This is a genomic window from Aurantiacibacter sp. MUD61, from assembly GCF_027912455.1.
In the GTDB taxonomy this organism is placed as follows: Bacteria; Pseudomonadota; Alphaproteobacteria; order Sphingomonadales; family Sphingomonadaceae; genus Alteraurantiacibacter.
Genome location: NZ_CP115446.1, coordinates 394246 through 450315 on the forward strand (window position 1 = coordinate 394246; position 56070 = coordinate 450315).

A 56070-nucleotide genomic window follows, 5' to 3' on the forward strand; every position below is an offset into this window, starting at 1 on the left:
AGTGACTCCCACTTCTTCACCAGCGATGGCTCTGACCTTGAGCAGGTGTTCGAGGCGATCGGCCAGGGCATCGGCAATCTGAGGCTGACCCGGTGATGGCGATGCTCAACCGACTGCGCACACTGGGCCGGGACGAGGAAGGCGTGACCATCGTCGAGTTCGCGATGGTCGCTCCGGCGCTGATCCTCATCCTGCTGGCAGGCTTCGACTTTGGTCACCGCGCCTATGTCACCTCGGTCCTGCAGGGCGCGCTGACGGACGCGGCGAGGCAGGCATCGGTTGAGAACCCCAACGTCTCCGGCTCCGGCACGACGCTGGAGGAGCGGGTGGAGAACGCCATCATCGCGCAAGTCGGCCAGATTGCAACGCCGGGGTATACGCTCGACGTAACGCAGAGCAATTTCTACGAGTTCTCCGGCATCGGCAATCCCGAGAAGATCGTGCGCGATAACGACTCCGATGGCGTTTACGACGAGGATGACGGTGACTGCTTCTCCGACCTGAATGAGAACGGCCAGTACGACACCGACACCGGCCGCCAGGGCCGCGGCGGCGCCAATGACGTGGTGTTCTATGAAGCCACATTGCAGATGGACGCTATCGTCCCCCTCGCCAACTTCATCGGCGGAAGCGCGCAGCACACCATCCTTGTCGACACCGCCATACGCAACCAGCCATGGGGCACGCAGGCCACTCCGCCGACCATCTGCGGAACGGTGGCACCATGAGGGTCTTCCGTATCGCTCCCCGCGTCCGCATCAAGGGCGGCAAGCTTGTCCGCATCGTGCGTGACGAAGACGGTGTTGCGCTGATCGAATTCGCCTTTGCCGCGCCTGTCCTGCTCCTGCTCATCCTCGGCGGGCTGGAGCTCGCCAATTACGCGCTCGCGCAATTGCGCGTGAACCAGATCGCCATGACCGTGGCCGACAATGCAGGCCGCGTGACAACCGGCATCGACGAGGCCAATGTGCAGGAGGTCTTCGCCGGCGCCGGAGTGATCGGCGAACCCATAGATTTCGAGGCCAATGGCCGCGTCATGCTTTCCTCGCTGCAGCACAATGGCCATGACGACAGCAATGAAGGCCAGATGATCAACTGGCAGCGCTGCTGGGGCGATCTCGAGACCGACCCTATCTACGGCGTCGAAGGCGACGGACGTAACGACAATTCGCTCGAACAGGGCATGGGATCGGGCTCTAACCGCATCCTCTCTGCCCCCGGCACGGCGGTGATGGTGGTCGAAGTGGTGTACCAGTACCAGCCGCTGATCGACACCGGCTTCATGGTAATCAACGACACGATCCGCCACGAAAGCGCCTTCAACGTGCGTAACCGCCAGAACAACGACCTGACCAACAGCCAGGGCCTGACCGCAACGACATGCCAGATCTACGGCACCAACAATGGTGGCGGATCGGGCAATGGTGGCGGTAACGGCGGCGGTTCGGGCGGCGGCGGTAACGGCAACGGTGGCGGCAATGGCAACGGAGGCGGAAACGGTAACGGTGGCGGAAACGGCAACGGTGGCGGAAACGGTAACGGTGGCGGAAACGGCAACGGAGGCGGCAATGGCAACGGAGGCGGGAACGGTAACGGCAACGGCAATGGCGGCGGTAACGGCAATGGGAACGGCGGCTGATTCCATCGCCCGCCCGCTCAGGGTGTGACAGGTGTGACAGTGTCCTGAGGCAAAATCTGCCGCTCACATTACACCTCGAAAAACCGCAGAAAACTCACCTTTTCGCGCGCCAAAACCCATGTGCTCCAACCAGTCACAACTCCCATCCTGTAGGAAAGTCTTTCTGCCTTTTGCTCTGGCTATCAACAGCTTGACGTGTAAGCTCCCCGCAGCCGCTCACCATGGGCGGCGACACAAAGGGGGAATACATGTCACACTGGCAGATGGGCACAGAGCCCGACAGCAAAGGCAATCGCGACCTGACGATCGACATCCAGACGGATGATTCAGTCGGCACGCTGAAAGGCACGGTGACCTTTCAGGACAGGCCGTATTCGGTGACAGGCCATTGGGCAGCGGAAGGCTCTGTCCCGGGGCGCAACTATTCCTGCCTCGCCATGTGCGGACCGGATCATGATCCCGCTCCCGAAATGCTGACACTCTCGGGTACGCTTGTGGGCAAGGGCTATGCCCCGGACTCCATCCAGGCCAATGTCACCCGCACCGATTCCAAAACCGGCCTGCAATATGGCTATGGCGGCAAATTGCTGCCGATGTAGCACCGGCCTCGCTCGCCGTGTGAAACTCAGGCAAAGCAAAGCCTTGCAATCCCGGGGGCATGCGGTGAACAGGCACCATGCGAATGGCGAAATTCCTGCGGCGAGCGATTGCCTGGACGTTGCTCGGCGTTGCGGCCGTGCTCGCCCGGGAGCACCGCGATACGCTGCTGCGTGAAATCGTCGCTCCGCTGCCCGGCGCGGCAGATTCGCGGCTGGCTTTCGAGGGATGGCTGGAGGAGGACCCGGCGCGCGGCGAGGAATTTGCGCGCTTCACTGCCTTTCTCGCTGAGGAGGGCGTGGCCGATGTAGTCGAGCCTTGGCAGCTCATGCGCATCGACAGCTATTACGCGCGTGAATGCGAGGTGGAGCCCTTCACCATTCCGCCAGAGGAGCTGTGGCCCAATGTCCTCCCGGCCCTGCGGCTGGTGAGGGACGAGGTCGTGCCCACGGTAGGCCCGGTCAGCGTCCTGTCATCCTACCGCACGCCCGAACTCAACGCCTGCGCCCGCGGGGCGAGCCGTTCCAACCATCTCGAATTCTCCGCCCTCGATCTCGCAACGGAGCCGCGCCGGAGGGGCGAAGACCTCTACCGCGAATTATGCGCCATGCACGATGCGGCCGGCCCGGAAAGCCGCATGGGCCTCGGCGCCTATTACGATCCGGCTGACGAGGGTTTTGCGGGAGGCAGGTTTCACGTGGACGGCGAAGGCTATCGCAGCTGGGGGCGGAGCTACACCTCGGCGACCAGTCCTTGCAGGGTGTTTTAGAAGGCGGCGAAGTCAGGCGGTCTCATCGCCCGAACCGGTGCGCGATCCTCCGCCCCCCGCCATCAAATCGCGCTGCGCCTTCATTTCGGCCCGCATTTCGGTCGCCTGCAGATGCAGCGCCTTGGAAGAAATGCCGATCTCGCGGCTCGACTGGAAGAAGCCCAACACCAGCCAGAAGAAGGCAAGCGGACTGAAGACGCCGCCCAGAAAATCGCCCAGCTCATTCAGCGCAAGATTGGCCGGGTTCTGCCCCTGCACGATCAGGTAGATCACTAGCCCGCCAAGATAGGCGCCGGTAAGGACGAAGCCGATGCGCGGCAAATGGCGCCGCCGCTTCTCCTCATCCTCCAGCAGGCGAGTGACGAGAGGCATGCCGTTTTCGTCGTGCTCGCCCATCAGTCTCTGTTGCGCCGATCATCGGGCTCCCTGGCGACGCCTTTGAACGGCTCGCCATCGGATTTCACGTCGAGGAATTCGCCCGCATCCTCGCCATCGGACCGGTCGCGCTTCACCCACTTGCCGGTATCCGGATTCCAAACCTGCGTCCGATCGTCGACAGAGCCGATACGGTGGCCCTCCCCGGTATTCTTAGCCATGTCGTTTCTCCTTGGGACATCAACGGGCGGGGATTCCCGGTGGTTCCGGGGCCGGGCCGGGATTCACGCCCGTGCGGCACGCGCTGGTGTGCATCCCGGCAGCCCGCTACGCCCGGAGCATGAACCAACGCGTCACCATACTTGTCGATGCCGATGCCTGCCCTGTGAAGGAGGAAATCTACCACGTGGCCGAGCGGCACAAGGCCCATGTCCGTGTGGTCAGCAACAGCCCCTTCCGCGTGCCGACGAGCGAGCGGGTCAAGCGCGTGATGGTGGGCGATGGCTTCGACGCGGCGGACGACTGGATCGCGCAAGAAGCGGGCGAGCGCAGCGTGGTGATCACCGCCGACATCCTGCTGGCCGAACGCTGCCTGAAAGCGGGCGCGACAGTGCTGCGACACGACGGCCGCGCATTCGACGCCGCCAGCATCGGCAGCGCGATTGCCACACGCGCGATCATGCAGGACCTGCGCGCCGGGATGGACGGCCCGCTCGGCGCAGCCGGAGGCGGCCCGCCACCGTTCACCAAGGCGGATCGGTCGAATTTCCTGCAAGCGCTGGACCGGGAACTGGTAAAACTGTCACGCGGCTGAAGTGCGGATGGCGGGGAGCCAGTCCGGTTTCGCTATCTATTCCCTGCAATCGGTCCATAGTGCGTCCGGGGCATTCCGCTCCGATTGGAAAAGACCATGGCCAAAGGCCAGCAGAAGAAGAGTCGAGAGAACCGCAAACCCAAGCAGGAGAAGGTAAAGACCAACGCCTCCAACCCCAGCGTGAAGCCGGGCGCGATCAAGGGACTGGAGAATATGCGGAACAGTTGAGGGCCTAGCCCTCCTCGCGCTCGACCAGCGGCTTGCCCTTCCTGGCCTTGTGGTCAGCCAGCAGCCGGTCGATCTCGGCAATCCGCAACCGCTGCGGCGTATCGCGCTTCAGCCCCTTGAGGCGGCATTCGCCCCACAGCTTGCGACGTTCGGATTCGAGGTTTTTCAGGTAAAGATCGGCCATGGCGGCGCTATGGGCGCGTTTGAGCGCGGTGGCTAGTCACCCCGTCCCAGCGCCTTGTCCGCGAGCACGGTGTCCATATACTCGCGCACTTCGACGATCTTGCCGTCCGCCATGCGGAAGACGAAGCAATAGTCATTGTCGTAGCGGTTGCCCTCGACCGTCTGAGCATCCCCCTTCGCCAGCACGACGACATGGTCGCCATCGGCCAGGATCAGCTCGGGAATGTTGAGGTAGGGCCCCGCAAAGCGCGCAAACAACGGCCCCACCAGATCCCGCTCGACCGCCGCAAGCCCCTTCGCGTGCTTCGACCACGCCGAAGATCCCATCACCCGCCACTCGATGTCCTCATCGAACAACGGCATGAATTGCGACGGGTCCCCGTGGCGGAGACCTTCGAAAGCCTTGGTGATGAGGGCGCGGTTGGTTTCTGTGGGTTGGGTCATATGATCTTGGCCGAGATTTGAGTAACGGCAACAAAATTCTTAAGCCTTCAGCAAATCGCAGAAACGAATTGCAGATATCGCACAGTCGTTAAGTTAATCTGGGTGTCTTGAAAGAATGCGCTTTGAATTGCTCATGAAGATAATCGAGGCCAACTTGTACGGCGCGCTGGGTTGCAAGTCTTCTCATGTCCCCTTTGCTCGACTTGTCTTGCGACTCTTTTCCGGCGGCCAGATCGCTTATACCTCTAACCGCTACCGCATGTGTACCTTGGCTAATCCGGCTTATGTCTTGGAACGCCGAGAAAAAGCCAAATGATTCCATGTCTACCGCCAAGAGCTTCGAGTTGTCCCAGCGACACCGCTCGTTAAACTCCGACGGATTGTTCAGATGATAAAAATCCATATCCCAGCAATCATTTTTCTCAAGCAAGTAGTTTAAATACTCAGACGAATCTAAGACCATGTTTGAGCCGAGAATAGACCCGGAATGCAGAGAAAAATCGCGCGCGCACTTTTCTCCAAACTCTTCCTCTCTTCTCATCATAAACTTGTCGATGCTGAATTCTTCGCTATCACGATTGATAGACTGCCTCACATAACGGTAAAAACTTCCCGAAAACCGAGTGTCTCTTCCGTCCAAAAGTTGTTTTTCACCGTCTCTATGCTGGCTCACTTGATCAGTGAAATTTGGATCACAAACTTTGCTAGCATCCGTTGGCATCAAAGTTTTGATGACTGAGTTGTCACAGTCTTTTATCTTGTCTGGCGCGTAGTACTTTACGTGGGCAGAAATGACCACGTCACCTAGCTTCACGCTCTTGTGATCTAACGAGCCAGATATTCCAATGAGCAATGCGTATGCCGGCGCGCTCCCCTGAGCCACAGAGGAGCCGACAAATGCCGCAGATCGAGTATTTCCCATCCCATGAATTAGATAAACGGTTCCTTCGCGACCTTTGCCATGGCCATTACCGAGTTTGTAAAGAAATCTTGTCCGCTTGGCATCGATATCGGACTTAGAGCCTTTAAAGGTCCCATTGGCCTTTAACACATCCAGAGCTGCTCCCAATTCTTCTGGAAGAGCGACAAAAATCGCAAAATCAGACACAAACCCTCCGCTTTATGAAAACTGTATTATATTCAATTCGTCACAAGCGAGTTGAAAGTCAGCATCTTTGGATAGATGGGACACCCAATTGTCTGGTAAATCTGAGACAAAGTATTCGACTTCTAAGCACCCGAACTTCAAGAAAGACAGCTCGACCTCACTGAAAAACTTTCGCCGCAAAAAGCTTTGCAGCAAGAGCGGTTTCACCAAATGCTCTTCACGGACACTCAAGACTTCGTCGCCCTCTGCGTTTTTTTCGTACCTGAATGGAGTCACATTCATTACGAAACGACAAAGTTTATCAGAATCTTGACGGTACTTTTTGCTATTGCGAGATATTTGGATTTTATGGGGCCGGGACAGGTATGCAAACAACAAGACCTGAGCGAATTCTCGAGTGCTTACATTCTCTGCGCTAGCAAAGGCTTTGAAGCGTCGCGTGATAGCTCGGCCACCCGCTTTCTCATTCTTTCGAAACCGCTGAGAATTGCGAAACGCAACCTCAAAATCTTGCTGATCCAGCAGCATCGCCCCTCCCGAAAACCGCTAAAGATTTCATGAGAAGCTGATGATTCAAAATCATCAGCACGTCAAATCTGACAGACCTTTCTTCATGATTTTTCCTCATCTGAGTCAAATCGGCAACACACAACAACTGAGCATTTGCATGAAAATGTCGCTTAAGCTTGGGTGGTGAGACTTAGGTGATGCTGCACTGGATTGACGGCGACTCCTTCATACCAGCCATGGCTTATGCAGCTATTACCCCTCCGGCACATACAAATCCCCACCCTCACGGTAGCGGCGGGACATTTCCTCCATCCCCTCTTCCGCGTTTTCGCGCGCTTCGGGCGGGGTTTCGCTCTTCACGTTTTCGCTCGCCAGGTAGCTCTCGCTGTTCTGCTTCGCGGCGAAGTCGCGCACTTCCTGGGTGATCTTCATCGAGCAGAATTTGGGGCCGCACATCGAGCAGAAGTGGGCGGTTTTCGCGCCTTCTGCGGGGAGGGTCTGGTCGTGATATTGCTCGGCGGTGTCGGGGTCCAAGCTGAGGTTGAACTGGTCGCGCCAGCGGAATTCGAAGCGGGCTTTCGACAGCGCGTCGTCCCGCACCTTGGCCGCCGGGTGGCCCTTGGCGAGGTCGGCGGCGTGGGCGGCGAGTTTGTAGGTCACCACGCCCACTTTCACATCGTCGCGGTTGGGCAAGCCAAGGTGTTCCTTGGGCGTCACGTAGCAGAGCATCGCCGTGCCGTACCAACCGATCTGCGCCGCGCCGATGCCGCTGGTGATGTGGTCGTAACCCGGCGCGATATCGGTGACGAGCGGCCCGAGCGTGTAGAACGGCGCCTCGCCGCACGCCTCCAGCTGCTTGTCCATGTTCTCCTTGATCTTGTGCATCGGCACGTGGCCGGGGCCTTCGATCATCACCTGCACGTCCTGCTCCCAGGCGCGCTTGGTGAGTTCGCCCAGCGTGTAAAGCTCGGCGAACTGGGCTTCGTCATTGGCGTCGGCGATGGAGCCGGGGCGCAGGCCGTCGCCCAGCGAATAGGCGATGTCGTAGGCCTTCATGATCTCGGTGATCTCGTCGAACTTCTCGTAGAGGAAGCTCTCCTTGTGATGCGCGAGGCACCATTTCGCCATGATCGAGCCGCCGCGGCTGACGATGCCGGTGACGCGCTTGGCGGTCATCGGGACATAGGGCAGGCGCACGCCCGCGTGGATGGTGAAATAGTCGACGCCCTGTTCCGCCTGCTCGATCAGCGTGTCGCGGAAGATGTCCCATGTGAGGTCCTCGGCAATGCCGCCGACCTTTTCCAGCGCCTGGTAGATCGGCACGGTGCCGATGGGGACGGGGCTGTTGCGGATGATCCATTCGCGCGTGTCGTGGATGTTGCGGCCGGTGGAGAGGTCCATGACGGTGTCCGCGCCCCAGCGGATCGACCAGACCATCTTGTCGACTTCATTCGCCACATCCGATGCCACGGCAGAGTTGCCGATATTGGCATTGATCTTGACGAGGAAGTTGCGCCCGATCGCCATCGGTTCGCACTCGGGGTGGTTCACGTTGGAGGGAATGATCGCCCTGCCCCTCGCCACTTCGTCGCGGACGAATTCGGGCGTGACGTAATCGGGGATCTCGGCGCCCCATGACTGGCCACCATCGCGGTCGACGTCCTTCAGCGCCGCGCGGCCGAGGTTTTCACGCTCGGCGACATATTCCATTTCCGGCGTGATGATGCCTTGGCGGGCGTAGTGCATCTGGCTGAGGTTCTTGCCCGGCTTGGCGCGATAGACCGTCTTCGCGACATTGGGGAAGGCAGGCACGCCGCCCGAACGATCCGGGCCGAGCTGGCCGTTGTCTTCCGGCTTGATTTCGCGCGCATCATATTCCTCGATATCGCCGCGTTCGAGCTGCCATTCGCGCCGCAGCTTGGCGAGGCCAGCGCGGATATCGATGGTGGCATCGGGATCGGTGTAGGGGCCGGAGGTGTCGTACACCCGAACCGGCGGCTCGCCAGCGCTAGGCTCGAGGTCGATCTCGCGCATGGCGACCTTACGGTCTCCGACATGGATCTTGCGCGATCCGCGGATCGGTCCGGTGGTGACGCCGATGTCGAATTTGCTGTTGATGTCGGCCATGTCTGCACTCTCCTCAAGGCGGAGAGCAGGCTTCGGTTGCCGTCAGCCCACTCCCTCCGCCGATGCTAATCGGTTCAGGTTCAACGGGTCGACGGACTTGAACCGCCCTCTCAGCCTCATGGCTCCCCGGGGATGGCATTGGTGTAGGCGCGTTTGGCGTTCCGGGCAAGGCGATGCGGATGGTGGCGAACTTGACGCGATATTTCGCCGAGTTAACATGAGTTTACACAGGCACGCTAAAGCACGTGAAAAGGGGGATAGATGAGCGACGAACCGAAGGCCGTGGCGCCATACAAAATGGGCGAGGAAACCTACGCGGACCTCGCCGCGCTGGCCGCAGGCATGGCCGAGAACCACGAACTTGCGAGCGAACATTTGGAACGCGGCTATATCCAGAAATGGATCGAGGAAGACCTTCGCGAGTACGATGCGCGGATCGCGCTGGATAAACTTCTCGAGGAGAATTTCACAGATCTCGCCCTGTTTGAATTCGCACTGCGATATGCGCCCGACTGGACGCCGGTCATCGAAGGATTCCGGGTCGAGGCGGAGTTTCTGGACGAATATTTCCCGCAGCTTCTCAAAGACGATTACGTCGTCTCCACGAACGAGCTCGTCCAGTTTGCAGCAAGGCTCTACAGCTGGGGCGTGCTTACCGATGAACGCGTTTCCAAAGGTAATGCCGAACGATGGGCGGCCATCGACGCGGCATGGCGTCGCGAGTTTCACGAATCGATGCTGACCCATGGCGAAACGCTACTCTACCGTTCCTTGTGGAAGGCACCCGGCAATTCGCTGGAGGGCTTCCTGATGCCCGACCGCTATCTGGAACTGGTGATGGCGCGGGCTGCTGCCGATGCGCCCGATCACGACCCGGAGGAATTCGAGACGTTGAAGTCGATGATGGCTTCGAAGGAAAAGCTCGCCCTGCTGGCCGAATTGTGGGCGTCGGACGATCCGGTGGCGCACCAATCCCCGCGGCTCAAGGTCGAGGACGGCCTCTATTACAACGCGGCGAAGGAACGCGCGTGGTTCGTCGATATGGTCGAAAGCGATGCCGTACGTACGCCGGGGCGTGAAGCGGAACTGCACACGGCGGCGAAAATTGCGGCGCGGCAACAGAACGATGTCGAGCATGCAGAAACGATGGCGCTCGCACAGTCAGCAACGGCAGCTGGCGGAGACAGCAATTTCTTCACCCGGCTTGGCGAGAAGGTTTCGGAACTCGATCCGAAAATTCGCGCAGGCCTGTTCGCTGCGATGGTTTTCATACCCATGATATTCTACGACAGTCGCGGCGACGGAGCGACGTGGTGGTTGCTGACCTGGGCGGGACTTGCCGCCACCATCGGAATGGGTTCGATGCGCCCGCTTCCGGTGAAGCCTACCCACAAGTGGATCGACGTGCTGGGCGCCGGCGGCATCGCTCTTGTCCTCTTCGCTTATTTTGAAGGCGACATTCAGGCATCGTCCTTCGTATTCGAAGCCATCTTGGCGTCAGCGGCAGGAGCGGCAGGCTTTTTCTGGAGCCAGTTGGGCGCTTTCCGCGCAAATTTGCTGGCACGCGAGGTGAAGAAAACGCAAAGCTCGGCCGATCCCAACGACACACAACGTATCACGCCTGATGCTCTGGCAACGGTCTTCTTCCCCGAGCGCATTCTCGACATTCCGTTTGCGCAGCGAACCCCGAAACAGCGCGAATTTGCCGCGGCCCTGCAAACGGGCCACTCGGACACTACCGGCCTTGCGCGGTTTGCGGACAGGCGAAGCCCTGCCGCGCCCAATCATGGCGATGGGCTCTCGACCAATATCGGCGGCTTCAACGTGGCCAGCGACGGCACGACCACAATGCAGCTGATGGACGGCGTCTCCATGGACACCAAAGGTAACTGGAACATGCGTGTGGTGGATGGTGTGACGATCCATAATGACGGGAAACACACCGTCAGCATGGGCGGTTTCGACGTTCGCAGCGACGGCCAGATCAGCACGTCGATCGGCGGCGTCCGGGTGTCGAGTGGCGGCGAAAAAAAGGAAGAGAAGAAGAGCTGGCTCGATCCCAAGGAAGAGACCGACTGGTTCGGCAACAAAACCAAGAAGGGTTGGTTCGACTGAGTTCTGGCCTACTCCACCCCGCCTTCGGCCTGCCATTCGGCAATCGCTTCGATCGGGAACAGCAGCATTATGACGTTCAGCGTCAGCCCGTCGCGCACCACATAGGCGGCGACCAGTTCGCCGATAATCGCCAGCGCCACCGTGACCTTCACCGGCAGGCGTAGCGCGAGCCAGAAGCCGAAGGCCATCCAGCCGATATCGGCGGCGGAGTTAAGGACGCTGTCGCCCGAATAGCCGAAGTTCGCCGTAACCGAGCGGAAGCGGTTGATGACCATTTCGGTGTTTTCGAGGATCTCCCACGCGGCTTCCAGGAACACCGCCAGCGGCAGGCCCCAGCGCGCAGCATTCTCACCGCCGAACTCTCGCCGGACGAACAGCCACCAGCCCAGCGCGTAGAAAAGCATTCCGTGGATGATGTGGCTGGGCGTGTACCAGTCGGTGATATGCTGGCTGTTGCCAGCATCGTTGATCTGCCCGTGCCACACCTTCACATAGCCGCACTCGCAGATGGGCGGACGGTTCATCGCCAGCAGGACGACCACGGTGACAATGGTGATGCCGAGCGAGACGAGGATCGTGCGCCGGTTCGGAACGAGTTTGCCCATGGCGCCTGACTGCCGCTCATGGGCGGGCTTGGCAAGCAAACCATGCGGCGAAGATAGGATCGATCAGCCGGCTTCTGTATCGTTCGGCGCAGGTTCAGGCCATGGGCGCTTGGTTGCCCCCTCTTGCGCCGCCTGACAGGACCGCTAGGCAGGCGCGCTCACTTTGCTCACTGCACGGATCGCCCGCATGACCGAATTTCCCACATCGACAGACGAATACAAGGAAGGCAAGCGCAATGCCTTCACCCGCTTCCTCGATGGGGTGGAATGGCTGGGGAATTTGCTGCCGCATCCGGTAACGCTATTCGCCCTGCTTGCCTTGGGCATCGTGCTGCTGTCCGGCCTGTTCGGCTATCTTGGCGTGGCGGTGGTCGATCCGCGTCCCGCTGGCGCTCCGGGCGTGGCAGAGGATGGCATGATCCGCGCGGTCAGCCTGCTCGATGGCGACGGGGTGCGGCGCATCTTTACAGGGCTGGTCGACAATTTCACCGGCTTTGCACCGCTGGGCGTGGTGCTGGTCGCCATGCTCGGCGTCGGCGTGGCGGAGAAATCGGGCTTGCTGAGCGCCGCCGTGCGCAGCCTCGTGATGGGCGCGCCGCCCAAGCTGGTGACGGTCGCGATCGTCTTCGCAGGCATCATTTCCAACACCGCATCCGAAGTCGGCTATGTGGTGCTGATCCCGCTTGGCGGGGCGATCTATTATGCGCTGGGGCGCCATCCACTTGCAGGTATGGCGGCGGCCTTTGCGGGCGTTTCGGGCGGCTATTCGGCGAACCTGCTGATCGGTACGATCGACCCGCTGCTCGCCGGTATCACACAGGAAGCAGCCCAATTGATCGATCCGGATTATACCGTGCTGGCGACCGCGAACTGGTATTTCATGTTCGCCTCCACTTTCCTTGTCGCGATCATCGGCTCGCTGGTCAGCATCTACATCGTCGAGCCGAAACTCGGCAAATACGATGCCAGCAAAGCCGATCCGACGATCCTCGACGATGGCATGATGAAGCCGCTCGACGATAATGAGCGCAAGGGGCTGCGCTGGGCGGGCATCGCGCTGCTCGGCGTGCTGGCGCTGATGGCGATTACGCTCGTTCCCGATTGGGGCATCCTGCGCAATGCCGAGGATGGCGACCGGATGGATTCGCCTTTCTTCGATGGCTTTGTCGTCTGGATCCTCATTTTCTTCGTCACCATCGGTTATGCCTATGGCCGCGCGACCGGCACGATGAAGACAGACCGCGATGTGATCGATGCGATGGCCGCGGCGCTTGGCTCGCTCGGCCTCTACATCGTGCTCGTGTTCTTCGCGGCGCAGTTCGTGGCGTTCTTCGGCTGGACCAATCTGGGCGCGATCACGGCGGTGACGGGCGCGAACTTCCTTGTCGAAACCGGCATGACGGGGCCGACCGTATTCTTCCTCTTCATCCTGCTGTGCGCGATCATCAACCTCTCGCTCGGCAGTGCGTCGGCGCAATGGGCGGTGACCGCACCGATCTTCGTGCCCATGCTGATGCTGATCGGCTACTCTCCTGAAGCCATTCAGGCGGCCTATCGCATCGGTGACAGCACGACCAATATCATCACCCCGATGATGAGCTATTTCGGCCTGATCCTCGCCTGGGCGACGCGGTACCAGAAGGATCTCGGCGTCGGCACGCTGATCGCGATGATGCTGCCCTACACGATGTTCTTCATCTTCTTCTGGTCGATCTTCTTCTACCTGTGGACCTTCGTGCTCGGCATTCCGGTTGGCCCGGGCTCTCCGACATATTACACACCGTAACGATGCAGCCGCAGGTCACCGTCCATCGCTTTGGCAACGAAGCCGAGCCCGTCGTGCAAATCGACGGGTTCAGCGGTATGGCGGGCGAGTTACTGGAGCGCGGACGGGCGGCGACCTATCAGGATGCCGGCGCCATGTATCCGGGGCTGCGCAGCTGGTGCGAGCCCGATTACCTCGACCGCAACCGGGCGCTGATGTTTCAGGCGCTGCAGCAGGTGTTCGGCTTCCGGCAGGGCATCAGTCTCGATGTCTCCACCTTTTCACTCGTGACGACGCCGCCCGCCGATCTCGCTCCTATCCAGCGCATCCCGCATTACGATCACGGCGAGGGCAATATCGTCGCCATCATGCATTACCTGCTTGGCCCGGAAACGGGCGGCACTGCCTTTTACCGGCACAAGCGCACCGGCTTCGAGACCATCACGCCAGAGCGCGAAGCTGCCTACAACGCCGGACTGGAAGCGGATGAGGCCGAATTCGGCCTGCCGCCCGAAGTGTATTACTATGGTGATACCGATCGCTACGAGTTGATTGGCGAAGTCAAAGCGCAGCCCGACCGGCTGATCCTTTATCGCGGGCGCGTGCTGCATTCGGGCGTGATCCCTGAGCCCGAAAAGCTGACCACCGATCCTGCAACGGGACGGCTGACGATCAACATGTTCCTGACCGGGCGGTAAGCCAGCCTGCGCCTATGACGATGCTCTACCGTCTCGATGCCGATGCGGCGGCAATTGGCGATGCTTTCGGGGTCGACGCAGGCAATGACCCGTGGAGCGGCGGGCACGTGGCCCCGGCCAGCTTCGCGCCCATAATCACAGCCGGTCGCGAGTTCATTGCAGGCCCTGCCAAAGGTCGGCAGCCCTGGCGCATGGTGCCCCGGCTGTGGGGTGTCCCTCCTCCGCCGAGCGCGCACGAAGCCGCGCGGCCGGTGCTGAGCGTTCGCAATACGCAGAGCCCATTCTGGGTCGGCAATCTGCGCAATCCGGAATTCCGCTGCCTCGTGCCTGCCACCGGCTTCATGGAATGGGGCCGCGTGGGTCCGGACGGAAAGCGCCGCCAGCACTGGTTCGCGTGCGCCGACCAGCCGGTGTTCGCCATGGCGGCGGTATGGAAAGACAGCGAAGCCCCCGGCTTCGCGTTGATGAGCGCCGCTCCCAATGCGGTTCTCAAACAGGCCGGCCGTGATGCGATGCCCGCGATCCTGCCGCCCGACCGGGGTGCGTGGGCCATATGGCTGCATGGCGGCTGGGACAAAGCGGAAAAGTTGCTGCAGCCCTATTCCAGCTCACTGATGCGCGAAGCCTGACAAGCGGATCGGTCCTAGAAGGATGCCCTCAAGCCCAGCGCGTAATAGTCATCACCCGCATTCGCCTTGATGCGAATGCGCGGAGCAATGGGGAAGCTGACCGTGCCATACGGCTGGACATCATCGCCGCTATATCGGCCTCCGACGCCGAGTTCTGCGCTGCCCAAAATGGTGTAGGTCGCTTCGAGCCGGGCGTAGGCGCGAATTTCGGTGTTGTCGCAATCCTCGCTGTCGGCAAATTGACCATTGCTCAGATCGCGACAAATTTCCGTGCCGCCCGCGATAGTCTCCGTGCGGTAACGATCATTCTCGCCAGCATAGATCAGCACACCGCCACCTGGGCGTAGCGTGAATCCGGGCACCATTGCGATATCGTATCCTGCGCCCAATTCTACGCCCCATTGGGAATCGGCGCGTGCGGCATTGCCTTCCACGACGATTTGCGCAGCGGCGGGAGCGGATATCGCGCAAAGGCACGCAGCGGCAGACACAGACAAAATGATAAATTTCATGGCGATATTCCCCTCTTTCCCAATCCTTATCGCGGCAAACGGATGATGACTATTACGTTTTTACGCGTGGGAGGCTTCGCAGAAGCTCGAAGAATTGATCTTCTGCGCTGACTTGCCAAGCGCAGAGCTAAGGCTAATCTGCCTCTGAGAGAATTGATCGAGGGGGAATTTCATGCGCTATCGTGTCGCCGCCATCCTGCTGTCCGCCAGCCTTGTCGCTTGTTCGCAGGACCCTGCAACAGATGAGGGCGACACCGCCATGAGCAACGAAGGTCAGGACGCGATTGCCGAAGCGCCGCAGCCTGCCGAGCCGGAAGCTCCCGCACGGGAGACGATTTCCGGCGACCTTCTCTATATCGCGCTCGATACCGACCCGGCAGTCGCTCAACTGGAAGATGAGCCGATCATCCTCGAACTCGCCAACGATCATCTGGAAGCCATCCTCGACGAGTGGGGCGGCGTGGGAACTCCGCTGACGCTCAGCTGTGAAAGGTCCGATCCCTTCACTGGCGATGATGGCATCACCTATCAGGTGTATGTCGACTGCCAGCTGCCAAGCTGACCGGACTAGCTTCACGGCCTCAAAGACAAAACCGGTCCCCGCGCCGCGCGACGTTGAAGCCGCGCTCTGCGACCTCGCGGCTTTCCGGCGAGTTCGGGTCGCGGATCGGGTTGGTGTGGTTGTAATGAATGAAGTGAACCTTGGCGCGCTCGCTGGCGGGCAGGTCTTGCAGCAAATCCATTGTCTCGGTCACGCGCGGATGTGGGATTTCTGACATGTCCCGACCGGGCAGCTCGTTATCGTCCCAGAAGGTGGCGTCGATGAAGACATGGTCGGACCGGTCCAGCATCCTGTCGAACATGGGTCCGTTCGCGCCGGTCCATCCTTCCCAGCTATCAATATCAGGAAGATAGAGCGCCGATCGACCTTCCAGCATGATATAAAGCCCAACGGTCTCCGAAAATTCATCACGGTGCGGGACCGGAAGAGCGACTACCACCAAGCTTGGGCTGAGTGCGACCGCTTGCACCGCATCGCCCGAACCTAAGCCGATCAACTCGATATTCTCCAGTTCCACAAGCTGGCTCCATGGCCCATTGCTGATGAGAAATTCTGCCAAGCGCGGCATTGCGTAGACGGGAATCCCGCTCGCACCAGCTGCCTCTCGCCCGAAATAGGCGAGGCCGAGATAATGGCCTATATGCGCATGGGTGAGGAACACGCCGTCCACGCCCAGCCCGTCTTGCGGCGGCGCTATGCTGTCTAGCATCGCGAGCTGTTCGGTGATGGCAGGGGTCGCATCGAAAAGGTATCGCGTGCCCTCGACCCAGTCGATCAGCGCAAGACTGCTGGGCAAAAGGCGTGGTCCGTCGTTACCTGCATTGCCGATCTGCGGCGCGCCCGCATCCTGACCTGCGCCGAGCACGACGATCTCGTAGTCACACGGTGCTTCTGCATCCTGTGCAAAAGCAGGAACTGCAAAGGCCAGGCTCAACACCGCCAACCCTGATACGCTTGCTTTGATCATTTTAGCGCCCCTCCTGCTGCTGCGGGGGACGCTAGGACATTGGTTCACTCGGCGGAAGGTCGTTTTACAAAGAATAGGGAGAGCGCCAGCAGCGCTGCGGCTGCCGTGCCTGCGCCGCCAGCCGGGAAAGTCAGATCGGTCGCGGGGAAAATCGCGGCGATGTTGAGCGCCATGGCGGCGAGCCCGGCGACACCGGTCAGAGCGCCGACGATCTTGGCGATCCCTTTGCTCCCCCACAGACAGAGCGCCGCTGCCAACGCCGCAAAGCCGATCGCCAGCTTCGCCGCAAAATAGAGCAGGAAGGCCATCGACAGCACCGCCCCGAACACCGGCGCGAGCGCTTCTCCGCCGTCCATCAGCGGGCCGAACATCACCAGACCCATGCCGGACTGAATGGTGTTGAAGATTCCGCCTGCCGCGATCCCTGCCCCGATCAACGGGCGCGCCGGAAGGAGTGCGAGGCCCGCGATAGCCATGAAAGCGAATGTGACCGTCTCGATCCCCCACAGAATATCGCGCGGGGGCGTGCCGCCACTATTGCTGATGGCGATGTAGATGATCTGCGTGATCACCGTGATCAGAAGTGCGATCGCCGCCATTCGTGCAGCGGCGGTAAAGGTGGATTGCATTACGAATATTCCTCAAAGCGCGTTCGCGCCTGTCTTCGCCTGCACCCGCGTGCCGGTTACATCTCCGGATCGCATTTGATCTCCCGGCGTTGATCGCTATGTCTCGTTTCATCCGAAACTTACCCTTCGAGAGGAATACCCGCATGAATATGTTTCGCCCCGCACTGATGGCATCGGCGCTGGCGCTTCCCTTCACTCCCGCGCTCGCGCAGGATGTGATGACTCCGGAAGATGTCGCGCGTGTTGAAAGCACCGGCACCGTGGCCGTTTCCGGTGACGGCACCAATATCGCTTACACCCGCGTTCATCGCCCCGATGTCACTCAAGGCGAGGCCAATGGCACCGCCGGCCAGCAGCTGATGCTAGCGAATGGTCCGATGATGGCGACAGCATATCTGCCCGAAGACATGCGCATTTCCGGCGTCGATTTCACGCCCGATGGCAGCATGATCACTTTCCTGTGGACCGACAATGGCGGTGACCGCGCCGTCTACGGCGTGCCGGTTGGCGGCGGTGCCTATCGCATGCTCGCGACGGTCGAGGATGCGCCGGTCTATTCCTACGACTTCAGCCCCGATGGCAGCCAGGTCTACATGCTGGTCGGCCCTGCCCCCGATGAACAGCGCGCCGCCGAACGCAGCGCCGGTTTCGATGCGCAGATCTATGAAGAAGAGCTGAGCTTCAACCGCATGTTCGTCGCCAATGTGGGCATGGAAGTGGACGAGAACCCGCGCGAAATCACCGTGCCGGGCTATGTCGACAGTTTCGAAATTTCGCCCGATGGATCATGGGCGATGATCACCAGCGCGCCGACGCCGCTGATCGACGACAGCTACACCTCGAAGCGTCCGCACATCCTGAACCTTGCGACCGGCGCGATCACCACGGTGGAAACGCCCGGCAAGGTCGGCGATATCGAGATTTCGCCTGACGGCACCCAGCTTTCGATGATCGCGGGCGTTGCGGACAATGATCCGGCGGACACGACGTTGCACCTCGTCGATGCGATGACGGGCGAATATCGCGCGCTCAACGCCGGCGCTGCAGAGGCCGCCGTGGATGCTGAGTGGATGGCAGATGGCCGTCTTGCTACGATCATCCACACCGGCGTGCAGAGCAGCCTGCGCTTCTACAGCGACGATGGCGACATGATGGAAGAGGTCGATACCGATGGCCTGATCCTCACCAGCATCGAACAGGGCGGCAATCTGCTCGCGGTAGAGGCGAACTCGCCCGAGCACCCGAACGAACTGTTCATGTTCGATGGCAATGGCTTCCAGCGCTGGACGGATCACAATCCGTGGCTCGCCAACATCGCCATGGGTGAGCAGCGCGCCTACACCTACAGCGCACGTGATGGTCAGGAAATCGAAGGCGTGCTGATCGAGCCGGTTGGCGGCGTTCCTGCCGGCGGCGCTCCGCTGATCCTCGACGTGCATGGCGGGCCCGAGGCGCACGAATCGAATGGCTGGGTTACCAATTACTCCGGCCCCGGCCAGGTCGCAGCAGGTCAGGGCTATGCCGTGTTCCTGCCGAACTATCGCGGTTCGACCGGCTATGGCGTCGACTTCGCGCTGCAGCACCAGGGCAATTACACCGACCCTGAATTCGTCGATCTGGTAGATGCGAAATACGCGTTGGCCGAAGCTGGCATTGCCGATCCCGAGCGTGTCGGCGTAACGGGCGGTTCCTACGGCGGCTATGCCACCGGCTGGAGCAGCACCTATTATTCGGACGAATTCGTTGCCGGCGTGATGTTCGTCGGTATCTCCAACCAGATCAGCAAGGTGGGCACCGGCGACATTCCGTATGAAATGTTCAACGCGCACGCGCAGAGCTGGCCGTGGGACAATTGGCAGGAATGGCTGGAAATCAGCCCGATCTACTATGCCGACCGCGCCGATACGCCGCTGCTGATCATGCACGGTGACAGCGACCCGCGCGTCCACCCCTCGCAGAGCCTCGAGCTTTATCGCAATATCAGCATCCGCCGTCCGGACACTCCGCTGCGGCTGGTGTTCTATCCGGGCGAAGGCCACGGCAATGCCCGCGCAGCTGCGCAATATGACTACAATCTGCGCATGATGGAGTGGTTCGACACCTATCTGAAGACCGGTGACCGCGATGCCGAAATGCCGACACCGCGTCCCGATCTGGGTCTCGACGACTAAGCAAACCTTCGCTTAACCGCGTCGGCGTATAAGGGCCGCCTCACCGCTAAAACGGGAGGCGGCCTTTTGCGTGGAATTTTGGGAATAACGATCGGCGTTGCCTTCGTCGCGCTCGCGCTCGATTTCGTCCGCGTGGAAGAGAGCATGCCGCTTCTTTTGCGCTGGTTTGTCGGTCTAATGGGAGCGATTGTTGCATTCGCCAGCTTCGCCCACCTTCGCCTGCGATTTCGCCGCCACCTTGCCTATTCCAATGGCCGGGAGAAGCGCGGGACTGTGCGCCTTCGTGGCCGATGGGATAGCGAAAGCGGCTCAACCGTCGTCAGCTTTACCAAAGGCAAGGATGAATGGGTGATGGGAGTCGACCAGGGCACAATCACTGCTCTGCGCGATGCCGGCCCCGAAGGCCTGCCCGCCACCGCCTATTTCGGTGAGGACGAGCGCATTTACGGTCTGGATGTGGCGGGCAAACGCGCGATGCCCCTTTCCGCCGGCGTGCCGCTGAAAGGCAAGATGCGCGAACGGATCGAAGGCGCGGAACGGCGCTTTTCCCGGCTGGCCGAAAAACACGGCCAGCCTGAGACGAAGTCCTAGAGCCCGAAGGTGTAGGTCAGTCCGATTGCGGCGAGGAACTGGTCTTTTGAACCGCGAATGGTCGTGAAGGGCGTATTGGCCGCATCGCCTACCAGACGCGAATATCCGCCGAGCAGGATCACGCCGAAGCCGCCATTGGTCGCATCGCCATCAAGGTCGAAGCCCATCAACAAATTGACGCCCACCGAGGTGAAGCCTGAACCGTCGGGCTCATAGGCAGGCAGCGCATCATCGTCCGGCACGAGCGTGTTCAGGGGATCGACGCGGAAATAATAGTCCTGGAAACTTTCATCCGCCCATTCTGCATTGAATGAGAGATTGGCGATGATGCCGCGGCTGAGCGGCGTCGTATAGGAAACCGACGGACTGATAACGGTGCCTTCATGGGCGCCGGCAACATCGAACATCACATCGGTGGAGAAGCTGAGCGTATCTACGGGGATCAGGACGCCGGGAATGCTAATCCCCACGCTCGGCCCGACTTCGACTGCGCGATCGAGCTCGCCATACTGGATGACGACTTCGTCTTCGATGTCCTCTGCCCGGTTGTTGCGCAGCCGCGCAGACACACCAAGATCGAGCCCGATGCCTTCACTGGGATTTTCGATGAAGTCCACCCGCAGTCCAGCCGCGCGCGGAGTAATCTGCACACCGCCGATATTGCCCAAGGCGACGGGCAGGACCGACAGCACATAATCGTCCGAGCCGGTGTAGGACGGGGTAAAGGCACCGCCCACGCCAACGGTCAGAAAGTCGCCGCCCAGCACACCCGGATCGAAATTGCGTTCGGGCATCGCCTCTGGAGAACCAGCTTCCTGAGCATCCTGCGCTTGGACCGGAATTGCGACCAGAAGGGCAGCGCTGGAAAGGAGGCTGGCAAAAGCGGCGGTGTGCTTGCGAGTAATCATTATCAGTATTCCCCTGAAACCTTTCGCTTGCAACGTGCCAGACGGCGGGGCGGTTCCAGCCAGACCTGCATCATCATGGACTTGTGACCATCATTGCGCCGCAACACCATTCCGCTAAGGCGTTACGCGATGAGCGGGCGCATATGCGATATAGCGATTGTGGGCGGCGGCCTTTCTGGCGGCCTGATCGCGCTCGCGCTGGCTTGGCATCGGCCGGAATTGCGCGTGCGACTGATCGAGAGCGGGCCTGCGCTCGGCGGCAATCACCGCTGGAGCTGGTTTTCGACCGATCTCTCGCCCGAAGGCAATGCCCTGATGGAGCGTTTCCGCAAGACCACGTGGGACGATGGATATGCCATCCATTTCCCCGATCTGAAGCGAGAGCTGGATGCAGGCTATCTCTCGCTCACCAGCGAGGATTTTGCCGCTGCACTGGAACGAGAGCTCGCTCCCGGCACGATTCTGACGGGCAAAGAGGTCTCTCGCCTGTCTGCCGATGCGGTGGAGCTGGCGGATGGCACCACCATCACCGCGCGCAGCGTTATCGATTGCCGTGGCTTTGCGCCCTCCTCCCACCTCAATGGCGGTTGGCAGGTATTCATGGGTCGCCATGTGCACACGCCTGAGCCCCACGGCGTGACCAGGCCCATTATCATGGATGCCTGCGTCGACCAGGTGGCCCCGGCCGGCAATGGCGGAGCCTATCGCTTCGTCTATGTCCTGCCTTTGGGCGCGCATGACGTTTTCGTCGAAGACACCTATTATGCCGACCGGCCCGATCTCGATCGCAGCGCCCTGTCAGGCCGGATAGATCAATATTGCCGCCAGCACGGGCTGGGAGGCGAGCCGGTCAGTTTTGAAACGGGCGTGCTTCCCGTCATAACCGGTGGCAATTTCCGTGCGTATCAAGAGGCCACGCGTATACCCGGCGTGACAGTGGCTGGTGGACGCGGCGGATTTGTCCATCCGCTCACCAGCTATACTTTGCCCATTGCGGTCAATGTTGCGCTGGCCATTGTGGAAGATGCCGATCTTCCGGGCGAACAGCTCTCTGCCAAGATCGAAGCGCAGGCGCGCAGGCACTGGTCTGCCATGGGGTTTTACCGCGCGCTCGGCCGCATGCTTTTCATCGGGGCAGAGCCTGAGGATCGATTTCGCATCTTCGAGCGTTTCTATGGCTTGCCCGAACCGCTGATCGAAAGATTCTACGCCGGGCATTCGACATTCCTCGACCGGGCGCGCACGCTGATCGGCAAGCCGCCCATCCCCATCTGGCGCGGCGCGCACGCCCTCTTTTCAAACTCCCCTCCCCTCACTCCGTCCCATCCGAAAGACACTCAATGACCACTCCCGAAGGTAAGACAGCTTGTGTAATCGGCGCCGGTTTCGGCGGCATGGCGCTCGCCATTCGCCTGCAGAGCGCGGGCATCCAGACGACCGTAGTGGAAAGCCGCGACAAACCCGGTGGCCGCGCCTATTTCTGGGAAAAGGACGGCTACACTTTCGATGCCGGCCCGACCGTGGTGACCGACCCCGATTGCCTGCGCGAGCTTTGGGAGCTTTCCGGCCATGACATGGACGAAGATCTCGAGCTGATGCCGGTCACGCCGTTCTACCGGCTCAACTGGCCCGATGGCACCAATTTCGATTATTCGAACGAGGAAGAAAACCTGCGCAAGGAGATCGCCAAGCTCGATCCCGCTGACGTCGCTGGCTATGAAGAGTTTCTCAAATATTCCGCCGCTGTGCATGAGGAAGGCTATGTGAAGTTGGGGCACAAGCCGTTCCTCAACTTCCAGTCCATGCTGAAAGCCGCGCCCGCGCTGATGAAGCACCAGGCCTGGCGCAGCGTCTATTCGATCGTCAGCAAATACATCCGCAATGAAAAGCTGCGTGAGGCGCTGAGCTTCCACACGCTTCTGGTCGGCGGCAGCCCGTTCAAGACGAGCGGCATTTATGCGCTTATTCACAAGCTGGAAAAGGATGGCGGCGTGTGGTGGACGCGCGGCGGCACCAATCGCCTGATCGCCGGGATGGTCCGCCATTTCGAGCGGCTCGGCGGCACGATGCGCGTGGGTGACGGCGTGGAAGAGGTCGAAACCATGGGCGACCGCGCGACGGGCGTTACGACCAAGAGCGGATGGTCAGGCAAATTCGATGCCGTCGCCAGCAATGCAGACATCGTCCATTCCTACAAGGATCTTCTCGGCAAGAGCCATCGCGGCAAATCCTATGGCAAGTCGCTGACTCGCAAGAGCTTTTCACCTTCACTGTTCGTGGTGCATTTCGGCGTCGAGGGCAGCTGGCCGGGCATCCCGCACCACATGATCCTGTTCGGTCCGCGCTACAAAGGGCTGGTCGACGATATCTATGCCAAGGGCGTGCTGCCGTCCGATTTCTCGATCTATCTGCACCACCCGACGGTGACCGATCCCAGCATGGCGCCGGAAGGCAAAAGCACGTTCTACGCTCTCGTTCCGGTATCCCACATGGGCAAGATGCCGGTAAACTGGGACGAAGTCGGCCCGCAGCTGGAAAAGCGCGTGCTCGATGAAGTGGGCCGCCGCCTGATCCCGGACATCCATGATCGGATCACGCACAAATTCCACTATGCCCCGAAGGATTTCTCGCAGGATCTGAACGCTCACCTCGGCAGCGCATTCAGCCTGGAGCCGGTGCTGTGGCAAAGCGCCTTCTTCCGCGGCCACAACCGCGACGACAAGATCCACAATTTCTACCTCGTAGGCGCAGGCACCCATCCGGGCGCGGGTATCCCCGGCGTGGTCGGAAGTGCCAAGGCGACGGCTGGTCTGATGATCGAGGATTTGAGCGCATGAACCGCATCGCCGTCTACTGCGGCTCCGCCACGCCCGAAGATCCACGCTATATGGAGCTCGCCGCGGACGTCGGCCGCACGCTCGCCAAGCGCGGGATCGGCGTTGTTTATGGCGGCGGCAAAGCGGGCCTGATGGGAGCTGTCGCCTATGCCGCGCTGGAGGAAGGCGGGGAAGTGATCGGCATCATCCCGCAGGCCTTGAAGGACATGGAAGTCGCCAATCTCGACTGCACCGAGCTACACGTCGTGGACACGATGCACCAGCGCAAGCAGTACTTCACCGATCTGTCGGATGGGTTCGTCACCCTGCCCGGCGGTGTCGGCACGATGGACGAGCTGTGGGAAGCGATCAGCTGGGCACAGCTGGGCTATCACCAGAGCCCAGTCGGTCTCCTCAACGCATTCGGCTTTTACGATGGCCTGGTCGAATTCAATGCGCATATGGCGAAGGTTGGCTTTGTACGGCCGATGCATCAGGGCATTATGCAGGTGTCCGACACGCTCGAAGGATTGCTCGCCAAGATGGAAGCCTATGAACCGATCAAAACCATTGTGCAGATGAAAGTCGACGATCTGTGAAACGTATCAAGCCGCGTCCCCTCGTTCCGAGCCAGATCCTGCGCTCCACCCCGAAGCAGGTGGGCGGCGGCAGGCCGCGCGCGGCTTTGGTGCGGCGGGCGCGCGAAAGCATCAGGCAGGGATCGAAAAGCTTTTCTGTCGCCTCCATGCTGTTCGACAGGGACACGCGTGAGCGGGCGCATCTGCTCTACGCCTGGTGTCGCCGCTGCGATGATATTGCCGATGGGCAGGATCATGGCGGCGAGCTGAAACTTGACGAGGCTTCCGCGAGAGACCGGGTGGAAGCGATCCGTATCCTCACCCACCGCGCGCTCGATGGTCAGCCGACCGCCGATGTCGCTTTCGATGCGCTCGGCCTTGTGGCTGCCGAAACCGGCCTCACCCGCGAAATGTGCGACGATGTGATCGAAGGCTTCATGCTCGATGCCGAAGGCTGGCGACCGCGCACCGAAGCCGATCTGATGCGCTATTGCTTCCACGTCGCGGGGGCTGTCGGCGTTATGATGGCCCGCGTCATGGGAGTGCCGGCCGATGAGACGGAGACGCTGGACCGCGCCTGCGACCTCGGCCTTGCATTCCAGCTCAACAATATTGCGCGCGATATCTGGGAAGATGACGCGGCGGGCCGCTGCTACATTCCTGAGGAATGGCTGGTGGAAATGGATATTCCCCCTGGCCAGCACATGAAGCCGCAATATCGCGAGCAGCTGGTGACCCTGGCCCGACGGATGACGGACATGGCCGCACGGCACGATGCCGCAGCCCGTGTCGGCGCGATGCGGCTGCGTTTCCGCCAGCGCTGGGCCATTCTTTCAGCCGCCAATATCTATGGCGAGATTGGCCGCGAAGTCTCCGCGCGCAAAGGCGCTGCGTGGGACAGCCGTGTCTACACGACGCTTCCGGTCAAGCTGGGGCTGGTTGGCGCCGCTCTTAAGGAGGCGATCTCCGGCTCCTACCCGCCCGACGAAATGCCCAAATGGACACGCGGCGAACTGATGATGTTGGCGCGCATGGACGGGCCCATTCCCGATGCGGCGATGGAACCGCTGCCGGACGAGGACATTCGCCGCTTGGAGGACTAGTCTTTCGCGGCAGCAGGCGGTTGCATTTGCAACTACGTGCAGGCATTCCGACCGGGTTCGAGGAGAGGCCCTATGCGTAAATTACTGTCCGCTCTGATTGCCGCGCTGGCGATCACGCTGTCCGCCCCTGCATTGGCGCAGGAACAGCACCATGCCGAGGGGCCGATCCAGACAGTCGTCGCATTCATGAACGCTTTCGATGCCAAAGACGAAACGGCGATGGCCGAGCTGCTGGTCGATCAGGCGCCGGTTCTGTTCATCGAAGAGCGTGAGAACGATGACCGGGTCGGCGTGGTCCCGATGAGCGCGCTGGTGCAGAGCATCGCCGCCAACCCTGTGCCTCTGCAAGAACCGATCTGGAACCTGCGCGGCTTCGAAGATGGGCCAGTCGCTGTCGTGACCGCCAATTTCGAATTCCTCATCGATGGCAATCGCAGCCATTGCGGCGTCAATATCTTCACCCTGATGCGGGTGGAGGGCGAATGGAAAATCGCCACCGTCACCTATTCCCACATCACCGAGGGCTGCTCAGAAAACTGATGCACTTGGAAACCGATCTTGCGAACATCGATGATGTGACACATGACCAGCTTCGCGCGGAACTCGCGCGGCTTGGCGATGGCACCGACCGTGCAATCCTGAGCATTGATGGCAGCACATATATCCAGACTGCCGTCTTCGGTAACGGGCTCGTCGTGGAAAAGCGCGAAGGCGGGGGCGAGGAGACGCATTTCCACGCAGTCCCGCGTCACCCGGAGCTGCCGCCAGCAAAGCCCAAGCCGAAAAGGTCGTGGTGGGAAAAGCTGTTTACCCATGACCCGGACCTGACCTCCGAATGCGCTTTCACGCTGGATGAAGTTCAGCAGATTTTTGCCGATTATCTGGCAGGTCGAACCAGCGACCTGCCCAAGCAATGGGACCAGGGTTACTGTGATCGCTAAACTCCTCATCGCCAATCGCGGCGAAATTGCCTGCCGGATCATGCGCACCGCGCGTGAAATGGGCGTGGCGACGGTTGCCGTCTATTCGGATGCCGATGCGAAGGCGCTGCACGTGCGCATGGCGGATGCGGCTGTCCACATCGGCCCCTCGCCTGCTGCGGAGAGCTATCTGGTCGGCGAGAAGATTATCGCCGCGGCCAAGGAGACAGGCGCGGAGGCCATCCATCCGGGTTATGGCTTCCTGTCTGAGAATGCCGGGTTTGCGCAGGCGGTGATCGATGCCGGACTGATCTGGGTCGGTCCCAAACCCTCCAGTATCGACGCGATGGGCCTGAAGGATGCCGCGAAAACGCTGATGCAGGAAGCGGGCGTGCCCGTCACCCCCGGCTATCTCGGCGAGGACCAGTCGGTCGAACGGCTCAAGAAAGAGGCCGATGCCATCGGCTATCCGGTGCTGATCAAGGCGGTCGCGGGCGGCGGCGGCAAGGGCATGCGCAAGGTCGATAGCCCTGAGAATTTCGAAGCCGATCTCGAAAGCTGCCGGCGCGAAGCCAAGGCGAGCTTTTCCAACGACGAAGTTTTGCTGGAAAAGTGGATCACCTCGCCCCGCCATATCGAGGTGCAGGTGTTCGGCGACAGCCACGGCAATGTCGTCCACCTGTTCGAACGCGACTGCTCGCTCCAGCGCCGCCACCAGAAGGTGATCGAGGAAGCACCCGCTCCGGGCATGGATGAGGCAACCCGCGCAGAGATCTGCGCCGCCGCCGTACGCGCCGCCAAGGCGGTCGATTACGAGGGCGCGGGAACGATCGAGTTCATCGCCGACGCCAGCGAAGGCCTGCGCGCCGACCGCATTTTCTTCATGGAGATGAACACCCGCCTGCAGGTCGAGCATCCGGTGACCGAGGAGATCACCGGCGTGGATCTCGTCGAATGGCAACTACGCGTGGCAAGCGGCGAAGAGATTCCGCTGAAGCAGGAGGAGCTCAGCATCGATGGCTGGGCGATTGAAGCGCGGCTTTATGCTGAAGATCCCGCGAAGGGGTTTTTGCCGAGCACGGGGCCACTCACTTACTTTCGCCTCCCCTATTTGAGCCGTCGATCGAAGCAGAGGCGAAATGAGACCGGTGTCGAGCAGGGCGGCGAAATATCTCCGTATTATGACCCGATGATCGCCAAGCTCGTAACCCATGCCGAAAGCCGAGAAGCCGCGATCAATGATCTCCAAGAGATGACCGGCGATGTCATTTGCTGGCCGGTCAAATGCAATGCAGGCTTTCTAAACCTGTTGCTGGATGACGAAGACTTTCGTTCCGGCACAATGGACACCGGTCTCATTGCGGCAAAGTTGGATCAGTTCATCCCAGACGAAGAACCCTCCGAGCGCGTCCTCCAATCCGTCGCCCATTTGGTGATTGACAGGGCTAGAGGAGGTCGACCGGGAGACATTCGCCAAACCTATCTCGAGAACGATCTTGGTCCTTGGGGGAATCTCGGTTTTCGGCTTAATCGAGAAGCTAGACAAATCGTTGTCCAACTGAACGACGGCGCGTCCACACACGAAGTTGTTTTTGCCGAGATCGACATCGACTCCGCAGCATGGGTCGAGAGGACATCTGACGGATATCTCGTCGATGAAGATGGTCAAACCTTTATGCTAACCGAAGCCCGCCACGAAGCAGGCGGCCCCGGAGCCGCCGCCGATGGCGACATCCTCGCGCCCATGCCGGGCAAGGTCATCGCGGTCGATGTGGCGGAGGGTGATGCGGTCACTGCGGGCCAGCGGCTGATGGTGCTCGAAGCGATGAAGATGGAACACGCGCTCACCGCACCTTTCGATGGCGTGGTGGCGGAGCTTTCAGCCAGCCAGGGCGCGCAAGTGCAGGTAGAGGCGCTGCTGGCGAAGGTTGAGGCTGCCGCCACGGATTGAAAATCCGTTCGTGCTGAGCTTGTCGAAGTAAGATGTCGTAATTCAGCGCAGTCGCCCTTCGACAGGCTCAGGACGAACGGGTATGTGGCGCACATGACCAGCCTCCCCGCCCCCTACCGCCGCACCGTCAACGATTCCGGCATCTCCGTCAGCCCCATTGCTTGGGGCATGTGGCGCAGTCATGGCTCAGTCGACGAAGTTGCAACGCTGCTGAACACCGCGCTCGAAGCCGGGATCGACTTTATCGACACTGCCGATATCTACGGCTTCGACGGCGAAAATGGCTTTGGCGATGTTGAGGCGAAACTTGGCGAAGTTTTCAGCGCCGATCCTTCGCTCCGCCAGCGCATCACGCTCGTCACCAAGGGCGGGATCATGCCGCCGCTGCCATATGACCAGTCGCGCGAATATATGCAGTCTGCGCTGGAAAAGTCGCTCAGCCGGCTCGGCACCGATATGATCGATCTCTATCTGATCCATCGCCCCGATATCCTCACTCACCCACAGGATCTGGCGCGCTTTCTCGATGACGCGGTGGCGAGCGGCAAGGTGCGCGCGATTGGCGTGTCGAACTTCACCACTGCGCAGATCGAGGCGCTCAGCGGATTTCTCGACACCCCGCTCAGCGCGACCCAGCCCGAAATCAGCCCGCTGCGGATCGAGCCGTTCGACAATGGCGAGATGGATCAGGCCATGCGGCTGGGCCTCACACCGATGGCGTGGAGCCCGCTTGGTGGTGGCCGCCTGATGCGTCCCGAAAGCGAGCGTGATCGCCGCGTTGCGCGCGTCTTGGGAGAAGTGGCGGAAGAGCTGGGTGTCGACCGGGCCGTCGCTGCCTACAGCTGGCTCATGGCGCATCCGGCAGGCATCGTGCCGATCGTCGGATCGCAAAAACGCGAGCGGATCACTGAAGCCGCGCAGGCGATGCAGGTCAGCTGGTCGCGCGAGCAGTGGTACAAGGTCTTCACCGCCGCCAGAGGCGCATCGCTCCCCTAACCACCCATAAATTCGCGCAAACTCGCCTGCTCGGCCTCGCTCATGTGCACGCCCTGCTTGGTGCGCCGCCAAAGCACATCATCGGCCGTCTGCGCCCATTCCACGCGGCGCAAGTAATCGACTTCCGCTTCGCTCAGCCCCGCGCCGAAATTGCGACCCAGATCGTCCCAGCTCTTCGCTTCCCCCAGCCAGTCGCCCGCGCGCGTGCCGTAGGCGCGGCCGATGCGGACCACGTCGGTCTCCGACAGGAAGGGGTAATCCTCGCGCAGGACGTCGAACAGGATGGGCTGCGCGGTGTATTTGAACTCGCCGCCGGGCAGCGGTTCCTTGCCCGTCCAGCTTTCGCCTTTGAGCACCGGCAGCCGTTCTGCGAGCTTGTCCACCGCGTCCTCTGCGACGTGGCGATAGGAGGTGATCTTGCCGCCATAAATGCCAAGGATCGGCGCACCGCGAGATGGGTCCGACAGGGCGATCTTGTAGCCGCGCGTGGCCGCTTCGGGGCGACCCGATCCGTCATCAACCAGCGCGCGCACTCCGGCATAGGTGTGCACCACGTCATCAGGCGTCACATCCTGTTCGAAATAGCGGTTGGCGGCATCGCAGAGATAGCGCATTTCTTCATCGCTCGCCTGCACATCATCGAGAGACCCGGCGTGATCGGCATCGGTCGTGCCGATCAGGGTGAAGTCATTCTCCCATGGAATGGCGAAGCAGATGCGCGTGTCGGGCTGCTGAAGAATGTAGGCGCGGTCATGGTCGAACAGCTTGGGCACGACGATATGCGATCCGCGCACGCGGCGAATGCCGTAGGCGGGTTGCTCACCCACCAGCCGCGCAAGATCGTCCGCCTCCGGCCCAGCCGCATTGACGATGGCGCGCGCCTGGAACGTTTCGCCGCCCGCTTCGACGTGCCAGATGTCTCCGTCTCTCCGGGCGGAGGTGACCAGCGTGCGGGTGCGGATTTCCGCTCCGCGCTCTGCCGCATCGAGCGCGTTCAGGACGACCAGCCGCGCATCGTCCACCCAACCGTCCGAATATTCGAAACCACGCTTGTAGCGTTTCTCCAGCGGAGCGCCTGCGGCATGCTTTTTCAGATTGACGCTGCTGGTGTTTTTCAGCCGCCCCTTGCCGCCGATATGATCGTAGAGAAACAGCCCTGCCCGCAGCATCCATCTGGGGCGCATCCCGTCCGTCACCGGTAGGATGAAGCGCATGGGCCAGACGATATGCGGCGCGATCTGCCATACGGTTTCGCGTTCGCCCAATGCCTCGCGCACCAGTGCGAATTCGTAATATTCGAGATAACGCAGGCCGCCGTGCACCAGCTTGGTCGATTTGCTCGACGTGCCGCTCGCCAGATCGCCCTTTTCAAGCAGCAGGACCTTCGCGCCGCGCCCCGCCGCATCTCGCGCGACACCAGCGCCATTTACGCCGCCACCGATGATTATCAGGTCAAAAATTTCGCTCATCGCCGGGGTATTTCTGCACGCTGGACGGGTGAATGCAAGCGGCGGAAAAGCTTGCCCCGCTCACTGAACAAAACGACGACCAGACCGAGCAAGCCGCAAGCCAGCATGGAATAGGCGAGCGGCAACGGAGTGCCATCGTACAGGCTGCCGATAAATGCGCCGAGGATCGCGCCGGTCATCATGCGCAGCGCCGTCTGGCCGCTGCTGGCGGACCCTGCGATATGCTGGAAATCCTGCATGGCGATGGAACTGAAATTCGCACCGACAAAGCCCAGCGTCGCCATCGCGCAGCTCATCAGCACGATAAATTCCCACAAGATATAAGGCGGCCCGAAGGATCGCCAGACGAGCAGCGCCGACACCACGATAAAGCCGAGCAGAGCGGCATGGCTCACCCGCCGCGCGCCGAATTTTTCGACAATGCGCGAATTGGTGAAATTGCTCGCCACCATGCCGAGCACGGCCCCGCCGAAGATCAGCGCGAAGTAATCGCCTTGCCCGAAAGTCTGCGAAATCAGCTGCTGCGAGGAATTGAGGAAGCCGAACAGCGAACCGAACACCAGCGCGGCGCCGATGACATAACCGATGGATTGGCGCGCAAAAATCGCCTTGCCCATGTTCTTGAGGATCGTCTTTGCGCGGATGTCCTGCCTATCTTCCTCGTGCAAGGTCTCTGGCAGGCGCAGCCACGCCCAGGTGGCAGCGATGCTGCCCACGATGGCCATCGCGCCGAAGATCGCGCGCCAGCCGAAAAAGTACATGATGCCCTGACCGATGGCCGGTGCGAGGATCGGCACGAGCAGGAAGATCATCATGATGAGGCTCATCAACCGGGCCATCTTGTCGCCGCCCACATGATCGCGCACCATCGCGAGCGGCACCACGCTGAGACCGGCGCAGAGCACGCCCTGCACCAGCCGGAGAGCGACCAGCAGGTCGAAATTCGTCACCAGTGCGCAAGCGAGCGACAATGTGATGTAGGAGACCAGCGCCAGCGCCAGCACGGGCCGCCGCCCGAAACGATCGGCAAAGGCTCCGGGGAAGAACGCGCCGATCCCGCCGCCAAGGAAATAGGCCCCGATCACGAATTGCCGCTCATTGCCCTCAGCGCCCATTTCTCCGGCGATCTGGCCGAGTGCGGGGAGCATGGAATCGATGCCGAAGGCCTGCAGGCTCATCAGCATCGCCATCAGGAAAATCAGCTCCCGCTCCCCCAGCTTGCGGGTCAGCGGGTTCGATTTGGCGGAATTGTCCGTTTGGGCGGGATCATCTTGGCTCACCACGGGCTTGTGGCGGTGATGTGCGCAAAAGGAAAGCACCGATTAAAGGCGGTGCCCGGCGCTTCACGGTTCCCGCATCGCGCGGGTGTGCTTATATGCCGCTCATGGCCGAGAATGCTGCCAATCCTGTTGACGAAAACGCGGATGAGGCGCCGGGTCTGCGCAAGATCATCCATGTCGATATGGATGCGTTTTTTGCGAGCGTAGAGCAGCGGGACAATCCCGAATTGCGCGGCAAGCCGGTCGCCGTGGGCGGATCGTCAGGCCGCGGCGTGGTGGCGGCGGCGAGCTACGAGGCGCGGAAATTCGGTGTGAAAAGCGCCATGCCATCGGTCACAGCCAAGCGGAAATGCCCGGACCTGATTTTCGTCAAAAGCCGCTTCGATGCCTATCGCGAGGTCTCCGCGCAGATCCGCGAAATCTTTCTCTATCACACGCCGCATGTCGAACCGCTCAGCCTCGATGAGGCGTTTCTGGATGTTACCGAAGACATTCACGGCATCGGTTCCGCCACCGCAATCGCGCAGGCTATTCGCAAGGCTATCCGCGAGACCACGCAGCTGACTGCGAGTGCGGGGGTTTCCTACAACAAATTCCTCGCCAAGCTGGCGAGCGACCAGAACAAGCCCGATGGGCTTTGCGTCATCCGCCCCGGCCAAGGTGCCGAATTCGTACAATCGCTCCCCATCCGGCGCTTCCATGGGATCGGACCAAAGGGCGCCGAAAAGATGGCGCGGCTGGGCATTGAAACAGGCGCAGACCTGGCTGGGAAAGACCTGCAGTGGCTTCGCGCACATTTCGGTAGTTTCGGCGATTATCTGTTCAAGGCGGCACGCGGGATTGATCATCGCCCCGTCCGCGCCAATCGCATCCGCAAGAGCATTGGCGGGGAGCGCACTTTCAGCGAAGATATCTCCAGCGGCAGCGCGCTGCGCGAAACGCTCGACAACATCATCGAAATCGTCTGGGGGCGCATCGCTGACAAACAGGCGAAGGGGCGAACGGTCACGCTGAAGGTGAAGTTCAACGACTTCCAGATCATGACCCGCGCCCGCTCGCTCGATGCGCCCGTGGCGGACAGGGCGCAATTCGCCGCGATCGCGCATGAGATACTGGAAGCCGAACTGCCCCTCGCCATGCCGATCCGGCTGATGGGTCTGACGCTGAGCAACCTCGAGAGAGAAAAAGAGAGCAAAGGCAAACGCGAGGATCCGCAATTGCCGTTACTCTAATTGGATTGCGCGGCCGCCCGAATCGCAGTATTTTTGACCATGGTTTTCGCAATCCTTCTGGCTGCAATCGCGCCGGCATCCGCCTCCCTCCCTGACGTCACCTATGACGAAGCTGTCGCCTGCAGCTTCCTCGGCATGGGCATTGGCCTTTCCGATACCCATTCGCGCGAAGAACAACGCGAGATTATTGGCCTGGCAGTGCGATATATGCAGGCTGCGAAGGAAATCGGCGGGCGGACCGATAGTGAAGTCGTCGATGACATGGCGGCTGCGGGCGATCTGATCGCGGCTGAAATCGATGGCAGCACAAATCCGCGACAGGAACTTGATGCCCGTTGGATGGCCTGCGTGGACAATTCGGAAAACTTGCCAGCCGCAGAGAGCTAGAGTTTTCGCGCCTGAAGCATTTCGAGACGCGGGCGCACACGCTTTTCCAGTGGCTCGGGAAGATCGTCCAAATCGAAGTAACGCGCATCGATCACCTCGCGCATGTCGGGACGGGGCTTTTCCAAAACCCGTGCAGTGAAGACCCAGACATGGTGCTTGCGGTCCTGCCCCGGCACTTGCTCCTTGTGCTCCATGACCAGTTCGAGATCGCTCAGCTCGACGCTCAACTCCTCCCTGATCTCGCGCCGGATGCCGTCCTCCGGGTTTTCGTCGCGCTTGATCCCGCCCGCCGGCATCGCCCATTTGCGCGCGCCATAGGAATGGCGCACGAGAAGCAGCTGGTCGTCGGCATCAAAGCCGATCAGCGCCACGCCGTAGACATCGGCGCTCGCATGTTGCTGCCAGAAATTGCGAATGCGATTGGCCAGCGGCATCAGCGGTCGCTGGACCCAGGCGGGGATCAGGTGAAGCATGTCACTTTCGTATCGCCGCGCGCGCCGAGCAACCGGGCGATGGGCAGATCATGCTCGCCCGCCGCGCCTGCATCGAACACGCCGCGCTTCTCATCGCCGCGAATGACGAACATCAGGCGATCGGTATCCAGAAGCGATGGCATGGTAAGCGTGATGCGATCGAACGGAGCCTCCGGCGGCAACGGATCTGGCGTGAGGCGTTTTACGCGGGCAGGCTCATTCACCTGCGGATCGGTGTTCGGGAACAGGCTGGCGATATGTCCATCCGCCCCCATGCCGAGCCAAACCAGTGCGAAATGCGGCACGTCCTCCATGACGGTCAGCGTCACAACGGTCGCACCGAGCGGCTCGAAGAGCGCGCGAATCTTGCCGGTATTGCTCGCCTGGTGATCTTCGGGGACGATCCTGTCATCGCCCGGCCATACGGTAAGGCGTGACCAATCGAGATCAGCCTTCACAAGCTCTTCGAAAATCGGGAACGGGGTCGAGCCGCCGGGTACACTGATGGCAACCGGCTCAGCACTTTCAGCGAATTTCGCAGCGATCAGCTTTTCAAGGAAAGCGGCGATCTCAGCCGCTCCGGCGTCGTCAATATATTCGATATCAGTCATGGGCCGGACCCTAAAGGCAAAACCGCCGCAGAGCGAGAACTCTGCGGCGGCGGAATAGCTATGCGTCCAACTGCGCTTACTGGATTGTCGAGCTGAGGAACCAGACACGCTCTTCTGCCATGTCGGTCCAATCGTCGAGCAACCCGTCGGTGGCATTATCGCCAGCCGCTTCAGCGTGCTTCTTGAGGGCCTTCAATGCACCGACCATTTTCCGGTTATCGTCGCGCAGTTCTTCGACCATCTTTTCTGCAGACAGGGTCGTATCATCCTGATCCTTGATCTGCGTCTTGGCAGCGACGGAAGCGATGCTGGTCAGCGTGTCGGCGCCATTCTTGCGCACGCGCTCACCGATGTCATCGATCTGGTCGCGAATTTCGATCGCCTGCTCGTCGAACAGCAGGTGGAGATCGCGGAAACGCGGGCCCTTCACATGCCAGTGAAAATTCTTAGTCTTGAAATACAGCGCGAGATGATCGGCAAGCAGGCCGTTAAGACCGTCGATCAACGCAGCTTTCGAATTGTCGCCTGAGGTACTCATAATGGGTCTCCGTAAGAAATGCGTGTTTGCCTTTTCAACGGGCGACAGCGCCGTTTGGTTTCACTTAGAATACGGATGGGCTTGATCGATAAAAGCGATCGAAATTAAACGATTGCATCAGATAAACCGATCGCAATTGCCGCAACGATCAAAAGCATTGCGATTGTAACGCGCAACATTTTGCGCGGGAGGAGTTCCCAGTCCGGTCCTGCCATGATGGCGATCCCCAACACACCCGCGGCGGCAAGTGTTCCACCAGCCGCCGCAAGGACCGGCGCGCCACTCGCGACACTCAGCGATAGCACGAGCAGACCGCTCGCATCGGCAAAGATTCCGGCGAACAAGACGATGAAAATCGCGCCGAGCGATTGTGTAGGCTCTTGCGGTGCGGAAGGCGCGTCCAGGAATGCGACCTCAGCGGCAGCCAGAGCAAGAGCTGCTGCGACGAACCATCTTTTGTGCTCAGGCGTCAGCAGGTCAGCGAATGACGTGGCCAGCCACGCCGCGGCCGCACACGCACCAATCGCACAAACAAGGGCCACACTCAAAAGCGCCGCCGGCTTTGCGCCCGCCGAAGCCAGACGCGCCACACGCACAGCCTCTCGCCCGGCCAGCATGGCAAGCGCCACCGAAAGGAAGGTGAGAAAGAATGTGGTCATGGGCAGGCTGCGTCAAACCCGAATTTGCTACGCTGTGCAAGCCACGCCCATTGCCGCCCCTGTTCACCCTGAGCGCGGCGTCGATACGTAATTAAGCGAACCAGTCCTGATGCTCACGCATGATCGAATTGTTGTCGCGCGTGTCGGCATGGCAGCTGGCGCCAAAGCTGCACAGATCCTGACGGATGAGAGCGATGCGTTTCAGCATTGCACTTTCCTCACCTTTCGAGCGCAACATATGCGAAGGGCCGGTCTGAGGAATCAGAGCCGCGTCCTGATCGATGACCCCGGAGAGACCATCAAAGACTGCGTTCACCAGTGGGCTGCTCTCAGGCCGCAAATAACCTTGCAAGGAAGAGTCTTTTGGCTGTGAGCGCGTCAATGGAAGATCTTGCGAACGCAGAGTCCCCTGCTGTTTGACCTCACGCAGGGACTCGGGACCGTATTCCGCGTGATAGGCATTTACGAGCATCTGGCGACGTTCGGACATTGCGGAATGGCGGCCCTCGACATGGCCAATGTGTTTATCCATTTGCATTGGCGCTGGCGCGGCCCGCTTACTCTGCACGTTTTCCTTAAGTTCGAGATAGCCGAGCGAGACGTCGGCTAGGCCTGCAAAACCATCGAAGTCAGAGAAAGTGACCTTTGTGACTTCGTTGATAGCGTTGCCGCCATATTCCGATCGGCCCTGCTGTCCGAACAATTCGATTGTGGCGACGCTCGTATCGATGATGGAAACAAGCTCGCCATCCTGCGTCACGCCATCGTGATTGCTGTCGAACCAGATTTTCAGGTCCTGCCAAATGGCATCGCCTGCATCCAGGATGCCGTCCTCATTGCCATCAAATGTGCGCAGGCCCTCAAGGTCGGTCGCGCCGCGACCCGCATATTGCGAGAAGGAAATTTCCTGCCCCGATGTGATGGCATTGTCGCCATCCAGATCGAGCGCCAGGATGCCGTCACCGCCGGAAATCCAGCCGATCCGTTCGAGATCGCCATCACCATCAGCATCGAAGTTGATCTGGGAGCGCCCGACCGGCGTCAATTCAAGGCCGTTCAAATCGAAATCGATCACGATTGGTGCAAGTTCACCGCCGAAATCTGCCGTGTCGGTATTTGCGGTATCGCGTGCGAACAATTTGCTCGTTTCTTTTCTGGTGAAAGCCTTCGAGGAATCCTTCTCAGAGCCGCCGTGCTCAACACCGAGAACCACATCACCAAAGCCGCCCGCTGACCCGTCAGCATAGGTGAAGGTCCCAGAGTTCAGGACTGCATTCTTGGAGGTCTTCTTGTGCTTGTCATTGGTCGGCTCGCCCGTCAGATCGATCGACACGATGCCATGCTCTGCGAGTGTCTTCAGCTCGCCTTCCTCAGAAATGCCGTTGGCATTCGCATCCTGCCACAGCAGGAAATTGGCGTAAAAGACGTCGTTCGAATCCAGCTTGCCATCGGAGACGCCTTCGGCATCGAAATCAAAGCCACGCAGACCTTCAAGGTCTGTCGTCGCGCCTTCGGCATCCTGGATGAAGCTGATTTCCGAAATATCGTCGATTGCGCCAGAGCCATCGCGGTCCAGTGCGAGAAAGGCATCGTCGCCGGAAATCCAGCCGAGATTGTCGAGCAGGCCATCTTCATCGACATCCCACGCAACGCTGCTTTTAGACGCCTTGACCAGTTCGACACCGTCACCATCAAGGTCCATGACGATCGGCCAAATCGGACCACCCATTGGATCAGGTGCATAGGTGATAGACACCGTACCTGAACCTGTCGACGTTCCGTCACTGGCCGTGACGGTAACGTTCGCGAACTCGTAATCCTGCCGGTTCCAATAGGCAGTGGTGTAAAGTTGGCTGCCTCCATTCAGCATGTAATAGTCTTCGTTGAGATTGCTGGTGTGCGATGTGACCGAAAAAGTCAGCGTATCGCCCTCGGGATCATAGGCGTTGATCGTGGTGATCGCTCCACCTGTGAATCTGGAATAGATAGTGATGTTTCGATCTTCGACCTGCGGCGGGCTGCTGGAACCGGTGGCATCGCCCACCAGCTTTGGCAGCGATAGCTTGTGACCATTGATCTGGATGTATTCGACCGCCTTCGCCAAGGTTTTCTGGCCGATGATCTTCACCCTGTCGGGCGCGTTGAATGCAGTGTAGTTCTGCCCGTCCACCTTGAGGCCGATATACAAATCATTGCCGCTATATTCGATCATCAGGTCGCTCGACTTGATGTCCCCGGCGAACACCAAGGTCTCATAGCCGCCGGTATCGTCGATAATGTCGACGCCGCTACCGCGCCCGAAGATATAGGTGTCTGAATGCGCACCGCCGCGCAGTGTGTCGGTACCCGCACCGCCGATGAGCACATCGAGGCCTTCGCCCCCATTGATGACATCATTGCCGGAATAGCCATGCAGCCAGTCGCTTTGGCCTGTTCCATGCAGCGTATTGTTGCCGCCACCGCCGTTCTGAAAGCTGGTCAGATGACTAATCCATAGCCAAGACCCATTTTCGAAAGTCAGGCGGTCCATGGTGTAGGACTTCAGACCCTGGCTATCGGTGCTGAAATGGCTTTGGACATACATTTTGTCCGAAGTGGATTTGCGACCAAGGACGAGAGTCGAGCCGCTGCGAGACATGGTGAGGTCGTTCAGCGAAATCGAGCCGTCGACCACCATGTAATCGTAGAAACCGCCGGTGTCCGTCACATAATCGACACCCGTTCCATCGGTAAAACCGTAGGAATCGTCGCCGCCCTTGCCATACATGTAGTCATTGCCTGCGCCAGCCTGAAAGCGCTCGCTTTCGTCGGTCCCATGAATGGTATCGCCAAAATTGGAGCCGATCACCTGTTCGATGCTGCTGTAGGTATCACCTGCAGCCCAGCCGCCGGAACCGGTGCCGGATCCGAGATTCACGTAAACGCCTGCCGTGGAATCCGCATAATCGACTGTGTCGATGCCTTCGCCACCGTCAAAAGCAATCGCGCCCGTGGAAGCGCGCAAGATGTCACTGCCCCCAAGGCCTGCCAGCTTGCCGGTCGCAGCGCGCGCACGCAGGTCATCGCTGTGCGATGAACCTTCGATGCTCTCGATCGAGGTAAAGCTGTCGCCATGCGCTTCACCGCCGCTTGCCGTACCTGCGGTAAGATCGACCGTAACGCCGGAATTGGAATGGCGATAGGAAACCGTGTCGCTTCCGGCGTTGCCGTTGAGCGTATCACGGCCTGTGCCGCCAATAAGCGTATCGTTGCCGCTGCCACCCGAAATGGTATCATCAGACGCGCCGCCATCGAGCACGTTATGCTGGCTGTCTCCGATGAGCGTGTCGGCATAGCGCGTGCCCGCAACGTTCTCGATGCCGACTGCACCGTCACCATAGGCTCTGTATGTGTATGACGTATCCTTGCCGACATTCATGTCGATGGTCACAGCCCGATCGAAAAGGCGATAGCTGATCGTATCGCTGCCTGCCTGACCGTTCATGTAATCCCAGATGTTGTCGTCATCGGCCAGGAACAGGTCGTTGCCGTTCCCGCCGAACATGGCATCCTTACCGGCACCGCCATGGATGGTATCGTCGCCGTCTTCTCCGTAGAGACCGCCAGGCGCAGGCCCGTTGGTCCAATTCTGGACGTAGTCGTTGCCATCGCCGCCTTTGATGAAGTCGTTTCCGCTGCCACCGTAGATGCGGTCGACGCCCGCGCCGCCGTCCAGCCAGTCCCAGCCGGCATAGCCATAGATTTGATTGTGGCCGTCGTTGCCGATGAAGATGTCATCGCTGAGGCGCGAGCTGCCTGTCATGCCCGGGCCGTTCATGCTGCTCGCAGAGACCGCATCCGAAATGGTGATATTGTTGGAACCGGTTGCGGTCACGATGTCCGAATATATCGAGCCGGTGTAGTTCGCAGTGATGTTGACCGTGCGGCGATAGCCCATGGTAGACGCGAAATTGTCGATCACCATGGAGCTTTGAGGATCGTCCGCCCACCCGCTTGTGTCGATCAGGTTGCCTGATGTCGGAGTAGTCCCGTCAACAGTCCTGATCTGCGGCTTCGCCCAATATGTCGAATAGCCGGTCTTCGCTTCATCGTAGTAGTTGAAGAAGCGGAGGGCCGTTGTCGAACGGGTACGAGCCGGATCCCAGGCATAATTGGTGACATTGGCGATCTTCTCCCCGGTCGAGGCATCATAGACGCCGCCCATATCGGCCTGTGCACTCAGGCGCTCACCCTCAGGCAGGATGTAGGCAACGACCTTGTACCATTTGTCGGCCTGCATGGAGTTGCCGCTGCCGGGAATGGCGGACCAGAAATACGGATTGTTCTTCGGCGAACCGCTGACTGCATTCACCACCGTGTTGGACATGGTGCCGAAATAGGCGCGATGCTTGTTCAGCGTGTGGCCTTGCACGTAAACCGTGAATTCGTAGCCTTTGCTGCCATCAATCGTAACGGCATTTGAACTAGTGATCCCGCCACCGTTGGCTGCGCCGTGGTTCTGCCCTGTCTCCATCGCAGTGATCGTTTCACCGCCCGGCCCTTCGACCATGCGCCAACGCGTGGTTTCATTTGACGCGCTGGACCAGCCCGCCACAGTGGCATTGCCGCCCCGCACAGTCTCACCAGCAGAAATCCGCAAGTCACCGCCCTGCCAATTAAGCTCGATATCAGCGGGATCGACACCATTCAGGAAAGGCGAGCCTTCAAGGAACCCGTGTAGACCGCCGTAGAAATCGGATTTGTGGAAATCATCGAAGCCCATTTCCGAGGAGCGGAGGAGAGTTAAAATCCATCCTTGAGCGAGCGCGGATTCAGGAGCCAAAGCAATGGCGGCATCAATCAAAGGCGCCTTTGATTGGTAAAACGAATAATCAGCAGCAACAGAAAGATCACCTAATAGCTGGCCGAAATCGAAACTCGCCCTGTCTGTGTTCTCTTCCAGGGTCTTGTAGAGGGCGCGCTTCAGATAGATGTCTCCGCCCTGCAGGGTCACGCTATCGAGCGCGACCCTAATCCCGTGGTTCAAAGCTTGCGTCGAATTATCATAGCTTCCCGTCAAGCTATGGTTTTGACTATTTTCGCCAGCTCCCCAATATACGAAATCGCTATTTTCCTGGCCATAAGCGCCCGCTCCGATCCTTGTCGGATTTTGGTAGGCGCTTGCGCTTGTGCCTAGTCCATCAATAACTCGATTGAGGACATCTCCGGCCGAGGTAGCGAGATCGATTGCCCGCTCACGGGCTTTTTGATTGTCGCTACTAGATCCCCAATCGTCGGCCCAACTGGCACCTGTAGTGAACTCGCCGAGCGCAGCATTCCAAACCACATGCGCGCCGGACTCCGGAGTGGAATTGCCACCAAAGAGTGAGCCTATCACGCCGCCAAGCAGAGCCCCGACAAATGCACCCACCCCTGGCGCAAGGAAGTTTGCGATAATCGCGCTCGATTTGGCAAAAACGCTTGCCGCGAGTGCACCGCCGACCGCGCCACCCACCGAGAATCCGATCTGACCACCGACACTATCGAAAGTCTTGACGAATGAAGCGAGTTTTGACCCGAGGAAAGATCCGGCAAAGCCTGCAAAGTCGAGTGTCCCCAAACCGTCGAAGGCAGCACTCGCGCCATCCTTCACAATATTGCTGGCGATGGTCGATAGAGCAAAGCTGGCTGTGGAATTCAACGCTTCGCCTGCAAAGCCATCGATGCCCAGTTTCGCGAACGCTTCACCAACGAAATAGGACGTCAAAGCGCCTGCGCCCGCACCGGCTATATTGACGCCAAGGTTGCTGAGCGATTCACGGCTGAAAATATCGGCCAATTCTTCGGCCGACTCAGAAGAGTAGAATAGTCGCCCGCTAATATCGCCAGCAACCTCGCTCAGAACAGAGCCGACCAAGGCACCAGCGAGTGCATTGTCGCCAAAAAGCCGCCGACCGATCGACGATGAAAAAGCCTTCGCAGCCGCCACGCCGCCAGCGGCCCAATCAGGGGATGACAGGCCGTTCTCAGTGCTAACCCCGCTGTTCTCAAACACCTGGGTGGTCGTTCCATTGTTGATCAAGGCGTATTGGGGTGCCCCAACAGAGCCAAAACCGCTGTCAGCGCCCCCTGACATGTCCCCAAAGTAGTCGCCCCCCGGCAAAACGGTTACTACCCCCTTCCGAGGAGTTTTGACTGTGTCATAGGGTATATAATTGAGACTGAAAGTCGTACCGAAATTGGGATCGAAAGACGCGTTCGTAATGAAATCGCCATAGAGTTCGTCTTCCTCGGTAAGCGAGAAATCCATTAGATCGAAGAGGTCCCCCAGACCCAAGGCGCCCAGAACCCCGTAATCGAGCAAATCATTGAAAGCCCACCACGGTATGTCGTCCAAGGAAGCCACGGCTGCCAGCCCAATGAGCAGCGACGGTTCGCCACGGTTTGGCATATTTATCAGCTGCCCTTCCCGCGCAACTTGACCAGCAATCTCAGCCCATCGCTGGAAAGCCGACCTATCGCTGAAGCTAAATATTCCTCCAGTGCCGAAGATATTAAAGCCATAGGCCTCGCCAAATGCGCCGCCTGCCCAACCAGAACGAGGGAAACCAAGATCGTTGACAGCGCTGCCGACATCCAGCTCGAAGATACTTTGCGCGCTGAATGAGGTCGCGCCGGTCATAACATCAATCATGTAGTCGGCGACGAGACTTGCCAGTCCATCCGAGACTTGCTGGTTGCGAGCGAGCGACACCGGGCCAAGCCCCAATTCTTGGCTCATCAAATCGTTGGAGCGGAAAACCGTGTACCGCAGAGCGTTGTCGTTTATCGGACCGGGCTTATTGATGTACCGCGCGGACTTGAACCAATTGACCATCGTGCTTGGAACCACCGATGGATTGGATTCCGCGTAGATCGTGATGAGGCGGTAAGTTTCCTGCCAATCCCCGCTGTTCGCTGCGTCCCTGACTTGTTGGGCTGTTACCTCGGGCATTTATCCTCACCTCCTTCAATAATGCGCAGCGCAGCATCGATGCTGTCGATCGGAACATCACCGGACGTGCTTTGATGTACCGAGACCACAAAGAGCCAGTCCCGAAGACGGAACAGCTGGTTGGTCGCTTCCGGGTAGACGCTTTCTACCGTTCCCCTCTCTTGCTGCTCGAAATGCATCGCACGCCCACGAGTAATGTCCTTGAGCCGCGAATATTGCGGGTTGCCGAAATTCTCGTACAGGCGAGCGTAGTCGTCTGGACCACGCGGCGCATTTTGGAACAATTCAGAATGGAACTCTTCGGCGAAACGACCAGCAATGACTCGCAGCTCTCTCTCGACCTCCGAGCCATCATTCGTCGGGTAGGTTTCGCCGGTATAGACTTGTAAAAGGTACGCGCCCGCTTCCGAAACGAATGTGACGGAAACGTCATCGACGCCAGCATCATCAAGAATGCGCGTCATGCACGTCGCGTTCGCGACCTCCTGTGAGGACAAAGGCTCGTCATCCATAGACGAATCCCCGCAACCACTGACAAGCAGGCCGAGCGCGAATATGCGCAGGATCGAACGAAAGCCAGTTCGATGAATTGGCGTGTTTCGGTGCATTAAACACAACCCCTCCTCAAACCGCAGCTCGAGAGACGACGGCGAAGACCGAAGATGACTGATGTGCTTACGCCGATATTGCAAAAATCGGAGCAGCAGAAAGATGAGCGGCTGGTGCTCGCCCCCATGATACACGTCCCTGATGTCTTTAGCGGAAGACTCGGTAAACCTCTCGTGAGAATGTGACGAGATTATGGCAAGTGTCCCAAAAATTGTTCATTTTCATTCAGGTGACGATTTTGTAATGTCCGGCCAGGGGCTGGAAGCCTACGCGCTGACACGTTATGAGCAGTCCTGCAATCACACGGGAGAGAACCAATCAGCCAGCCAGAAGCCCCCACCGTCAGCCATTTGCTCGGCGAGATTTCGTGGCTCCTCACCCAGTCGAAAATTCATCGCCAATTGCCGCTGTTCATCCTCGAATCCATCGCGATGCCCGCGCTGCTGAAGGAGCAATTGTGGATTTTCCGTGATGGCGATCAGCCGGTGGGCGCTGCGTTTTGGGCATATTGCAATGAGGAAGCTCGCGCGAAGCTTGAGCAGGGTGTTTTTGCAAAGGACCAGGTCTTCACCATGGAAGACTGGCAATCGGGTGACGAAATCTGGCTGGTCGATCTGGTCGCGCCTTTTGCCACGCCAGAAAACAACCATGTCAAAATCATGATAGCCGACCTTGCCGCTGGCCCGCTGCGCGGAAAAGCGTTCAACTTCCATCAGACAGATCCAGCCACCGGAAAGAAGACGGTGGTCAACGTTCCTGCTGAAATGGGCGACAAGCTGGCTGCTGAGAGAAATGCGTCTTAGGCGCGGTGTTCAGTCTCTGGCGGGCGCCTTGTGCCTCGTTCTTGCCGCCTGCGCAGTTCCCGGAACTGTCATGACATCGGAGCATCGTGCCCTAACGCGCGCCGGGACAGACCACGAAGCGATCAGCCGGGAAGTCAACGCAATCCTTTCCGAATTTCCCGATGATCGGCTTGCCGAACTAGTAACAGAGGGAGATCGTGTCGCAGCGTTTGTTCTGGGCCAGGCTTATGAGAGTGGCATAGACCGCCCTGTCAATCTGGAGCGAGCACTCGCCTTGTATACTTTAGCCGCAGAGCCGGTAGAAACCGAGCGCACCTTTTATCAGGCGCCTGTGGGAAGCGAGGGCTACGGCTCAACCGTTTCCACTCCGACGCGAGTTGTCACGCTTCCAGCTGCGCTCAGCGCGCGCGATCGGGTCGCCGCTATGCTCGCTACTCAGCACGGCGACTAACCACACCACAATTCTTGCGGATAGGATCTGAAACCTGGAGCGGGTGAAGGGAATCGAACCCTCGTCGTCAGCTTGGGAAGCTGCTGCTCTACCATTGAGCTACACCCGCTTGAGGTGAAAAGCTGCGCCTAGAGCCGTGCTCCATCAGCCGTCAATAGCCGAAAAATGACACCGCTAGACATTTTGCTGGAAATGGTCTCTAAAGCGTGTAATGACACCGCTGGACATTTTGTTGCCTGGGGCTGACCGCCGCAAACTCTCCGGGGATTTGCGCGCCGCTCTGGTAAATTGGTATGACAGAAAAAGACACTATGGTATGTTATAGAGGTTGACAGTCGAGTTCACCAATCTACCCTGAAGGGAAAACAAGATTGGGAACCAATAGGGAGTGGTAAAATGAGTATTCGCGATAAGCGTATCCGCACGGGCACAGCCCGTATTCTTTCCGGCCTCTTGGCGGGCACAGCTCTGACTCTTGGCGCAAGCGCTGCTTCTGCGCAGGACGCTGGCACGCCACCTGACAATACCGATCCGGAGGCCAATACCGGTGAAGATATCGTGGTCACCGGCATTCGCGGCGCGTTGGAAAGCGCGCTCAATCAGGAACGCAATGCGGACAGCCTGATCGAAGTCATCCAGGCCGAAGACATCGGCAAACTGCCCGACCAGAACCTTGCCGAAGTTCTCGAAAACATCCCTGGCGTCCAGATCACCCGCCGTGCAGGCGTTGGCAGCGGTGTGCAGATCCGCGGGACGAACGACAACCGTACCGAAATCAATGGTGTCTCTACCGTCGGCTCCGGCCAGGGGCGTGGCGGCATCAATTTCGAAGATGTGAATGCCGCGATCATCGCCTCTCTGGAAGTCATCAAGGCGCCTGAGGCAAACACCATTGAAGGCTCTGTTGGCGGTACGATCAACCTGCGCACGATCCGCCCGCTTGAACTGACGGAGCGGGTCGCATCGGTGCGACTGCAAGGCGAATACAGCGAATTTGCAGACAGCATCACGCCGCGCGTTTCCGCCAGCTTCGGCGACAATTGGGAAACCGGGATCGGCGATATCGGCATCGTGATCGCGGGCAGCTATACCGAGCAGGAAGCTGTCTCCTTCCGCCCGCGTGTCGACCGCGATGGCGGCCTTGTCGAGAATGTGAATGCCGATGTCATTCGCAACGGCAATCTGGAAAACCAGCCGACCCGCCGACCGGCTGCACAGAGCTTCGATTTCCTCGGCATCCAGTTCCTCAACCAGGAGCTTGAGAATTTCGAGTACGAAACGATCAACTTTGCCGGATCGCTGGAATGGGCACCGGCCGACAATCTGCGCCTTTTCTTCGATGCGTTCTACAATGACCAGGAGCGGCGGCAGGATAGCTCGCGCGTGCAGGGTTCTGGCGTAAGCGCGGTCCTCAACTACAACGTGCCTGACACGTTCGAGACGGTCGATTTCGGCACGCTCGACGGGGTGGACCTTGGCAGCATCGAGGCCGCTCTGACCGGCACCATCCAGCCGAACCTCGGCATTGACGATGACGATCCGAACCTGCGCTTTTCCAGCGACACCGGCGCGCGCCTGACCGAAAGCCAGCTTTATCGTCTCGGCTTCGAATGGGAAATCGGCCGTCTTTCGCTGTTTGTCGAAGCGTCGACATCCCGCTCCGACACGGTCAATCCGAACCTCAGTACGACGCTGAATTTCATCAATCCGGTCACCCCGCTCGATGCAGGTGGCGGGAATGATAATGCGGTTCCGTTCCGTTACGATCTGACCGACGGGCTCACCTTTGGCCTCGACACAAGCTCGCCTTTTGCTCCGTCCACGGCGCAATTGCTCGATCCGGCCAATGTCGTGCTCGATGCGATCCAAGTGGGCGCGGATGAGACGGAGAATTCCGAAGACGCGTTCCGTATCGACATGTCCTACGATTTCTACGATTTCACAGGCTTCATCACGTCGCTCGATTTCGGCTTCCGCTACAACAATCGCAGCAGCCAGTTTCAGGACATCGGATCGACGCTTGGCCTGAGCGCGCTCGATGACAGCCCGCGTGGCACAGTCTTCGCCGAGCTTTTGGTACCCGGCCCCGACAATTACGACGCTGGCGATGGGCGCGAACTGTTCTTCGGCGATTTCCTGCTGATCGATCCGGACCGCGCGTTCAACGATCAGGCGGGCACGCTGGATATCCTGCAAGCGGCGCTGGCCAGTGTTCCGGGCATGCGCACAATCGACGATCCTTCGCCCAACCCTGCCGGTTTCTACGATATCGAGGAAACCACGGTGGCGATGTACGGGCAGGCGAATTTCGAATTCGGGCCGGTGCGCGGGAATGTCGGCCTACGTTATGTGGCGACCAATATCGACTCCACGGGCAACAATATCTCCGGCGGTTCGGTGACGTCCGTCACGACTTCGGGCGATTACGAGGAATGGTTGCCGCGCCTAAACCTCATTGTCGAGCCATTGGAAGATGTCGTGCTGCGCGCGTCCTATACTGAGGATATCAACCGGCCGGATTTCAACCAGCTCTCGACGTCGATCGTTTTCGGCACAAGCTCGCAGGCCGCCATCCCCATCGGCAATCCAAGCCTGCAGCCGGAGACAGTTTCATCCTATGATGTGTCGGTCGACTGGTATTTCGCTCCCTCCGCTCTCGTAAGCGTCGGCTTCTTCCACAAGGATCGCACGAACCTGTTCGTCTCGCAGCTGGAAGAGGCATTCCGCGATGGCAATGGCTTTGGCGACATCACTCCGCCATGCGAAGGCGGCGGTATCTACAACCCGATTGCCGATCGCAACATCTCGTCCAACATTCCGGGCAACGGGATCTGCGTCGATATCCTGACCACCATCAACGATGCGGCGAGCACGACGCAGACGGGTATCGAAGTTGCATTCCAGTATGACCTGTCTGCCTTCGAAGACACGCTAGGCTTCGCCTCAGGCTTCGGGGTGATCGCCAACTACACCTATCAGGATTTTGGCGGCGGCGAGGCATCGAACACATCCGCATCGCGCGGCACCGACGTCTTCAATGCGATCAACGGAATTTACGACAGCGCAAATTTCGTGCCGGTTACTGCGGTTCAGGGGCTGCTCGACTTCTCTCCGCATGCGTACAATGTGACGCTGTTCTACGAGAAGTACGGCATTTCCGCCCGCGCCCGCTACACCTGGCGGGATGAATTCCGCACGCTTGATACCGCTGGCGGGGCCTCGCTCAACTCGACCTTCGGCTTCCCCGTGGTGACGGACGCGCGCGGACAGCTGAACGCCAGCATCGTGTATCAGCTCACCGACTTCTTGAGTGTTGGCGTGGAAGGCGTGAACCTGACGGGCTCCGACATCTTCCAATATTGCGTCAACAATGATGCGCTGTTGTGCTTCCAGGGCTTGCCCGATCGCCGGGTCACCTTTGGTGCCACACTCAGCTTCTGATTTCAGGTAAACTCCTGCACCAAACTGGGCGCTCCGGGAAACCGGGGCGCCTTTTTGTGTGCCGGGGGCGAGCGCCTAGTCTGCCTCGTGCAGCAAGGCGACTTGCTCAAATACGGCCGCGGGCGCCTGAAAGAGGCTGTATCCTGCCGCGCCTGAGATAGGGCCCACCGCAGTGATCCCGCGTCGGAGCGCAAAATCTTCCATCTGCTGCGGCGGCACAACCACGTCCTCCGCCGCGAAGACCAGCCGCACAGGGCGCTCACAACGCTCAAGCCAGAGCGACCAATCGGATGTCATGATAGCAAGACCGTGCGCCATCGCCGCGCCGAAACGATCAGGCCTGTGCTCCGCCGCGCGGCGCATGGTGCGCGCCACATCGGGATCGCGCAGTGTCGCCATGTCACGCGGACTGTCCTGAAACAATCTGTCGAAATAGTGGTGCGCTTCCCCGCGCATGGCGAGGCGAAAAACCGCGCGCGAGAACAGCTCGAAGAAGCGCGGGAAACGCGAGCCAAGCTCCATCGGAGCGCGCCATGATGCGGGCATGGTGCTGCGATCTCCGATTTCGCACAGCGGCATGGCCATACCGGCAAGCACCATGCCGGAGAATCTGCCCGGATGGCGCGCGAGAGCGGCAAACCCATAAGCCGTGGACAGGCTGCAGGCGATAATCGTGCAATCCTCCCAGCCGATCGCATCAAGGAAAGCGGGGAGTTTGTCGGCAAAGGATTCGATCCTGGCGGCTGCCGGAAGGTGCGCGTCCTCGCCGGTGTAAAAAGGCATCCAGGGAATGACGATGTCGAGCCCGGTTGCCCTGTTTGCGGCGATAACGGCATCCGGCAGGAATGGCCCCTCCATGGCGCCATGCAGCAGCAGAACACGCTCACCGCCAGCTTTGCCGACGCGTTCGTAGCGGATGGTCTCGCCTTCGACCTCAACTGTCTTTGCAGGCACAATCCCGCCGTTCTCGACCGCCGCGAGCGAGTCACTCGCGATTAGGCCGATGAAGCCGGCATAAAGCGAAATGACCTCGCCCTGCGTGCCGACAGCAAGCTTCTGCTGCAGGCGTTTGAGCTGCGTGCGCGCTGTGCCGATGGCGCGTCCGCGATCGGCGGCGAAATCATTCACGCTGCGTCCTTCGACCAGAAAGCGCACCAGCTCTGTCTCGGTATCGCTGAGGCCAAAGACATCGGCAAATACGTCGCGATCACGTTCCGACCATTGCAGGCCCATGCGCCGCACGATCACCGCCGCCGCGTCGGAAGGCTGGCCTTTGACAGCAAGCCCTAAAGTGCCGCGCTGGTCCTCAGAACCGGTGTAGAAGCGGATGACCATAGCGGCGTTGTCGGTCTGCCGCTCTGCCAGCGCACGCAACGCCTGTTCCATCGTGTCGCTGTCTGTTGCGAGCCATTGCGCAAAATCATCGCCCGTCTGCATGTCCGATGCGCGCAGCCGCTCATCGTCAATGCCAAGGACATTCAGCGCTGCATCCAGGCGCAACAGGCAGCCCGGATCGCCAGCGGCACGCACAGCCTCTGCATCCACGCCGAAGGATGAGAAATCGCGCGCCTCGCGCTCCGGCAGGCTGTCGAACAATTGGCTCGCCTGCTCGAAATGCTCATCGAGCGCGCCATCGCCAGCCTCAAGCCCCGCGCCATGCATGGCGATCACATCCTGCATTTCGCGCAGCCGCATGGGGTCGGCGACGATTCGATAGGTTTCGCGGATCAGGTGATCGACATTGGCGGGACGGACATCTTTCTCGCTCAATTTTACATCACCTTTTGGCCTGCCATTCGATCCTTACGGATCGAATGAATTCCTAGAGGCGAGATGCCCGCAGCGTCGATACCCCATCTGGTATATCGCTAATTCTACATGCAAACGCCAACGGCCAGTCGATGCTTCACGGAGGTGTCAGGCGGGCCGTTTGTTCTGCAGGCTAGCGCGCTTGCAGCTCGCGACCAGAACATCGTTCTGATTGTAGGCGCGGTGAGCGAAGGTGACGATCCCTTGCGTCGGTCGGCTCTTGCTTTCGCGCAGCTCGAGCACTTCGCTCTCGATCCGCAGCGTATCACCGATGAAGACAGGCGCTGGAAAGCGCACTTCATCCCAGCCGAGATTGGCCGCTGCCGTGCCCAGCGTCGTGTCATGCACGCTGATCCCCACCATCAGGCTAAGCGTAAAACACGAATTCACCAGAACCTGCCCGTAATTGGTGCCTTTCATATATTCGGCATCCAGATGCAGCGCGGCCGGGTTATGCGTCATGGTGGTAATCATGACATTGTCGGTTTCGGTCACCGTGCGGCGCAGCTGGTGATCGAATGTCTGTCCGACGCTGAATTCTTCAAACCACAGGCCTGCCATCGTGATGTCTCCTTTGCTGCGCCTCCTAGCGCGCAGCGTCAAGAGAGGCTAGAACAGATGCCGAGGAGACCGATTATGCGCAATTTGCTCAGCCTTGCCGCCACCGTGCCGCTGGCTTTCACCCTCGCCGCCTGCGCCACCGATGGCGCTGCAGACATGACCGAGATGCCCGTTCGCGAGCCAACCGGTGAGTGCAATGCGGACCCCGTCCAGTATCACATCGGGCACACCGCATCTGCCGGAATGGGCCAGGCTATGCTGACGGAATCGGGCGCGCGGCAGCTACGCTGGGTTCCGCCCCGCACTGCCGTGACAATGGATTATCGTCCCGATCGGCTGACCGTTTCCTACGATGACGATCTTGTGATCGAGCGCGTTTCCTGCGGCTGATCCGTCAGCAATTGGGTAACTCCTGCTTTGCTATTATCCCGCAGCTTTGAAAAACGGGATTCGAAAGATGCGCCTGAAAACATTTGGCCTGCTGCCCCTCCCGCTGCTGATTGCGGCGTGTGACGATGATCTGGACAGCCGCAATGCGGCCGCTGGTGTCGATCGCGAAGGGCAAAGCGAATTCGTGGTTCAGCAGCCGAGAGCGCGCGTGGCCAGTTCGGAAGGCTCTTCGCGGGTCGAAGGTTTCGACGACACCGAGGAGCAGGAAGAGCGCGCACGTACCGGCAGCGATCGTGGCGGCGAAGATGACGGTGAAGAGGTCGTCGTCGACGCCGCGCCGGATGAGCTGATCGATTCAGCGGAAGGATTTTCAGCCGAGCCGATGGACGATACATCGGGCTTCGATCCATCTCCCCCGCCGCCGGAAACATTCGGCGATTAGGACAAGCATTGGGCCAGGATATGGCCCACCAGACTGGTTGCACCTGCAATCACTTCCTGACATGGGAGCGAGCAGGAGATTTATGCAATGACTGGACAGTTTCAGCTCAATGAAGACCAGCTCGCCATTCAGGAAATGGCGCAGCGATTCACTGCCGATAACATCACCCCGCATGCAGGCGAATGGGACGAAAAACACCATTTCCCCGTCGATCTGATCAAGAGCACGGCAGAGCTTGGCTTTGGCGGCATTTATGTGAGCGAAGAAAGCGGCGGCATAGGTCTGGGACGACTGGAAGCAGCACTGATCATGGAAGCCATGGCCTATGGCTGCCCCACCACCAGCGCCTTTATCTCCATCCACAATATGGCCGCATGGATGATCGACACCTTCGGATCGGACGATCTGAAGGGTCGCTATCTTGACGACCTTATCAGCATGGAAAAGCTCGCCAGCTATTGTCTGACCGAGCCCGGCAGCGGTTCCGACGCGGCGGCGCTGAAAACAAGCGCAAAGCTGGATGGCGACCACTACGTGCTCAACGGCACCAAGCAGTTCATCTCAGGCGGCGGCGTGAATGATGTGTATGTCGTGATGGTCCGGACGGACGAGCACAAGACACGCGGCATCACCGCGCTCGTGGTCGACAAGGACACACCGGGTGTAAGCTTCGGCGCGCCGGAGAAGAAGCTCGGCTGGAACGCCTCACCCACGGCGCAGGTCATCTTTGAAGATGCGCGCGTGCCGGTCGCCAACCGCATCGGCAGCGAGGGCGAAGGGTTCCGCTTTGCCATGGCTGGCCTTGATGGCGGCCGCCTCAATATCGGTGCCTGCTCATTGGGCGGAGCGCAGCGGTGTCTTGATGAGGCGATCGCCTATTCCAAGGATCGCCAGCAATTCGGCCAGCCAATCGCCGATTTCCAGAACACCCAGTTCATGCTCGCCGATATGGCGACAGAGTTGGAGGCAGCGCGCGCGCTGCTCTATCTCGCGGCTGCCAAAGTGACGGACAACGCACCTGATAAGACGCGTTTCTCCGCCATGGCCAAGCGCCTCGCCACCGATAGCGGCAGCAATGTCGTCAACAATGCGCTGCAGATTTTCGGCGGCTACGGCTATTTGCGCGACTATCCGATCGAGCGTTTCTGGCGCGACCTGCGCGTCCACTCTATCCTCGAAGGCACCAATCAGGTGATGCGCATGATCGTCGGCCGCGATCTGCTGCGGCAGTAAGGATTTCCATGACCCAAGACGTAAACATCCACGCGCATGATGCGATCCTGCATATATCGCTCAATCGCCCGAAAGCGTTGCATGCGCTGACGCAGGACATGTGCGAAGCGCTGTCAGAAGCGCTGCTGCGCGTGCGCGAAGACGAGAAACTTCACGCCGTCATTCTCGATCACGCCGAAGGCCGCGGTTTTTGCGCGGGCGGCGATGTGGCGATGGTGCGCAAATCGGCGCTGGAGGATGACGGAAAGGCAGGCCGCGCCTTCTTCCATGCGGAGTATCGTCTCAACCATCTGATGTTCACCTACGACACGCCGATCGTCGCCTTCATGGATGGGGTGACGATGGGCGGCGGCGTGGGCATTTCGCAGCCCTGCGAATTCCGCGTTGCGACCGAAAACACGATGTTCGCCATGCCCGAAGGCAATATCGGACTGTTCCCCGATGTCGGCGCAAGCTGGTATCTGCCACGCCTTCCGGGCGCGACCGGAAAGTTCCTCGCACTCACGGCAGCGCGTCTCGATGGTGCGGAATGCCTGTGGGCGGGGCTCGCAACGCATTACCTCAAAAGCGAAGACACCGCCGAAGCCAAGGCGCGCATCGCAGCGGGCGAGGATCCGAGTGCTGTCCTGACCGACATGTCCTCCACGCCGCCGCCTGCTCGCATTGCCGAAAATAGCGACAAGATCAATCTGCTGTTCGGTCCCGACACGGTTGAGGGCATTATCGAAGCACTCGAAAATTCAGGCACCGAATGGGCGGAGAAAGAGCTGAAGGCGGTCAAGGCAAAGTGCCCGACCACCAGCAAAGTCGCGCTGCGGCAGTTTGCTGAAAACGCACATTGTAAAACCTTCGCCGAGAACATGGTCATGGAATACCGGGTCGCGAGCCGCATGATGCTGCGCCATGATTTTGCCGAAGGCGTGCGCGCCGTGTTGATCGACAAGGACGGCAATCCCGCGTGGGATCCGGCCAAGCCCGAAGATGTGCACGAGGCGCTGATCGAAGGCATTTTCGCCGAAGATCCTGATGGCGGCGAATGGACGCCGTTCCCGAAGCTTAGCTAAAAGCCGAGCGTTCGGAGCGCAGTCGTGACGGAGCTTCTGTAGCTGTCTCCGAACAGGCGCAGATGCACCAGCAGCGGCCATAGGCGATAGATCGGCAGGCGTTCGCGCCAGCCCTCCTCCAGCTCCAGCGCCTCGAAAAATTCGTGAGGCGGATGATCGAACAGGGTGAGCATCGCCAAATCGACCTCGCGGTGACCGACATAGCTCGCTGGATCGATCAGCGCGGCCAGCTTGCCTTGGTGAAACAGGATATTGCCGCCCCACAAATCGCCGTGAAGCAGACTTTGCGTCGGAAATGCAGGGAGCAAATCGGGCAGGCTCTTGCCCAGACGTTCGAGCCTGCGCGCAATCGCGCTGTCGATCTTTTCCGCGTGGCATAGCAGGCGGTTTTCAGCCCAGAACTCGGGCCAGTTTTCGGTGCGCGGATTGGCCACGGTGACTGTTCCGAAGGCGTAGTCATCCTCCCAGCCATATTGCTCATCGCGGGGCGCATGCAGCTGCGCGAGTGCGTCGGCGAGGCTTTCCCAGCCCTTCGCCCCGTCCGCTTCGATGTAATCCATGATCAGCAGGTCGCCCTCGCTGTGCCAGACGCGGGGAGCAGGGGCACCGGTTTTCGCGATAGCTTCCAGCATGGCGCCTTCGCGCGCCACCAGTGGTCCGCTCTTGGCGACTGCGCGGCGGCCATCCGCCAGATCAACCAAGGTCGCGCCGCCCAGATCGCCGCCCTGCAGCTTTCGCCCTCCGGCAATCGTGCTGCCGGTAATCGCCTCAAACCGATGCTGCCAGCTCACACGCAAACCCTATTTGCCGAGCAGGCGAACAATCGCATCCGCAGCGCTGCTGACATCGCTCCACGTAATTTCGAATCCGTCGGCATCGCCATAATAGGGATCGGCCACAGCATCGCCCTCTCGCCCCGGTACGATATCGAGGAGAAGAGCCACTTCCGCTGTCCCATCGGCAGGAGCCAGGCGCTGCAGATCTACCAGATTCTGCGCGTCGAGCGCGAAGATATGCGTGAAGCGCGTGAAGTCTTTCTCCGTTACCTGCCGGGCGCGAAGCCCGGAAATGTCGACGCCTTTTTCACGCGCCGTTGCGATCGCCCTGCTGTCGGGCGGATTGCCCAAATGCCATCCGCCGGTGCCAGCGCTGTCTATCTCGACGTCCAATCCGGCATCCCGAGTCGCGACCCGCAAAGCGCCTTCGGCCATGGGTGACCGGCAAATATTGCCAAGGCAGACGAACAGGACCGAAGGCATGTCGCTCATGCAGTCGGCCACGGCCCGGTGATGGCAAGAGTCATGGTCGGCCAATAGGCGTTCACGAACAGCGTCCGCCCGTCGGGAGAAAAACAGGCACCTGCCGGCTCGGTCTGCAATCGCAGGCGGCCGAAGGCATAAGCCTCGCCGGCCGGAGTGATGCCGCGCAAATGATTGTCGACCGTGTCGCCATATTGGTCTTCACAAACGATGAGATCACCGAATGGAGAGACCACAAGATTGTCGCCAAAGCTGTATTCGCTCGCCGCCGGGCTTTCATAGAACAGCTCCAGCAGATCGACGCTGTCAGGACGCGGAGTAAAGCGGAAAATCTGCCCTTCGCCCGCTGCGCCGCCGCTGGTTGCGGTGAAATACATTTCGCCATCGCCCATCCAGATGCCTTCACCGCGCGCAAAGATCGCCGCGCCCTGATCCGCGCCGCGTTGGCGCAGATCATCATCGAAGGCTTCGACATTGTCCAGCGTGAGCCATGTTCCGGGGACCATGCTGCCTACGGAAAGACGGCTGCCGCCATCTTCCGAGTTGCGCGTATCCTGCATCCCGTCGAGCTTGAGCGCCTGCAGTGTACCACCTGCCGCCAGATCGCCCGGCACATCGGGAATGAAGCGATAGAACAGCGAGTCTCCGCGGTCTTCGGTCATATAAACAATGCCCGTGCGCGGATCGACGCAGGCGGCTTCGTGATTGAAACGGCCCATGGCGCGCAGCGGCTGCGGATCGACAAGGCCGCCGCTATTCGCAGGCACTTCGAATACATAGCCGTGGTTCTTGTTGAGGCGACCTCCCGACTCTTCGACTGTCGTGGTATTCTCTTCGCAGCTGAGCCACGTATTCCACGGCGTGACGCCGCCCGCGCAATTACGGATGGTGCCTGCCAAACTGCGATATTGCTCCTGCACCTCCAGCGTCTCTGCATCGAGAATGATAGTGGTCGTGCCCCCGGGCAGAGCCAAGAGGCTTCGCGCAACGGTGTCATAGGCAGGTGAAACCGCGATGACGTTTTCCGCAGAGGGGCGCAATTCATGGTTGCGCACGAGCGCGATCTTGCCGTCGCC

The 56070-nt window shown here is 59.9% G+C and carries 57 protein-coding genes, 1 tRNA gene and 1 riboswitch (2 of these 59 cut by a window edge); of the genes, 32 read left to right on the plus strand and 26 right to left on the minus strand.

Features of this window, described 5'->3' with window-relative positions; translation table 11 throughout:
- The 5 genes from O2N64_RS01860 to O2N64_RS01880 form a co-directional block, all read left to right on the plus strand.
- On the plus strand, window positions 1–96 hold the 3' end of the coding sequence (locus O2N64_RS01860) for a Tad domain-containing protein (RefSeq protein WP_271078599.1). The gene continues 1515 nt to the left of window position 1, outside the view; 96 of the gene's 1611 nt are visible here — the last part of the coding sequence; the start codon falls outside the window, past its left edge; its stop codon occupies window positions 94–96.
- The gene (locus O2N64_RS01865) at window positions 96–728 is read left to right on the plus strand and encodes a TadE/TadG family type IV pilus assembly protein (RefSeq protein ID WP_271078600.1); all 633 of its coding nucleotides are present in this window, start codon (window positions 96–98) and stop codon (window positions 726–728) included. Before O2N64_RS01860 ends, O2N64_RS01865 begins: the two co-directional genes overlap by 1 nt.
- Window positions 725–1639, plus strand: coding sequence for a TadE/TadG family type IV pilus assembly protein (locus O2N64_RS01870; RefSeq protein ID WP_271078601.1), 915 nt, complete (start codon window positions 725–727; stop codon window positions 1637–1639). The genes O2N64_RS01865 and O2N64_RS01870 overlap by 4 nt, the downstream gene beginning before the upstream one ends.
- Window positions 1640–1887: 248 nt before the next feature.
- Complete coding sequence (locus O2N64_RS01875; protein ID WP_271078602.1) at window positions 1888–2238, plus strand: hypothetical protein; 351 nt, start codon at window positions 1888–1890, stop codon at window positions 2236–2238.
- 77 nt (window positions 2239–2315) lie between these two features.
- On the plus strand, window positions 2316–3005 hold the full coding sequence (locus O2N64_RS01880; RefSeq protein WP_271078603.1) for a D-Ala-D-Ala carboxypeptidase family metallohydrolase: 690 nt from the start codon (window positions 2316–2318) through the stop codon (window positions 3003–3005).
- A gap of 12 nt (window positions 3006–3017) precedes the next feature.
- Here the strand turns inward: O2N64_RS01880 and O2N64_RS01885 are convergent, their stop codons facing one another.
- A complete protein-coding gene (locus O2N64_RS01885) occupies window positions 3018–3401 on the minus strand; it encodes a hypothetical protein (RefSeq protein ID WP_271078604.1) in 384 nt (127 codons plus the stop codon).
- Window positions 3401–3601 carry a hypothetical protein gene (locus tag O2N64_RS01890; RefSeq protein ID WP_271078605.1) on the minus strand — a complete coding sequence of 67 codons (201 nt, stop codon included), beginning with the start codon at window positions 3599–3601 and terminating at the stop codon, window positions 3401–3403. Before O2N64_RS01890 ends, O2N64_RS01885 begins: the two co-directional genes overlap by 1 nt.
- 119 nt (window positions 3602–3720) lie before the next feature.
- On the opposite strand from O2N64_RS01890, the gene O2N64_RS01895 reads away from it, so the two are divergent.
- Together O2N64_RS01895 and O2N64_RS01900 are read left to right on the plus strand one after the other, a co-directional pair.
- A complete protein-coding gene (locus tag O2N64_RS01895; RefSeq protein ID WP_271078606.1) occupies window positions 3721–4194 on the plus strand; it encodes a YaiI/YqxD family protein in 474 nt (157 codons plus the stop codon).
- A gap of 96 nt (window positions 4195–4290) precedes the next feature.
- Entirely contained in the window at window positions 4291–4422 is a 132-nt protein-coding gene (locus tag O2N64_RS01900) for a hypothetical protein (protein ID WP_271078607.1), read from the plus strand.
- A 4-nt stretch (window positions 4423–4426) separates the two neighbouring features.
- Here the strand turns inward: O2N64_RS01900 and O2N64_RS01905 are convergent, their stop codons facing one another.
- From O2N64_RS01905 to thiC, 5 genes are all read right to left on the minus strand, one after another.
- Window positions 4427–4606, minus strand: a complete 180-nt coding sequence (locus O2N64_RS01905) for a hypothetical protein (protein ID WP_271078608.1) — start codon at window positions 4604–4606, stop codon at window positions 4427–4429.
- A 32-nt stretch (window positions 4607–4638) separates the two neighbouring features.
- On the minus strand, window positions 4639–5049 hold the full coding sequence (locus tag O2N64_RS01910) for a nuclear transport factor 2 family protein (protein WP_271078609.1): 411 nt from the start codon (window positions 5047–5049) through the stop codon (window positions 4639–4641).
- A gap of 88 nt (window positions 5050–5137) precedes the next feature.
- On the minus strand, window positions 5138–6157 hold the full coding sequence (locus O2N64_RS01915) for a phosphorylase family protein (RefSeq protein WP_271078610.1): 1020 nt from the start codon (window positions 6155–6157) through the stop codon (window positions 5138–5140).
- A 12-nt stretch (window positions 6158–6169) separates the two neighbouring features.
- Window positions 6170–6685 carry a hypothetical protein gene (locus tag O2N64_RS01920; protein WP_271078611.1) on the minus strand — a complete coding sequence of 172 codons (516 nt, stop codon included), beginning with the start codon at window positions 6683–6685 and terminating at the stop codon, window positions 6170–6172.
- A 234-nt stretch (window positions 6686–6919) separates the two neighbouring features.
- Window positions 6920–8794 (minus strand): phosphomethylpyrimidine synthase ThiC, encoded by a 1875-nt coding sequence (gene thiC / locus O2N64_RS01925; RefSeq protein ID WP_271078612.1) that lies wholly within the window; start codon window positions 8792–8794, stop codon window positions 6920–6922.
- Window positions 8795–8827: 33 nt separating this feature from the next.
- Window positions 8828–8933, minus strand: a riboswitch (TPP riboswitch).
- Between the two features lie 122 nt (window positions 8934–9055).
- Between thiC and O2N64_RS01930 the strand changes: the two genes are divergently transcribed.
- Window positions 9056–10909, plus strand: coding sequence for a hypothetical protein (locus O2N64_RS01930; RefSeq protein ID WP_271078613.1), 1854 nt, complete (start codon window positions 9056–9058; stop codon window positions 10907–10909).
- An 8-nt stretch (window positions 10910–10917) separates the two neighbouring features.
- On the opposite strand, the gene O2N64_RS01935 is transcribed toward O2N64_RS01930, so the two are convergent.
- Complete coding sequence (locus O2N64_RS01935) at window positions 10918–11514, minus strand: DUF2585 family protein (RefSeq protein WP_271078614.1); 597 nt, start codon at window positions 11512–11514, stop codon at window positions 10918–10920.
- A 187-nt stretch (window positions 11515–11701) separates the two neighbouring features.
- Between O2N64_RS01935 and O2N64_RS01940 the strand changes: the two genes are divergently transcribed.
- Genes O2N64_RS01940 through O2N64_RS01950 form a run of 3 tightly spaced genes read left to right on the plus strand, consistent with a single transcriptional unit; the run spans window position 11702 to window position 14606 of the window.
- Window positions 11702–13300, plus strand: a complete 1599-nt coding sequence (locus tag O2N64_RS01940; RefSeq protein WP_271078615.1) for an AbgT family transporter — start codon at window positions 11702–11704, stop codon at window positions 13298–13300.
- Window positions 13301–13302: 2 nt separating this feature from the next.
- Window positions 13303–13977: a DUF6445 family protein gene (locus tag O2N64_RS01945; protein ID WP_271078616.1), complete on the plus strand. Its 675-nt coding sequence runs from the start codon at window positions 13303–13305 to the stop codon at window positions 13975–13977.
- 14 nt (window positions 13978–13991) lie between these two features.
- Window positions 13992–14606 carry an SOS response-associated peptidase family protein gene (locus O2N64_RS01950; protein WP_271078617.1) on the plus strand — a complete coding sequence of 205 codons (615 nt, stop codon included), beginning with the start codon at window positions 13992–13994 and terminating at the stop codon, window positions 14604–14606.
- Between the two features lie 14 nt (window positions 14607–14620).
- Here the strand turns inward: O2N64_RS01950 and O2N64_RS01955 are convergent, their stop codons facing one another.
- Window positions 14621–15118 (minus strand): hypothetical protein, encoded by a 498-nt coding sequence (locus O2N64_RS01955; protein ID WP_271078618.1) that lies wholly within the window; start codon window positions 15116–15118, stop codon window positions 14621–14623.
- A gap of 172 nt (window positions 15119–15290) precedes the next feature.
- Between O2N64_RS01955 and O2N64_RS01960 the strand changes: the two genes are divergently transcribed.
- The gene (locus O2N64_RS01960) at window positions 15291–15680 is read left to right on the plus strand and encodes a hypothetical protein (protein ID WP_271078619.1); all 390 of its coding nucleotides are present in this window, start codon (window positions 15291–15293) and stop codon (window positions 15678–15680) included.
- Window positions 15681–15699: 19 nt separating this feature from the next.
- On the opposite strand, the gene O2N64_RS01965 is transcribed toward O2N64_RS01960, so the two are convergent.
- Together O2N64_RS01965 and O2N64_RS01970 are read right to left on the minus strand one after the other, a co-directional pair.
- The gene (locus O2N64_RS01965; protein ID WP_271078620.1) at window positions 15700–16647 is read right to left on the minus strand and encodes an MBL fold metallo-hydrolase; all 948 of its coding nucleotides are present in this window, start codon (window positions 16645–16647) and stop codon (window positions 15700–15702) included.
- Window positions 16648–16691: 44 nt separating this feature from the next.
- Window positions 16692–17276 (minus strand): hypothetical protein, encoded by a 585-nt coding sequence (locus O2N64_RS01970; RefSeq protein WP_271078621.1) that lies wholly within the window; start codon window positions 17274–17276, stop codon window positions 16692–16694.
- 143 nt (window positions 17277–17419) lie between these two features.
- Between O2N64_RS01970 and O2N64_RS01975 the strand changes: the two genes are divergently transcribed.
- Window positions 17420–19447 (plus strand): alpha/beta hydrolase family protein, encoded by a 2028-nt coding sequence (locus O2N64_RS01975; protein WP_271078622.1) that lies wholly within the window; start codon window positions 17420–17422, stop codon window positions 19445–19447.
- A 78-nt stretch (window positions 19448–19525) separates the two neighbouring features.
- Window positions 19526–20038, plus strand: coding sequence for a hypothetical protein (locus tag O2N64_RS01980; RefSeq protein ID WP_271078623.1), 513 nt, complete (start codon window positions 19526–19528; stop codon window positions 20036–20038).
- Here the strand turns inward: O2N64_RS01980 and O2N64_RS01985 are convergent.
- Window positions 20035–20946 carry a MipA/OmpV family protein gene (locus tag O2N64_RS01985; protein ID WP_271078624.1) on the minus strand — a complete coding sequence of 304 codons (912 nt, stop codon included), beginning with the start codon at window positions 20944–20946 and terminating at the stop codon, window positions 20035–20037. The two genes, O2N64_RS01980 and O2N64_RS01985, sit on opposite strands and share 4 nt — an antisense overlap.
- A gap of 129 nt (window positions 20947–21075) precedes the next feature.
- Here O2N64_RS01985 and crtY point away from each other — a divergent pair, with 129 nt between their 5' ends.
- From crtY to O2N64_RS02025, 8 genes are all read left to right on the plus strand, one after another.
- Window positions 21076–22290: a lycopene beta-cyclase CrtY gene (crtY, locus tag O2N64_RS01990; protein ID WP_271078625.1), complete on the plus strand. Its 1215-nt coding sequence runs from the start codon at window positions 21076–21078 to the stop codon at window positions 22288–22290.
- Window positions 22287–23783 carry a phytoene desaturase gene (locus tag O2N64_RS01995; RefSeq protein ID WP_271078626.1) on the plus strand — a complete coding sequence of 499 codons (1497 nt, stop codon included), beginning with the start codon at window positions 22287–22289 and terminating at the stop codon, window positions 23781–23783. The genes crtY and O2N64_RS01995 overlap by 4 nt, the downstream gene beginning before the upstream one ends.
- Window positions 23780–24361, plus strand: coding sequence for a TIGR00730 family Rossman fold protein (locus tag O2N64_RS02000; RefSeq protein WP_271078627.1), 582 nt, complete (start codon window positions 23780–23782; stop codon window positions 24359–24361). The genes O2N64_RS01995 and O2N64_RS02000 overlap by 4 nt, the downstream gene beginning before the upstream one ends.
- A gap of 59 nt (window positions 24362–24420) precedes the next feature.
- Window positions 24421–25443 (plus strand): phytoene/squalene synthase family protein, encoded by a 1023-nt coding sequence (locus O2N64_RS02005; protein WP_442866747.1) that lies wholly within the window; start codon window positions 24421–24423, stop codon window positions 25441–25443.
- A gap of 72 nt (window positions 25444–25515) precedes the next feature.
- Entirely contained in the window at window positions 25516–25983 is a 468-nt protein-coding gene (locus O2N64_RS02010) for a hypothetical protein (RefSeq protein WP_271078628.1), read from the plus strand.
- Complete coding sequence (locus O2N64_RS02015; protein WP_271078629.1) at window positions 25983–26384, plus strand: hypothetical protein; 402 nt, start codon at window positions 25983–25985, stop codon at window positions 26382–26384. The genes O2N64_RS02010 and O2N64_RS02015 overlap by 1 nt, the downstream gene beginning before the upstream one ends.
- Window positions 26374–28314: an acetyl/propionyl/methylcrotonyl-CoA carboxylase subunit alpha gene (locus O2N64_RS02020; protein ID WP_271078630.1), complete on the plus strand. Its 1941-nt coding sequence runs from the start codon at window positions 26374–26376 to the stop codon at window positions 28312–28314. The genes O2N64_RS02015 and O2N64_RS02020 overlap by 11 nt, the downstream gene beginning before the upstream one ends.
- A gap of 93 nt (window positions 28315–28407) precedes the next feature.
- Window positions 28408–29310, plus strand: coding sequence for an aldo/keto reductase (locus tag O2N64_RS02025; RefSeq protein WP_271078631.1), 903 nt, complete (start codon window positions 28408–28410; stop codon window positions 29308–29310).
- On the opposite strand, the gene O2N64_RS02030 is transcribed toward O2N64_RS02025, so the two are convergent.
- Window positions 29307–30779, minus strand: coding sequence for a glycerol-3-phosphate dehydrogenase (locus O2N64_RS02030; RefSeq protein WP_271078632.1), 1473 nt, complete (start codon window positions 30777–30779; stop codon window positions 29307–29309). The two genes, O2N64_RS02025 and O2N64_RS02030, sit on opposite strands and share 4 nt — an antisense overlap.
- Entirely contained in the window at window positions 30776–32059 is a 1284-nt protein-coding gene (locus tag O2N64_RS02035; protein WP_271078633.1) for a multidrug effflux MFS transporter, read from the minus strand. The genes O2N64_RS02030 and O2N64_RS02035 overlap by 4 nt, the downstream gene beginning before the upstream one ends.
- 104 nt (window positions 32060–32163) lie before the next feature.
- Here O2N64_RS02035 and dinB point away from each other — a divergent pair, with 104 nt between their 5' ends.
- Entirely contained in the window at window positions 32164–33291 is a 1128-nt protein-coding gene (dinB, locus tag O2N64_RS02040; RefSeq protein WP_271078634.1) for a DNA polymerase IV, read from the plus strand.
- 39 nt (window positions 33292–33330) lie between these two features.
- Entirely contained in the window at window positions 33331–33678 is a 348-nt protein-coding gene (locus O2N64_RS02045; RefSeq protein ID WP_271078635.1) for a hypothetical protein, read from the plus strand.
- On the opposite strand, the gene O2N64_RS02050 is transcribed toward O2N64_RS02045, so the two are convergent.
- The 5 genes from O2N64_RS02050 to O2N64_RS02070 form a co-directional block, all read right to left on the minus strand.
- Window positions 33675–34151 (minus strand): NUDIX hydrolase, encoded by a 477-nt coding sequence (locus tag O2N64_RS02050; protein WP_271078636.1) that lies wholly within the window; start codon window positions 34149–34151, stop codon window positions 33675–33677. The two genes, O2N64_RS02045 and O2N64_RS02050, sit on opposite strands and share 4 nt — an antisense overlap.
- Window positions 34139–34762 (minus strand): 6-phosphogluconolactonase, encoded by a 624-nt coding sequence (locus O2N64_RS02055; RefSeq protein ID WP_271078637.1) that lies wholly within the window; start codon window positions 34760–34762, stop codon window positions 34139–34141. Before O2N64_RS02055 ends, O2N64_RS02050 begins: the two co-directional genes overlap by 13 nt.
- A 76-nt stretch (window positions 34763–34838) precedes the next feature.
- The gene (locus O2N64_RS02060) at window positions 34839–35300 is read right to left on the minus strand and encodes a Dps family protein (RefSeq protein WP_271078638.1); all 462 of its coding nucleotides are present in this window, start codon (window positions 35298–35300) and stop codon (window positions 34839–34841) included.
- A gap of 104 nt (window positions 35301–35404) precedes the next feature.
- The gene (locus O2N64_RS02065) at window positions 35405–35959 is read right to left on the minus strand and encodes a hypothetical protein (RefSeq protein ID WP_271078639.1); all 555 of its coding nucleotides are present in this window, start codon (window positions 35957–35959) and stop codon (window positions 35405–35407) included.
- A gap of 91 nt (window positions 35960–36050) precedes the next feature.
- Entirely contained in the window at window positions 36051–42335 is a 6285-nt protein-coding gene (locus O2N64_RS02070; RefSeq protein WP_271078640.1) for a calcium-binding protein, read from the minus strand.
- 81 nt (window positions 42336–42416) lie between these two features.
- Here O2N64_RS02070 and O2N64_RS02075 point away from each other — a divergent pair, with 81 nt between their 5' ends.
- On the plus strand, window positions 42417–42605 hold the full coding sequence (locus O2N64_RS02075; protein WP_271078641.1) for a hypothetical protein: 189 nt from the start codon (window positions 42417–42419) through the stop codon (window positions 42603–42605).
- Window positions 42606–42919: 314 nt separating this feature from the next.
- On the opposite strand, the gene O2N64_RS02080 is transcribed toward O2N64_RS02075, so the two are convergent.
- Window positions 42920–43444, minus strand: coding sequence for a hypothetical protein (locus tag O2N64_RS02080; protein WP_271078642.1), 525 nt, complete (start codon window positions 43442–43444; stop codon window positions 42920–42922).
- Window positions 43445–43942: 498 nt separating this feature from the next.
- On the opposite strand from O2N64_RS02080, the gene O2N64_RS14410 reads away from it, so the two are divergent.
- Together O2N64_RS14410 and O2N64_RS02090 are read left to right on the plus strand one after the other, a co-directional pair.
- Window positions 43943–44344 carry a toxin-activating lysine-acyltransferase gene (locus tag O2N64_RS14410; protein ID WP_442866740.1) on the plus strand — a complete coding sequence of 134 codons (402 nt, stop codon included), beginning with the start codon at window positions 43943–43945 and terminating at the stop codon, window positions 44342–44344.
- 70 nt (window positions 44345–44414) lie between these two features.
- Window positions 44415–44795 carry an SEL1-like repeat protein gene (locus O2N64_RS02090; protein WP_271078644.1) on the plus strand — a complete coding sequence of 127 codons (381 nt, stop codon included), beginning with the start codon at window positions 44415–44417 and terminating at the stop codon, window positions 44793–44795.
- A 35-nt stretch (window positions 44796–44830) separates the two neighbouring features.
- Here the strand turns inward: O2N64_RS02090 and O2N64_RS02095 are convergent.
- Window positions 44831–44904 (minus strand) — tRNA-Gly (locus O2N64_RS02095).
- Window positions 44905–45191: 287 nt separating this feature from the next.
- Between O2N64_RS02095 and O2N64_RS02100 the strand changes: the two genes are divergently transcribed.
- Window positions 45192–48236, plus strand: coding sequence for a TonB-dependent receptor (locus O2N64_RS02100; protein ID WP_271078645.1), 3045 nt, complete (start codon window positions 45192–45194; stop codon window positions 48234–48236).
- A gap of 75 nt (window positions 48237–48311) precedes the next feature.
- Here the strand turns inward: O2N64_RS02100 and O2N64_RS02105 are convergent, their stop codons facing one another.
- Both O2N64_RS02105 and O2N64_RS02110 read right to left on the minus strand, forming a co-directional pair.
- Complete coding sequence (locus tag O2N64_RS02105; protein ID WP_271078646.1) at window positions 48312–50006, minus strand: alpha/beta fold hydrolase; 1695 nt, start codon at window positions 50004–50006, stop codon at window positions 48312–48314.
- A gap of 147 nt (window positions 50007–50153) precedes the next feature.
- Window positions 50154–50606, minus strand: a complete 453-nt coding sequence (locus tag O2N64_RS02110) for a MaoC family dehydratase (protein ID WP_271078647.1) — start codon at window positions 50604–50606, stop codon at window positions 50154–50156.
- A gap of 75 nt (window positions 50607–50681) precedes the next feature.
- Here O2N64_RS02110 and O2N64_RS02115 point away from each other — a divergent pair, with 75 nt between their 5' ends.
- The 4 genes from O2N64_RS02115 to O2N64_RS02130 all read left to right on the plus strand — a co-directional run bounded on the left by O2N64_RS02115 (window position 50682) and on the right by O2N64_RS02130 (window position 53735).
- A complete protein-coding gene (locus tag O2N64_RS02115; protein ID WP_271078648.1) occupies window positions 50682–50996 on the plus strand; it encodes an I78 family peptidase inhibitor in 315 nt (104 codons plus the stop codon).
- Window positions 50997–51063: 67 nt separating this feature from the next.
- Entirely contained in the window at window positions 51064–51438 is a 375-nt protein-coding gene (locus O2N64_RS02120) for a hypothetical protein (protein WP_271078649.1), read from the plus strand.
- An 87-nt stretch (window positions 51439–51525) separates the two neighbouring features.
- Window positions 51526–52671 carry an acyl-CoA dehydrogenase family protein gene (locus O2N64_RS02125; protein ID WP_271078650.1) on the plus strand — a complete coding sequence of 382 codons (1146 nt, stop codon included), beginning with the start codon at window positions 51526–51528 and terminating at the stop codon, window positions 52669–52671.
- 8 nt (window positions 52672–52679) lie between these two features.
- Window positions 52680–53735, plus strand: coding sequence for an enoyl-CoA hydratase/isomerase family protein (locus O2N64_RS02130; protein WP_271078651.1), 1056 nt, complete (start codon window positions 52680–52682; stop codon window positions 53733–53735).
- Here the strand turns inward: O2N64_RS02130 and O2N64_RS02135 are convergent.
- The 3 genes in view from O2N64_RS02135 to O2N64_RS02145 are tightly spaced (at most 9 nt apart) and all read right to left on the minus strand, a layout consistent with a single transcriptional unit that may run on beyond the window.
- Window positions 53732–54526, minus strand: coding sequence for a fructosamine kinase family protein (locus tag O2N64_RS02135; RefSeq protein ID WP_271078652.1), 795 nt, complete (start codon window positions 54524–54526; stop codon window positions 53732–53734). The two genes, O2N64_RS02130 and O2N64_RS02135, sit on opposite strands and share 4 nt — an antisense overlap.
- A gap of 9 nt (window positions 54527–54535) precedes the next feature.
- A complete protein-coding gene (locus tag O2N64_RS02140; RefSeq protein WP_271078653.1) occupies window positions 54536–55003 on the minus strand; it encodes a low molecular weight protein-tyrosine-phosphatase in 468 nt (155 codons plus the stop codon).
- A protein-coding gene (locus O2N64_RS02145; RefSeq protein ID WP_333781571.1) for an alkaline phosphatase PhoX crosses the window boundary here: on the minus strand, window positions 55000–56070 show its 3' portion. Its footprint extends 189 nt past the window's final position; only the last 1071 of its 1260 coding nucleotides appear in the window; its start codon lies beyond the right edge, outside the window; the stop codon is at window positions 55000–55002. Before O2N64_RS02145 ends, O2N64_RS02140 begins: the two co-directional genes overlap by 4 nt.

Excerpts from the sequence above, each read along its gene's own strand:
- O2N64_RS01965 (WP_271078620.1), bottom strand. The coding sequence starts at position 16,647 with ATGATCAAAGCAAGCGTATCAGGGTTGGCGGTGTTGAGCCTGGCCTTT.
- O2N64_RS02090 (WP_271078644.1), top strand. The coding sequence starts at position 44,415 with ATGACATCGGAGCATCGTGCCCTAACGCGCGCCGGGACAGACCACGAA.
- O2N64_RS02015 (WP_271078629.1), top strand. The coding sequence starts at position 25,983 with ATGCACTTGGAAACCGATCTTGCGAACATCGATGATGTGACACATGAC.
- O2N64_RS02030 (WP_271078632.1), bottom strand. The coding sequence starts at position 30,779 with ATGAGCGAAATTTTTGACCTGATAATCATCGGTGGCGGCGTAAATGGC.
- O2N64_RS02125 (WP_271078650.1), top strand. The coding sequence starts at position 51,526 with ATGACTGGACAGTTTCAGCTCAATGAAGACCAGCTCGCCATTCAGGAA.
- thiC (WP_271078612.1), bottom strand. The coding sequence starts at position 8,794 with ATGGCCGACATCAACAGCAAATTCGACATCGGCGTCACCACCGGACCG.
- O2N64_RS01910 (WP_271078609.1), bottom strand. The coding sequence starts at position 5,049 with ATGACCCAACCCACAGAAACCAACCGCGCCCTCATCACCAAGGCTTTC.
- O2N64_RS01970 (WP_271078621.1), bottom strand. The coding sequence starts at position 17,276 with ATGCAATCCACCTTTACCGCCGCTGCACGAATGGCGGCGATCGCACTT.
- O2N64_RS02045 (WP_271078635.1), top strand. The coding sequence starts at position 33,331 with ATGGTTTTCGCAATCCTTCTGGCTGCAATCGCGCCGGCATCCGCCTCC.
- O2N64_RS01880 (WP_271078603.1), top strand. The coding sequence starts at position 2,316 with ATGCGAATGGCGAAATTCCTGCGGCGAGCGATTGCCTGGACGTTGCTC.
- O2N64_RS02025 (WP_271078631.1), top strand. The coding sequence starts at position 28,408 with ATGACCAGCCTCCCCGCCCCCTACCGCCGCACCGTCAACGATTCCGGC.
- O2N64_RS02110 (WP_271078647.1), bottom strand. The coding sequence starts at position 50,606 with ATGGCAGGCCTGTGGTTTGAAGAATTCAGCGTCGGACAGACATTCGAT.
- O2N64_RS02055 (WP_271078637.1), bottom strand. The coding sequence starts at position 34,762 with ATGACTGATATCGAATATATTGACGACGCCGGAGCGGCTGAGATCGCC.
- O2N64_RS01890 (WP_271078605.1), bottom strand. The coding sequence starts at position 3,601 with ATGGCTAAGAATACCGGGGAGGGCCACCGTATCGGCTCTGTCGACGAT.
- O2N64_RS01945 (WP_271078616.1), top strand. The coding sequence starts at position 13,303 with ATGCAGCCGCAGGTCACCGTCCATCGCTTTGGCAACGAAGCCGAGCCC.
- O2N64_RS02130 (WP_271078651.1), top strand. The coding sequence starts at position 52,680 with ATGACCCAAGACGTAAACATCCACGCGCATGATGCGATCCTGCATATA.
- crtY (WP_271078625.1), top strand. The coding sequence starts at position 21,076 with ATGAGCGGGCGCATATGCGATATAGCGATTGTGGGCGGCGGCCTTTCT.
- O2N64_RS02010 (WP_271078628.1), top strand. The coding sequence starts at position 25,516 with ATGCGTAAATTACTGTCCGCTCTGATTGCCGCGCTGGCGATCACGCTG.
- O2N64_RS01995 (WP_271078626.1), top strand. The coding sequence starts at position 22,287 with ATGACCACTCCCGAAGGTAAGACAGCTTGTGTAATCGGCGCCGGTTTC.
- O2N64_RS01900 (WP_271078607.1), top strand. The coding sequence starts at position 4,291 with ATGGCCAAAGGCCAGCAGAAGAAGAGTCGAGAGAACCGCAAACCCAAG.
- O2N64_RS02100 (WP_271078645.1), top strand. The coding sequence starts at position 45,192 with ATGAGTATTCGCGATAAGCGTATCCGCACGGGCACAGCCCGTATTCTT.
- O2N64_RS02120 (WP_271078649.1), top strand. The coding sequence starts at position 51,064 with ATGCGCCTGAAAACATTTGGCCTGCTGCCCCTCCCGCTGCTGATTGCG.
- O2N64_RS01870 (WP_271078601.1), top strand. The coding sequence starts at position 725 with ATGAGGGTCTTCCGTATCGCTCCCCGCGTCCGCATCAAGGGCGGCAAG.
- O2N64_RS01960 (WP_271078619.1), top strand. The coding sequence starts at position 15,291 with ATGCGCTATCGTGTCGCCGCCATCCTGCTGTCCGCCAGCCTTGTCGCT.
- O2N64_RS02080 (WP_271078642.1), bottom strand. The coding sequence starts at position 43,444 with ATGGATGACGAGCCTTTGTCCTCACAGGAGGTCGCGAACGCGACGTGC.
- O2N64_RS01935 (WP_271078614.1), bottom strand. The coding sequence starts at position 11,514 with ATGGGCAAACTCGTTCCGAACCGGCGCACGATCCTCGTCTCGCTCGGC.
- O2N64_RS02060 (WP_271078638.1), bottom strand. The coding sequence starts at position 35,300 with ATGAGTACCTCAGGCGACAATTCGAAAGCTGCGTTGATCGACGGTCTT.
- O2N64_RS02050 (WP_271078636.1), bottom strand. The coding sequence starts at position 34,151 with ATGCTTCACCTGATCCCCGCCTGGGTCCAGCGACCGCTGATGCCGCTG.
- O2N64_RS01930 (WP_271078613.1), top strand. The coding sequence starts at position 9,056 with ATGAGCGACGAACCGAAGGCCGTGGCGCCATACAAAATGGGCGAGGAA.
- O2N64_RS02140 (WP_271078653.1), bottom strand. The coding sequence starts at position 55,003 with ATGAGCGACATGCCTTCGGTCCTGTTCGTCTGCCTTGGCAATATTTGC.
- O2N64_RS01865 (WP_271078600.1), top strand. The coding sequence starts at position 96 with ATGGCGATGCTCAACCGACTGCGCACACTGGGCCGGGACGAGGAAGGC.
- O2N64_RS01975 (WP_271078622.1), top strand. The coding sequence starts at position 17,420 with ATGAATATGTTTCGCCCCGCACTGATGGCATCGGCGCTGGCGCTTCCC.
- O2N64_RS01985 (WP_271078624.1), bottom strand. The coding sequence starts at position 20,946 with ATGATTACTCGCAAGCACACCGCCGCTTTTGCCAGCCTCCTTTCCAGC.
- O2N64_RS02065 (WP_271078639.1), bottom strand. The coding sequence starts at position 35,959 with ATGACCACATTCTTTCTCACCTTCCTTTCGGTGGCGCTTGCCATGCTG.
- O2N64_RS01920 (WP_271078611.1), bottom strand. The coding sequence starts at position 6,685 with ATGCTGCTGGATCAGCAAGATTTTGAGGTTGCGTTTCGCAATTCTCAG.
- O2N64_RS01895 (WP_271078606.1), top strand. The coding sequence starts at position 3,721 with ATGAACCAACGCGTCACCATACTTGTCGATGCCGATGCCTGCCCTGTG.
- O2N64_RS01955 (WP_271078618.1), bottom strand. The coding sequence starts at position 15,118 with ATGAAATTTATCATTTTGTCTGTGTCTGCCGCTGCGTGCCTTTGCGCG.
- O2N64_RS01875 (WP_271078602.1), top strand. The coding sequence starts at position 1,888 with ATGTCACACTGGCAGATGGGCACAGAGCCCGACAGCAAAGGCAATCGC.
- O2N64_RS01905 (WP_271078608.1), bottom strand. The coding sequence starts at position 4,606 with ATGGCCGATCTTTACCTGAAAAACCTCGAATCCGAACGTCGCAAGCTG.
- O2N64_RS01950 (WP_271078617.1), top strand. The coding sequence starts at position 13,992 with ATGACGATGCTCTACCGTCTCGATGCCGATGCGGCGGCAATTGGCGAT.
- O2N64_RS01885 (WP_271078604.1), bottom strand. The coding sequence starts at position 3,401 with ATGGGCGAGCACGACGAAAACGGCATGCCTCTCGTCACTCGCCTGCTG.
- O2N64_RS02000 (WP_271078627.1), top strand. The coding sequence starts at position 23,780 with ATGAACCGCATCGCCGTCTACTGCGGCTCCGCCACGCCCGAAGATCCA.
- O2N64_RS02115 (WP_271078648.1), top strand. The coding sequence starts at position 50,682 with ATGCGCAATTTGCTCAGCCTTGCCGCCACCGTGCCGCTGGCTTTCACC.
- O2N64_RS01940 (WP_271078615.1), top strand. The coding sequence starts at position 11,702 with ATGACCGAATTTCCCACATCGACAGACGAATACAAGGAAGGCAAGCGC.
- dinB (WP_271078634.1), top strand. The coding sequence starts at position 32,164 with ATGGCCGAGAATGCTGCCAATCCTGTTGACGAAAACGCGGATGAGGCG.